A 57,226-nucleotide genomic window follows, 5' to 3' on the forward strand; every position below is an offset into this window, starting at 1 on the left:
ACTCAAGGTGCTCGCCAATCCTGACCGACTGCTGCTGATGTGCCTGTTATCGCAAGAGGAGCTGTCCGTGGGCGCGCTGGAAGAGCGGCTGGGCATCCGGCAGCCGACGCTGTCGCAACAGCTGGGCATCCTGCGCGAGAACGGCTTGGTGGTGTCACGTCGTGATGGGAAGAACATCTTTTATTCGGTCGAAAGTGGGCCGGCGCTCGCAGTCATGACTGTCCTGTACGAACAGTTCTGCGCCGACGGCAAAGGGGAAAAGACATGCTGATTGACGTCACAAACTTCACGCCCGGCCTGTCGCTGGCCGGCGGACTGATCATCGGTGCGGCGGCGGCCGTGCTGGTGCTGTTCAACGGCCGTGTCGCAGGCATCAGCGGCATCCTGGGCGGCTTATTGACCCTGCCACGCACCGACATGGTGTGGCGCGTGACTTTCCTTGTCGGTCTGATTGGTGCCCCGGTCATTGCGACTTTGCTCGGCAGGCCGCCCGTTGCAGATATCCAGGCGGGCTGGAGTGAAATCCTGGTCGCCGGCTTTCTGGTGGGCCTAGGCACGCGCTACGCCAGCGGTTGCACAAGCGGCCACGGGGTGTGCGGTATCTCGCGCGGCTCGGTTCGCTCCCTGGTTGCGACCTCGACCTTCATGGCGGCTGGCTTCCTGACCGTCTTCGTGCAACGGCATCTGATTGGAGGCTGACATGGCTGCCATTACCGCACTGCTCGCTGGCCTGCTTTTTGGCCTGGGCTTAATGATTTCCGGGATGGCCAATCCGGCCAAGGTGCAGGGCTTTCTCGACCTGGCAGGCCGGTGGGACCCTTCTCTTGCTTTTGTGATGATCGGCGCGATTGCCGTGGGTTCACTCGCGTTCTTCATTGCCAAACGCCGCAAGCGATCGTTGCTCGGATTGTCCATGCAGTTGCCAGCAAGCACGGTCGTGACATTGCGGCTGGTGTTGGGCAGCGCCTCGTTTGGTATTGGCTGGGGCCTGGCAGGCTTCTGCCCGGGCCCCGCGCTCGTGGCTCTGGGTGCGGGCTATCCGAAAGCGATTGGCTTCGTCGCCGCCATGGTGGCTGGCATGGTTGTTTTCGAGGTCTTTGAGCGCATGAAATCCAGCGCACAACACGCATAAGCAGGCTACGGGGAGTCAATGGAAAACATCGTTGTCAGCAGCGCAGCACTTGGCGCTGTGGTCGGTCTCATCCTGGCGTTGACGGGGGCAGGTGGCGCGATCCTCGCGGTTCCGCTTCTGCTGTTCGTCCTGCGTCTCAATGTTGCTGAGGCCGCGCCGGTCGCCCTGCTTGCAGTGGGTCTGTCTGCGGCCGTTGGGGCGGCCATCGGGCTGCGAGCGGGCATCGTGCGCTACCGCGCCGCTATGCTGATGGCCGTGGCCGGTACGGTATTCTCACCCGCCGGCTTGTGGCTCGCGCACCGTCTTCCGAACGGACCGCTGACACTGCTCTTTGCTGCCGTGCTGGCCTTTGTTGCGCTGCGCATGTTCAAGCAGGCTGGCGCGAGTGCTCCACACAAAGCGGAAGCCGAGCAGAACCCGCAACCGTGCCAACTGGATAACCAGACCGGCCGCTTTGTCTGGACTGCTTCCTGCACCCGCGCGCTCGCGCTTTCGGGCATTGGCGCGGGCTTCCTCTCGGGTCTGCTGGGTGTGGGTGGGGGCTTCGTCATCGTTCCCGCGCTCAAGAAAGCCACCAATGCCCCGGTGCACTCCATCGTGGCGACCTCTCTGGCAGTCATCACCTTGGTGTCCGCCTCAGGCGTCATTACAACTGCGTTGTCAGGCCGAATGAACTGGCAGATCGGCGTGCCTTTTGCCACAGGCGCCATGCTTGCCATGCTGGGTGGCCGGGTCGTGGCTAGCCAGTTGAGCGGCCACAGGCTGCAGCAGGGTTTCGCGTTCATCGCAGGTCTTATTGCCATCGGGATGGTGGCGAAGGTCGCGCTGGCAGCGTAAAGCCAAGCACACAAACGTACCCTGGAAAGGTACGCCTCATACAAAGGAGACACTCTTGAACTCAATCAAATCGCACACCCTGGTCGTAGCGCTTCTGGCGGCAATCAGCATGCCGGCGCTATCGCAACCTCAGGCCGTCCCGATGCACGTGCCGGAAGAGTCGTCGATCCCACAGGGACCCATGGGCGACGCCATCAAGCGCGGCAAGGAGCTGCTGACGGATACCCACAAACAGTTGCCCCGAAACGTGGGCAACGGCCTGAACTGCACGAGTTGCCATCTGAATGGCGGGACGACGGCCTATGCATCGCCTTGGGTCGGGCTCACCGGGGCCTTTCCGGAGTACCGGTCTCGCAGCGGCAAGATCATCTCGCTCCAGGAGCGCATCAACGATTGCTTCCAGCGCTCGATGAACGGCAAACCGCTGCCCTTCGACTCGGCAGAGATGAACGCCATCATGGCCTATATGAAGTGGCTGTCGACAGGCGTGCCTACCGGCACCAATGTGGTCGGCCGGGGTTTCGAAAAGATTGACACCTCGCTCGTTCCTAACCGCGAGCACGGCAAATCCGTCTACGAAGCGCAGTGCGCGTCCTGCCATGGCGCAGAGGGGCAGGGCACCAAGAATCCGCAAGGTGGCTACATCTTCCCGCCACTGTGGGGCAATGACTCGTTCAACGTGGGCGCGGGGATGGCCCGGCTGTACACCGCCGCTGCGTTCGTGAAGCACAACATGCCGCTTGGCCAGGGCGGCACGCTGTCAGCACAGGATGCCGTGGATGTCGCCGCGTTCTTTACCCAGCAACCTCGCCCCGACTACGCGCCACGTGTCAACGACTGGCCCAAAGGTGACAGGCCGAAGGACGCGCGCTAACGCTGGGCGGCCGGACGGCGAATCACTTGGCAAAGTGTTGCGCTACATCATGACCCCGCTTTTGACTTGCGTTAAGAATTTTTGCAAGGCGCATATGAGACGCCCAACCTCTGAACGGATTGCGCAGCACGTTCAGCCTTGGTGAAGAAGCCTGTGCAATCGTCGTTGAATGAAGGAGTCCGCCATGCAAGCAAATGTTGGAACGATCGACCGCGTTATTCGAATTGTTGTCGGGTTGGTCTTGATCGGCCTGGCCGCGACAGGGCGCATTGGCGCCTGGGGCTGGATTGGCATCGTGCCACTCCTGACAGGCATCGTGCGCATCTGCCCGGCCTACAGCATTCTGGGCGTGAAAACGTGCGCTGCGCCGAAGTCTGAAGCAAAGTAACGTCACAGCAGTTGGTCAGCTCTCCTGACCAACTGCTGTTGTCCCCACTGAGCGACTTTTCCCGAAGGGAGAGGCGTGAGCCAAGGCCTCTGGCTATCTCGCCGTCAGCGGGAGTATCGGCGTCTCAAGCCTGGCAAGGCTAGGGGTCTGACCAAGGGCTGGGCGTCACTCGGGTCGGCAGGCAAGGGCGATGGTGTTGACGTCAGCATCGCCATCAGTGATTTCAAGATCAGCAAGCCTGCGCTTTGATTGCCGTTTCATGTGAGCGCTCTGTGCCCAGGCAAGCGTGCTCAGTCTTTGGCCGCTTCCGAGTGGTGTTCCAGTTCGCGCAAATTTTCCAGTGCGGCCTGCGCCATCTTGACTCGAAAGCGCGCGTTCTGGAGCTGGGCTCGCCGTACTACGCGGTTAGCTGCCTGAGCCATATTCTGCTTTCCATGCAAGTGCATCGGCGTGATGCGGATCAACGCCCGCAGATTGGGGTTGGCTAGCATGAGTGTATCCATGCTATGGAGCATGTCGATGCGGGCAAAGCATTCGATCCCGAGAATGCCAGCATCGCCTCTGGGCGCCGCTGTGTTGGCGGATCGTTATCTCGCTCCAGGCGAGACAACATGCGAGGACGTCTTCAAACGCGTCGCGCGTGCCCTTGCTGCTGCGGAGGATCCCCAACTTCGCACGCGTGTCACTCGCTTGTTCTACTCCAACCTGCTGCAAGGTGCGATTGGCGCGGGGCGGATCATGGCGAACGCGGGAGGTGCGAAGTCAGGGACGATGGTGAATTGTTTCGTTCATCCTGTCGCGCTGAGCGGACAGCCTGTTGCAGATGCATCTGACATTGAACAGGCTTTGCAGAAGGCGCGCGTCACGCTGCAGATGGGTGGCGGGGTGGGCTACGATTTCTCGGTCATCGCCCCAGTCGATTCCGAGCAGGCAACATCAAATGGCGGCACGGAGAGCGTCAGTGCGGTCATCGATGCCTTCGATCGAACGTGTGTGGCGCTGGCACGAGGCGACACGCGAGGAGGGGCGCAGATGGCTGTGCTGCGCTGTGACCATCCCGACCTCGCAGCGTTCGTCGCCGCCAAGCGTGGACGAAAGCGCTGGTCAACGTTCAACATATCGGTGGCTGTTACCGATGCTTTCATGCAAGCCGTTGCCGATGATGGGTTGTGGCAGCTGCAACATCGCGCTGCGCCTAATGCTCGGCGGTTGGAAGAGGGCGCCCACGTGCTGCCTGACGGAAGCTGGTGCTACGCAGTCATACCCGCACGGCAACTCTGGCGCATGCTTGCGGAAGCGGCGCGCCATAGTGCAGAACCGGGCCTACTGTTCATCGACACGATTAACGCAGGCAACGACCTTGCTGGGATTGAAACCATCTCGGCGACCAACCCATGTGGTGAACAACCATTGCCTCCATGGGGCGGTTGTGTGCTTGGCCCCATCGATCTGTCAAGGTGGGTGCGATGCCCGTTTGGCGCGGGCGGGCAACCCATGTTCGACTTCATCGGATTGAGCCGGGTAGTGCGCATTCAAGTCAGAATGCTCGACAACGCGATCGATGTCACCCGCTGGCCGTTGGCTGAACATAGGCAGGAGGCCCATGCCAAGCGCAGGATCGGCGTAGGCGTGACCGGGCTTGCCGATGCGCTAACAATGATGCGTCTGCCCTACGGTGCTCCTGAGGCACGAAACATGGCATCTCAGATCGCGCGCTGCCTGCGCGACAACGCGTACGCAGCCTCTGCCGAGCTTGCGCGCGAGCGCGGGCCGTATCCGCTGTTTCAGGCCGAGCGTAGCCTGGCATCCGGGCACTTCAGCGCTTCGCTACCACGGGCTGTGCGAGAAGCCATTGCAAGGCATGGCCTGCGCAATAGCCACCTGCTGTCTCTCGCGCCCACCGGGAGTGTCAGTCTTGCGTTCGGAGACAACTGCTCCAGTGGCATCGAGCCAGCGTTCGACTGGGTGTATCAACGTCGAGTGCGCATTCAGCATGGCGCACCACTGCTGTATGGCGTAGAGAACCGCGCCTATCGGAGCTTCCGTGCGCAGTATGGACAGCGTGCCATGTTGCCTGGCTACTTCGTCACCGCGAGGCAAGTCGATGGCTTTGACCATCTGCGCATGGTGGCGACGCTGCAGCCGTTCGTTGATGCTTCGATCTCCAAGACGGTCCTTGTCCCCACTGACACATCCTGCGGCTATGTTGAGTCGCTGCTCTTTCATGCGTGGCAGCTGCGGCTCAAGGGCGTCACGATCTTCAGGCCGGATGCGGAATTGGACGATGTGCTGTCCGTGTTGCCGATCGTTGATGGTCGACCCGCATGCTTCTGCTGAGCATGCCGATTCCGGGGCAAGGGCGACCGGTCGGTGGTTGCTCGGGCGGGGGCACGCTCGAGAAGTGAGGCGGAGCGGGCCCGCGGCGACGATATTGCCTGCAAAAACAACGGGGGCTACCGGGGTTGAGTGGAAGCGCTTGCCTTGACGATGTAGGCCACGACATCATCCAGCGTCACCAGGCGTGCATAGTCGGATTCGGGAATCTCGACTTTCAGCTTGTCATGCAAGCCCAACAGGAAGTTGAGCCAATCCATTGAATCGAGGTCTACCTGTCTGCGCAAGGGCCGGTCGGCACGTAGCGTAGCGGCATCGATCTCGGGGGCGATTGCTCGCAGCGCCGAGATCACGATCGCACGGATGTCACCTTCGTTCATTGGTCCAGCGCCTCCGGGTGTTGCAGCTGTTCGCGTAGCTCTGTGAGGAAGAGGGCCCCTCGGTGGCCATCGGAGACCCGATGATCCGCCGAGAGGCTTGCAGTAACGGCTGGCATGATCTTCAGCACGCCGTTCTCAGCCCATGGTTGCTCCGCGATGCGGCCGAAGCCGACCAACGCAACCTGTGGCGGATAGATGATGCCGAACACCTGTGCAACCCCCTGATCGCCGAGATTGGTCACGGTGATGGTGGGGGAAGAAATCTCGGCACTTCTCAATGATCCGGCTCGGCAGCGCTTGACCAGATCCGTGAGTTCCTGCATCAACCGGGTGAGAGGTTTGGCATGGGCGTCCAATAACGCCGGGGCGATCAGACCACCTTGCCTCAATGAGATCGCTACACCGATGTGTGCGGCCGTCGACGCTTCAAAGTTGCCGCCGCGAAAGAATCCATTGAGCTCCGGAAATTGCTTGAGCGAAAGCGCGACGGCCTTGATGAGCGCAACTGCAGGCAACAAACGTTCAGCCAATGGACGCTTGGCATTCTCCACTGCAAGCCAATTCAGCATGGTTGCCATTGGGATCGTTTCTGCCACGTAGTAATGCGGTATCTCCTGCTTGGAGCGCGTCATGGCGCTGGCGATGGTCTTGCGGATGTCGGCTGATTTTCCGCCCGGCACTGCGGCGTTTGCCTGAGCAGCGTGCTCAATGTCGGCCAATGTGACAACCCCGCCGTGACCCGTACCGACGATGGTGCTGCTGTCGATACCGCGCTCTCGCGCCGCACGACGTGCTGCGGGCGAGATCATGTGGCGGTGCTCTGGCCGAGGCACGGAGGCCGCAGCGCGCGTGATCCCATGCAAATGCGTGACGGCCCCTGGCGCCTCCCCCGGCTCTAGGAATGTCGCCATCAGCGTTCCAACCGGAATCTTCGTGCCGGGCTCGACCAGAAGCTCCGCGACGGTGCCGTCGTGCCAACTCTCGACGTCGATCGCGGCCTTGCTGGTATCCACCACGGCGATAATCTGGCCCTTCTTGACGACGTCACCGGGCTTGACCAGCCATTCCAGCAACGTCCCTTCGTCCATGTCAGCGCCCAGGGTGGGCAGTGTGAACTCGATCATGTAGCCTCCGCACGGGTTGCTGCGCAAGGGCGTGCGTTCATGAAACCACCTGCTTGACCGCATCGACGATGCGGCTGGCCTGCGGCAGTGCGGCATCTTCCATATGCTTTGCGTAAGGAATCGGCACCTCGGCAGTGCAGACCCGGGCAACGGGAGCGTCTAGTTCATAGAACACCTGCTCGACAATGCGCGCCATGATCTCGGCGGCCAAGCCGACGCTGCGCCATCCTTCGTCAACGATCACTGCCCGGCGGCACTTTGCAACCGACGCCATGATGGCGGCATCGTCGAGCGGTCGAAGCGAGCGCAAGTCCACGACTTCGGCTGCAATTCCGTCTGCAAGGAGCATCTCTGCTGCCTGCAGTGCTTTGGGCAGCGACCCGCCGTAGGTGATGATCGATACATCCTTGCCTTCGATCCGGACGCGCGCAGAGTGGATGTCGGCGATGCCGGTGTCGGCATCGGCGGCGTCCGGCAACTCGCCCTCCATGTTGTAGAGCCCGGCATGCTCGAAGATCAAAACCGGATCGGGGTCGGCCAACGCGGGCGCGAGCATGCCGCGTGCATCTTCAATGGTGGCGGGGGCCACCACCTTGACGCCGGGAATGCCGGCGTACCAGCCCTCGAAACTGTGCGAATGCTGCGCGGCAACCTGCCGGCCGGCACCGGTTGCCATACGAATCACCAGTGGCACAGAAAACTGCCCGCCCGACATGTGCCGGTACAGGGCTGCCGTGTTCACGATCTGATCGAGTGCCAGCAGGCTGAAATTGACAGTCATCACTTCGACGATGGGACGCATGCCGCCCAACGCCGCGCCAATGCCAGCGCCGGTGAACCCCAGTTCCGAGAGTGGTGTATCGCGTATGCGCTCCGGGCCGAACTCGGCCAACAGCCCTTTTGAAACCGCATAAGACCCGCCATAGCGGCCGACATCCTCGCCCATGAGGAATACACGCGGATCGCTCAGGAGTGCTTCACGCAGGGCTTCGCGCAACGCGTCACGGTAGGTGAGGCGGCGGCTCATGGCGCGGCTCCGGCGGGCGCATAGACGTCTTTCAGCAGGTCGTCCACGGGTTCCCAGGTGCCGGCGTCTGCGAAAGCCTCTGCCTTGGCCACTTCCGCATTCACTGCAGCGTCAAGAGCGAGGAACGCCTCCTCCGTCAATTTGCCCTCGGCCTTGAGGCGTGCCGTAAACGTATGGATTGGCCCGATCGCCTTCCAGGCCTGCAACTCTGCGGCTTGCCGGTAGAGATCGGGGTCGTACATCGAATGGGCGCGAAAGCGGTAGGTCCTCAACTCCAGGAACCCCGGGCCATCGCCGCTTCTGATGCGGGCGACGGCATCCTTTGCAGCTTCATGCACGGCAACGATATCCATGCCATCGGCCGATTGCGCTGCCATGGCATAGGAGGCAGCCTTGGCGCACAGATCGGTCTGGGCTTGATGGCGCTCCAGAGCGGTGCCCATGGCATAGAGGTTGTTTTCGCAGCAGAACAGCAGTGGCAACTTCCACAGCGCAGCCAGATTCATCGATTCATGGAAAGCACCTTCCGCCACCGCACCATCGCCAAAGAAGCAGGCGGTGATGCGATTGCTGTGCTGCATCTTCTCGGCCAACGCCAGGCCTACGGCGAGCGGAAGGCCGCCGCCAACAATGGCATTACCGCCAAACAGGCGGTGGTTATGGTCGAACAGATGCATCGAACCACCACGCCCTCGTGCGCAACCCTCGCGCTTGCCATACATCTCTGCCATGAGCACGCCCATGTCCATGCCGCGCACCAGCGCATGACCATGTTCGCGATAGGTTGCGACGATGTTGTCTTCAGCCGATAGCGCATGCAAGGCGCCCACCCCTGCAGCCTCCTCGCCGATGTACAGGTGCAGGAATCCGCGGATCTTGCCCGCACCGTAAAGCTCTGCGCACTTCTCTTCAAACCGGCGAATACGCAGCATGTCACGCAGCAGTGCCTTTGCGAATGTCGCGTCGTAGGGGACGGGGCCGGTCGGCGGTTGCGGAGCGGGGTGGTCGATGCCGGTCATGTTCCGCCCTCCAGTGTCGACGTATCGCCTTCGGGCAGGCCCAACTCGCGCGCCTTGAGCAAGCGTCGCATGATCTTGCCGCTGCGCGTTCGCGGCAGCAGCTCCAGAAAGGCGATTTCCTTGGGGGCGACTGCTGCGCCCAGGCGTGTCCTGGCATGACCGAGGAGTTCCAGGCGCAGGTTGTCGCTGGGCTCGAACCCGGGGTTGAGCGAGACAAAGGCTTTCACCATTTCGCCAACCACTGAGTCTGGCTTGCCGATCACGCCTGCTTCGGCCACCGCCGGGTGTTCCATCAACGCACTCTCGACTTCGAACGGGCCGATCAGATGCCCCGCAGACTTGATGACGTCGTCGGCGCGGCCAACGAACCAGTAGTACCCGTCTGCATCGCGCCTGGCCAAGTCGCCCGTCAGGTACCACTCGCCGGAGAAGCTCTTGCGATAGCGCTCTTCGTTATTGAGGTAGCCCCGGAACATGGACGGCCACCCTTGCTTGAGCGCGAGTTCCCCTTGCTTGTCGGGCGCATTGATGACGCTCACGCTTCCATTTTCGTCGCGCTGCACGATTGCCGCTTCGACGCCTGGCAGGGGGCGCCCCATTGAACCGGGCTTGATGTCAAAGGCAGGGGTGTTGGCGATCATGATGCCGCCGGTCTCTGTCTGCCACCAGTTGTCGTGAATCGGCAAGCCCAGGACTTCTTTGCCCCACCAAACGGCTTCCGGGTTCAATGGTTCTCCCACGCTGGCGATAAAGCGAAGCCGTGGCAGCGCGTATCGCCTCGCCATCTCCGGCCCGGCTTTCATCAACATGCGGATTGCCGTTGGTGCCGTGTACCAGACGCTGACATCCTCGTCACGCAGGACGCCATACCAACGTTCGGCGTCGAATTCTTCCCGGTCGACGATGGAAGTCACCCCGTGCAGCAGCGGAGCAATGGTGCCGTATGACGTACCTGTCACCCAGCCAGGATCGGCGGTGCACCAGTAGATGTCGCTGGCGTGCAGGTCCAGCGCGTACTTGCCGGTTGCCCAATGCGTCGCGACTGCACCATGCACGTGGACTGCGCCTTTGGGAGTGCCCGTCGTGCCGCTGGTGAAGTGCAGCAGCGCCATGTCTTCCGCGGTGGTCGGCGTGAGATCGCACGCATCCGGGGCACTGCGCAGCAGCGAGACCAAGTCGAGTGTTCCTGGCTCGGACGTCTGCCCGCCGTCTTCGGCCACCAGCAGTACGTGTTTCAGGCTGGGCATACGGTCGCGCCATTTGGCGACCTTGCGCGCGTAGAGGGCATCGGTTGTGAGCAGGACCGTGCCGGCACCCAGGTTGATGCGTGTAGCGATCGGCTCCGGACCGAATGCCGAAAAAAGAGGGGAGACTACGGTGCCGTTCTTCAGCGCGCCCAGCAAACCGACATAGAGTTCCGGAATGCGTCCGGCAAGGATGAAGAGTCGCTCGCCCTTGCCGATGCCGAGCGCGCGCAGCACATTGCAAAAACGATTGGTTTGCACGCACAGCTCTGTGTAGCTGACATCACGGCAAGGCATGCCGGCCGCAAGGAAGCGGAAGGCGATCCGCTCACCTTCCTCACGGTTTGCACGCTTGTCCACCGCGTGCCATGCGATGTTGACGATCCCTGAAGGCAGGCCGGTCAACTCATGGCTGACCGCATCCCAGGAAAAGCGCCGGCACTCGGCTTCATAGTCCGCAAGGTTTGGTCTGACCCGCAAGTCGCTGGCGGTCTTGTGGATGATCTGCGATGTGTCCATTGCGCCCCCCCAGCTCAATATAGGCTTCCGGGCACACAACAGAAAGCAGGATGGGCCGGCGCATGCTTGTGCAATAGTGCGATGGAATGCACTTTGCAAACACGTTGGACTCTGCATGGGAAAGGCCGTAAGGCGCGATGTTGGCGAGCTTTGAAAAACGGGTTGGCCGCAATTGAAACAGGGGCCCACATCCCCAGATGTGCTCTCAAGAGGCAAGCCAGTGCGAACAGGTGTTCGCAGATCATCAGGCGGCCTGAACCCGGAGGCAGATACCCTCCACGCCGCATCGCGGGAAGCGCCCCGCACTCCAGATGAACCCCCAAAACCGCGCCCACGAGGCGCAGAGCCATACCGAAACGATGCGCCGTCTGGTGGCACTCGCCGCAGATCAAGGCTATCTGGTCCATTCGGATATTGCCGACGCATTGCCGACTGACACGCCATCAATCGAAGGCTTGACGGATGCGCTCGCGCAGATGGGCATCCCTGTATTTGAGGAGCCGCCGAAGGACGTTGATCCGCTTGCCAACACCCACCTCGTTCGTCCCGATCACGACGTGCTTGAGGAGGCCGGCAGGTTTCTGGAAGAGGCGATCTATCCGGGCGTATCTGCGGACCCGCTCGCTGTGTATGTCCAGCGCATGCATGCCGTCGCACTGCTGACCAAGGACGAAGAGATCGTGCTGGCCAAGGAGATCGAGGCGGGGCGTCGCGCCATCCTCCGGATATTCGCGGGTTGGCCGCATGCGCTCGAAGAATGGGTGGGCGAAGTCGATATCCAGGCCGTCGGCGGCAACGCAGCCATGCTTGAGCACATCCGTCTGGCGAAGGCGTCCATGTTGCGATCGCTGCGCCGTGCGAGCGTGAAGGGCACGGAGGCGCCCGCTTACCGGCGTGCCCGAGAGAGTGTGCTCGCTTTGCTCGAAGCCAGCGAGCGGCCTGCACGGCTTGTCGAAGACGTCATTCGGCTCATGCGGGCGCAACTGGATCGCCACACCTTCACCGGCCAACCTTTAGCTCTGCACCGCGACAGCATGGACCTCAGAAGGGAGGTGACGGAAGCGGAATCGCGCATCCGTTGTGCGACGCGCAAGATGGTCGAGGCCAACATGCGGTTGGTCCTATCCATCGCCAAGCGGCATCAGAACCGTGGGCTGGACCTTGCAGACTTGGTACAAGAGGGAACGCTTGGGCTCATGCGCGCCATCGAAAAGTTCGAATGGCAGCGGGGTTTCAAGTTCTCGACGTACGCGACGTGGTGGATTCGGCAAGCGGTCACCCGTGCGGTTGCAGATCGGGCGCGCACGATTCGACTGCCGGTGCACGTGAGCGAAAAACTCGGACGCGTGCGCCGCGCAGCGGATCGCATCCGTCAGCGCACAGGTCGCCAAGCCGTATTGGCAGATTTGGCAGACTTGGCAGGCGAAGCAGGCTTGCAGGGCGACACCCTTCCCATGCTCCTGGCTGTGCCGGGTGAACCACTCTCGCTAGACTCGCCTGTGGCCGAGGGCGACACGCAACTTGTGGAGTTGATCGAAGACCGCGCTTCGCCGGATCCGTTTGGCGTTCTGGTGGACGCGCGCATGCGCGAGTTCGTTGAGTCTCTTCTCGGCTCGATGACGCCTATCGAAGCCATGGTGCTACGCCTGCGCTTCGGTATTGGGGGTGGCGGGCAGTACAGTCACGAGGAAGTCGCCCGGCAAACGGGAATGACCACCGCACAAGTGCGGCGTGCCGAGCGACAGGCCCTTCAGGCGCTGCGAAGCTCCGCACAGACCTCGGCGGCGGCCCGGACATTTTTGGTCGCGGAAGACTGAACCAGCGTAGCCGCAGCGCTATCACGGTTGGATATCAAGCCGTGGCTTGACCGGTATCAAGCCGCACGCAGACCGCTGGCGAACAATGATTCTGTTCCTTCATTGCTGCCACGAACATGAAGCCAGTGTTGCGAGACGTGCTTCGCCGACGGTTGTTGCGGCATCGGCGACAAGCAGACCCGGCAGCCGCTAACGGCGACGGCTTTGTGTCTGCTGTCTTGGATGCTCAGACGTCGGCCACGGAGCGCGAGTCCAGCGTGCTTCCTGGACTTCACATGCCAGAGCCGGCGCAACGGCATGCCGCCACGCACGGCTTCTACCACCTCGAGCACAGCAGGATCAGCGAGTGCGCTTGTGCTGGCTTGGCTTGTTTCGCTGCTCGCGCTGATCGGCCAGACCGCTGGCAGGTCGCGGCCACCCAGACGCCTGCCCTCTACTGCCTCGGCAAATGCTATGACGCACCGAGTGATGGCGCACACGATGTCCGTCCGCACGTCGGTCAGCATGCAAGCCGTTCTGTGCTGCTGGGCAACGTGCTGCGCGGCGGCGTGCGCGATCTGATGGCCTATCGCAGCGGTGGCAGCGGTGGCGGCGGTGATGCGCTTGCCGTGGCCAGGCAGATGGCGCCGCAGGCGTTGGTCAACCTGGTGCAGGCGTCTAGATTGCGGGGGCGGGGTGGTGCCGCATTCCCCGCAGGCATCAAATGGCAAGCCGTTGCCAATGCTGAAGCCCGCATCAAGTATGTCGTGGTCAATGCTGACGAAGGGGACGCAGGAGCGTTCTCGGATCGCTTCCTGCTGGAGGACGATCCGTTTCGGCTCATTGAAGGCGCTGCAATTGCCGCGCATGCTGTCGGCGCACAGCGCGGCTACCTCTATATCCGGAAAGAGTATCCGGAAACGGCGAAAGTGGTCTCGCAGGCCTTGGAACAGGCCCGGTCGGCTGGCTGGCTTCTTCCGACATTCCAACTTGAATTGGTCGTAGGGCAGGGCGCCTACATCTGCGGAGAAGAGACATCGCTATTGAATGCGCTGGAAGGGCGCCGCCCGGAAGTCCGGCCACGGCCGCCGCAGATCAGCGCACGCGGTCTATTCGGTGCCCCCACGCTCGTGCATAACGTCGAGACCCTGTGCGCAATCCCGTGGATCGTGACCCACGGCGCCGCCGCTTATGCCGCACTTGGTTTCTCGCAGAGCCGGGGCACCAAACTGCTGTCGCTGAACTCGTTGTTTCGCAGGCCCGGGCTTTACGAAGTGGATTTCGGCATCCGTCTGGCGGATGTCGTCGATCAACTCGGTCAAGGGTTGCGCCGCGGCAGGCTGAGGGGGGTGATGGTTGGTGGGCCACTGGCCGGCATCGTGCCACCCGCGCTGCTCGACACACGGCTTGGCTACGAGGAAATGCAGGCCATCGATTGCGCTGTCGGGCATGGCGGCATGATTGCGTTTTCGGACGACACCTCCATTGCAAGCATCGTCGTGCAGGTCTTGCGCTTTGGTAGTCGGGAGTCATGCGGGAAATGCACACCCTGTCATCTGGGCACGCCCATTCTGGCAGCCATGGCGCAGGCAGCGGCAAACGGCATGCCGATCGACGGCAACCGCTTCCGACGCCTGATCGAGGCGTTGGCGGAAACGAGCCTCTGCGGGCACGGACGGGGATTGGCTGAGTTTGTCCAGTCCGTGCGGCGTCACTATCCGTCGGAGTTCCAATCATGGTTCGATTGACCATCGACGGTGTGGCGTGTGAGGCGGCCGAGGGCGCATTACTGATTGATGCCCTGTCGGCGGCCGGCAAGACGGTTCCACACCTGTGCCACGACGACCGGCTGATACCTTCCGGCGCATGCCGTCTCTGCATCGTGCATGTGAAGGGGCAGCCCCACCCCGTTGCAAGCTGCTCCAGCGAAGTTGCCGAAGGCATGGTCGTACAGACGCGCAGCGTTGCGCTCGACGCTCTGTGCCGTACAAACCTGGAGCTGATCGCTGCGCGCTACCCGAGAACCGCCTATGCGGCAGATCCGCGTCACCCGTTTCACCGCTTGCTGGCCAAATATGATGTACCGCCGGGCGGCAAGTTTGAGGATGGGCTGTTCCGGGACGACAGCCACCCTTACCTCGGGGTCGGCATGGATCGCTGCGTCTATTGCGAACGCTGCGTCCGCATTTGCGAGGAGGTGCAAGGCCAGTTCATCTGGGAGATGGCTGGGCGCGACGATACAACACGCGTTGCGATCAGCAAGGGGCCAACGCTGCTCAGCGCAGGCTGTGTGAGTTGCGGTGCATGTGTCGACACTTGCCCAAGCGGTGCCCTGTTTGATAAGCGAATCGTCTCCAAACCGACAGCCTGGACAAGAACGACCTGTGCGTATTGCGGGGTCGGCTGCCAAATGGATGTGGGCACCGCCAACGGCCGTGTGGTCGCCGTGCGCCCCGCGGATCGGCCAGTGAATCGTGGCCACCTGTGTGTGAAGGGGCGCTACGCGTTCGAGCACAACCACGCCCCGGACCGCGCCACTCAGCCCATGCTTCGCCGTGATGGACGGTGGCAGGCGGTGGGCTGGGGCGAGGCGCTCGATTTCACGGCCACACAACTGCAGGCCGTCATTGCGCGGTACGGGAGCGATGCGGTTGGTGTGCTGGCGTCTTCGCGCGCGACCAACGAGGAGAACTATCTGGCGCAGAAGTTTGCCCGCGTGGTGCTGGGGACACACAACGTTGACTGCTGCGCACGTGTTTGCCACACACCCAGCGCCAAGGCCCTCAAATCAATGCTTGGCGTTGGCGCGGCCACCAACAGCTTCGACGACATCGAGCAGGCGCGCGCTTTCCTGATCTGCGGCGCCAATCCGACCGAGAACCATCCGGTCGTCGGGGCGCGCATCAAGCAGGCGGTGCTCAAAGGGGCGCGGCTTGTTGTCATCGACCCACGCCGTACCGAGCTGGCGGCGTTGGCCGATGTCCATCTGCCCGTGCGCATGGGCTGCAACGTACCGCTATTGAATGCGCTGGCGGCCGCGATGATCGAAGAGGGACGTATTGATCGGGCATTTCTGACCGAGCGGGTCAGCGGCTTCGATACTTTCGCCGCGCATGTTGCAGCCTTCGCACCCGAGCGCATGGCCGAGGTGTGCGGCGTGCCCGCTGATGCAATCCGTGCTGCAGCAAGAATCTATGCCGACAACCCGCCCGCCATGTGTTTCCATGGACTTGGCGTAACCGAACACCTGCAGGGCAGTGAAGGCGTGATGGCACTCATTAACCTGGCCCTGCTCACAGGGAACCTTGGCAAGCCCGGCAGCGGCATCAACCCCTTACGTGGTCAGAACAACGTGCAAGGTGCAGCGCAGATGGGGTGTGACCCGGCCACACTCACCGGCTCGCAGTCGATCAGCCAGGCCGGCTCCCGCTTCGAGCAAATCTGGGGGCACCAGTTGCCAACCGGCCGCGGCCTGGACGTCCTGGAAATGATGGATGCCGCCAGGGCGGGCCACCTCAAGGCGCTGTGGGTAATGGGCTATGACATTTATCTTTCATTGGCCAACGCAACGGCAACCGCGGCTGCACTGGCTGCGCTTGATCTGGTGATCGTGCAGGATCTGTTCGTGAATCAAACCGCTGAAGCGTTCGGTACGGTTTTCCTGCCGGCGGCATCGGCCTTCGAAAAGGAGGGCACCTTCATGAACTCGGACCGGCGGGTGCAGCGTGTCCACGCTGTCACCACGCCCCCCGGACAAGCTCGTCCAGACTGGTGGATCATCCAGGCGCTCGCTGCGCGGATGGGCAAGCCGAAGGGTTTCGAGTTCGAGACTCCACAGCAGATCTGGGATGAAGTGCGGTCGCTCTGGCCGGATGGCGCTGGATTGGCGTATGCGCGCCTGGAGCGCGAAGATCTTCACTGGCCATGCCCGGACGAAACGCATCCAGGCACAGCCGTGCTGCATCGGGAACGCTTCTTCGGCAGCAAGACTGCCGCGTTGGTTCCGGTTGCATACGTGCCCACATCTGAGCAGACCAGCGACGCTTATCCCTTCCTGCTGACCACCGGTCGGGTGCTGCACCACTTCAACGCCGGCACGATGAGCTACCGCACCCCCAATGCAGTGCTGAAGCCATCGGACACGCTGGACATGGCGCCTGCAGATGCGGCATGCCATGGTCTGGTGGAAGGCGACATGGTCGAAGTGTCAAGCCGGTACGGTGCCGCGATCCTGCCGTTGCGCATCAGCGATGCCATGCAAAGAGGACAGTTGTTCTGCAGCTTCCATCGCCCGGATCTATTGATCAACCGATTGACGTCTCCGGTGCGCGACCGGCTGGTGCATGCGCCGGAATACAAGGTGACTGCGGTACGGGTGACAAAGCGCAACGCCTGAACATCGCGGATGTCAGCGTGTGGTCTGGGAGGGGAGGCCGCCCGAATGGCGGCGGTATCACGGGGTGTTTGGTGCAGCGCTCTCGGCCGCGGCCACAGTGCGTTTGACCGCAATGAAGCTGTCCGGACTCACCGATATGGAATCAATGCCGCACTCGACAAGGAAGGCGGCAAACTCGGGGTGGTCACTGGGTGCCTGGCCACACAGACCGACGTGGGCGCCAGCCTCATGGGCCTTGGTGATGACGCTTTGAATCATCCACTTGACCGCATCGTCCTGTTCATCGAAAAGCTCCGCGAGATCTGCCGAGTCGCGGTCAACGCCCAGCGTCAGTTGCGTCAGATCGTTGCTGCCAATTGAGAAACCGTCGAAGCGTTGCGCGAAGGCCTTCGCCAGAATCACGTTGGATGGAATCTCGCACATCACGTAGATCTTGAGGCCGGCTTCGCCGCGCCGGATACCGTTTTGCGCCATGACTTCCAGCACGCGGTCCGCCTCCTTTGTCGACCGGCAGAAGGGAATCATGACAACCACATTCTTGAAGCCCATCTCATTGCGAAGGCGGAAAATGGCGCGGCATTCGAGCGCGAAGCCCTCCCGGTAGCGGGGCGAGTAGTACCGTGACGCTCCGCGGAATCCGAGCATGGGGTTTTCTTCCTTCGGCTCGAATTCCGCCCCTCCGATCAGATGCGCATATTCGTTGGTCTTGAAGTCGCTCATGCGCACGACCACGGGGTGCGGATACTGGGCCGCGGCGATCCGCCCCAATCCACGCGCAAGGCGGTCGACAAAGTATTCGGTGCGATCTTCATAACCTGCAGTCATCGCTGCGATGGTCTGCTTGGCGTCTTCGTCTTTGAGCGTGTCGAAGCGGGCAAGGGCCATCGGGTGGATCTTGATATGGTTGCTCACCACGAACTCCATGCGTGCCAGCCCAACGCCGTCCGCCGGGATTCGCCACCACCGAAATGCAGCCGCCGGATTGGCGAGGTTCAGCATGACCTGGGTGCGCGTTGCAGGGATACTGCCGAAATCGATCTCTTCGACCGCAAAGTCGGCAATGCCTTCGTAGACAAACCCTTCCCGACCTTCCGCGCAGGACACCGTGACTTCCTGCTCGTCATGCAGCAGATGCGTCGCGTTGCCAGCGCCGACGATGGCCGGAAGCCCCAGTTCGCGGCTGACGATGGCCGCGTGCGATGTGCGGCCGCCCTGGTCGGTGATGATGGCGGCGGCGCGGCGCATCACGGGTACCCAATCTGGGTCTGTCGTCTGGGTGACGAGAATGGCGCCATCGACAAAGCGCTCCATGTCGCGCGGGCTTTCGATGATGCAGACTTTGCCCGCCGCGACGGCTTCGCCAATGCTGACGCCGGACAGGATCTTGCGACCGGTCTTCTTGATACGCCACGTCTTTACCGCACTGGCTTCGCGACGCGACTCGACCGTCTCTGGCCTGGCCTGCACGACGAACACCTCACTGGTGACACCATCTTTTGCCCATTCAATGTCCATCGGCTGGCCATAGTGCTGCTCGATCACACTCGCCCATCGCGACAAGGTGAGGATCTCCTGGTCGCTCAGGACGAAACTCGCACGCTCGGCCTTTGATGTCGGGACGTTCTTGGTCGGGTGGTCGCCGTCGTTCGTGTAGATCATCTTGAGACCTTTGCCGCCCAGCTTCTTCCCAACGATCGGCGACAACGATGGCTCAGACAGCAGCGGCTTGTAGACCTCGTATTCGTCGGGCTCCACTTTGCCCTGGACCACGTTTTCGCCAAGCCCCCAGGCCGCATTGATCAGGACAGACTTGTCAAATCCCGTCTCGGTATCGATGGTGAACATGACACCGGCGCCCCCCAGGTCGGATCTGACCATGCGCTGCACGCCCACCGACAATGCGACCTTGGAATGGTCGATGCCCTTTGCCTGGCGGTAGCTGATTGCGCGGTCGGTAAACAGCGACGCATAGCAGCGCCGGCAAGCGTCGAGCAGGGCACGTTCCCCCCGGATGTTGAGATAGGTTTCCTGCTGCCCGGCAAAGCTCGCTTCCGGAAGATCCTCGGCCGTCGCGCTCGATCGCACTGCAACGTCTATGTCGGTCTGCCCCACTCGGCGGTTCAGTTCATCGTAGGCAAGGCGGGTCGCCTCAACCGTCTCTGCTGGCCATTCACCGCGCAACATGGCGCGTCGGATGGTGAGCCCGGCCTCTGCCAGGGAAAGCTTGCCGCCATCAAGGTCAGCAAGCGCTGAAGCAATCACCGGCTGCAAGCTATTTGCATCGACGAAGCGCCAGAAGGCCTCGGCTGTGAGTGCGAAGCCCGGTGGGACATTGACGCCCTGGCAGGCAAGCGTGGCCACCATCTCGCCGAGCGACGCATTCTTGCCGCCGACTTGTGGAACGTCGGTCCGTCGCAATGCCTCGAACCAGACAACGTGCGCAGTGTTGTTGACCATGCGTTGCTCCATCGTGGCGGTTGACCAAGGTCGGCACGGGTGCCGAGGCGCATTGCAAAGCGAACCTAGAAACCGTGTCCGGATGCATCGAAATCCGGAAATTCGGCGTCAAGCAGCTCGTAGATCAACTTGGCCTTGCCGGAGAGTTCGATGTCCATGCCGCGGATGAGGTGCTCGTCAGAGCGCAGCCACTTATAGGCAAGCTGTACGTCCTCGATACTGGGTTCGATGTCGAGGATCCGGGTTAGCACTTCCGTCTCGAATGGACCGATGATTTCGCGGATCTCACGCGCAGTCGGGCGACCCTGAAGGCTGTGGCTTTGGGATGCGGCGTTCATGGCGGTTGTGTCTCCAAGGGTGTCAAGCCGATGCATCTGCATCGCATCGAACATGGCTGTGCAAGCACCGACCTGGCATGACATGCGAAGCGGGTTTCTCGGCGGATCAGATAAATACTGGCATGACGAACAGCGTCGGCTTTGTGCCGTATCAAACGTCGATCAATTGCTGCGTATCAGCACGACTGGACGCTTGCATTTCTAGCGCGCGCGGATGTCATTGCGCTTGCAAATACTCCTGCGCAAACGGCGGTACCAAACCATTCAGGCAGAAATGCGATGACGCTTTTTTTTGCAGAGGAACCTCTGTCGCCGTTGTGTCGGCGTGGCTATGCAGAAGTCAATCCGTGCGGAAGCGCACTGCGCACCTGGGTCGGTCGAAAGGATCACCACACAACCAAGCAGCGGAGCGGAGCTACCGGCGTGGGTGCGTCGGCAAGGCGTTGCAATCCCGGCAGTCTTGATCCAGCGAACCCCGGACGTGCCCCCAAGCCACACTGGCGCCGTCGCGCCAAGCAGCCCAAGGCCAACTGGAGGATGCCGGGCGGCGCATGGCACCTGGGGGTCACGTGCGAGGTATCGACCTTGCACTGTTCTCACAGGTCACTGTGAGTAGGAAATGCGTCGTGTGTTTTTTCCGACGCAAAGTCGTTTCAACTCAGCGCAATCCACTCCTGCGTGGTTGCACGAGTCGCTCGTGCATCCGACAGCGAGTTTCGCTCGTATCTGGGTTGCTTCCAATTTGCGAAGCGCCACGATTGAGGTCAACAATGAAAAAGTATCAACTGGCTGGGTTGTCTGGTGTTTTGCTTTCCCTCGCAATCATCTCTGGCGGTTATGCCTCCGTAGCGACCGCAGCCATGAGCGGCAGCGAAGCAACCGTCATGGTGGGCGGCGCTCCGATGTATCCGTCCAAGAACATCATTCAGAACGCCGTCAATTCGAAGGACCACACCACGCTCGTCGCCGCTGTGAAGGCGGGCGGCCTGGTCGACACGCTGTCCGGACCCGGCCCGTTCACCGTGTTCGCACCGACCAACGAAGCCTTCGCTGGGCTTCCGGCCGGTACGGTTGATGGCCTGTTGAAGCCGGAGAGCAAGCCGACGCTGGTCAAGGTGTTGACCTACCACGTGGTGCCCGGCCGGCTCACCGCACAGGACCTCATGAAGGCCGTGTCGGACGGCGGCGGCAAAGCCACCCTCAAGACCGTCGAGGGTGACGCGCTGACCGTCATGCAGAAGGGCGATCACCTGACTGTTACGGACGACAAAGGCGGCGTCGCCACCGTGACGATCGGCAACGTGTATCAGTCCAACGGCGTGATCCACGTCGTGGACAAGGTGCTGATGCCGTAATCAGTCGGGTTCAGCGCGAGGGCGGGCGCTCTCGCGCGTGCTCAAACGGTGATCAGAGGACCGGCATGCCATCCAGACTTCGCCACACCCCGGACGTTCGTTGCGCGAACGATGCCGTTGGTATACCTTTGCCGCATCCCGTTGCGGGCAACCGAGGCACGCGAAATCATATGCACGTTGTCGGAGCATCTTTGCTCGAGTCTGAGGACTCACTATCAGCGCGGCAGGAGGAGGGGCGGGAACGGCTGCTTGAACTGCTCAAGCAGACTGCGCAAGGCAGTCGCAGCGCCTTCGCCGATCTTTACGCCCTCACGTCGCCCAAACTCTATTCGCTCGCGTACGGCATTCTTCGCAGCTCAGGTGAAGCGGAAGACGTGCTCCAGGAAATCTATGTCGCCATTTGGCAACGCGCCGATCAATTCGATCCTGCGCGGGGAACGGCCATGACATGGCTGATTTCACTCGCGCGGAACAAGTCGATCGATCGCCTGCGGCAGTCGCGCGAGACAACGGGGGATGAAACCGACTGGACGCACATCGTCGACGAGCAAGCAACGCCACACGAGGCGGCGGACATGAGTCAGGAGCGTCGGCGTCTCAATGGCTGCATTCAAAAGCTTGAAGCGCGGCAGCGGGGTGTCATCGTGGAAGCGTTTTACACAGGCGCGAGCTACGCAGAACTCGCAACGCGCCTGAGTGTGCCGATCGGGACGATGAAGAGCTGGGTGCGGCGCAGCCTGCTGCAGCTCAAGGCGTGCATGGAGCTGCAGCCATGACGCACGATCGCGATTTGGAATGCGCTGAATATGTCCTCGGGCTCCTTGACAGTGACGAACGGCGGGCGCTTGAGCGCGCGTTGGACGAAGACGTCGCCCTGAGGCACTCCGTCAGCGCCTGGGAGGCGCGCCTCTCTCCGTTGGGCGAGGCCGTGACCGGCATGCAGCCTCCCGCGCGGGTATGGAAGCGGATTCAGGCCGACCTTGGCCACGTTGAGCGCACAGAGGCCGCAGCGCCTGCGGGTGAGTCGCAGGTGCGTCGGATCTGGAACAGCATTCGGCTGTGGCGCGCCGTGGCGCTCGCAACTTCCTTTGCGACGATCGCGGTTGTTGCGGTGAACCTGTCCGTGTTGTCACCTGTCGGAACGCCGACTGGCGCCAAGCCCGCCTATATTGCCGCGGCCATCACCGGCGACAATGGCTTGCCGCGTTGGACGATGACGATCGACACGGCAAGACGTGAAATCGTCGTGGTGCCGGCTGTTGCGTTGCAGGTCTCCGACAGCGCCTCGACCGAACTTTGGTTGATTCCCGAGAACAGCAAGCCGATCTCGTTGGGTGTGTTCTCGTCGGATCGGTCCACGTCGATTGCGCTGTCGAAGGAAAATGCAGCCAAGCTTAACGTTCGCGCTGTGCTTGCCGTTTCGGTTGAGCCGAAGGGCGGTTCTCCAACGGGTCAGCCGACGGGTCCGGTCGTCGGCAAGGGCGCGATGCAAGAGACGTGATATCGATTGCCCCACCCAGCGCAAGGGGACGACGGTAGAAAGTCGGGATGATGCGGGCGGAGAGTGTTCCACCGGCATCATCCAGATAAGTGTTTCAGTGAACGCCGGCGATTTCGCCGGCTTTTGCTTATTCAGCGGGCAAAGAAAAATACCTTCGACCCAGAGGCCGAAGGTATGACGCAAAGACCGTTCGCTTCCAACTGCAATCAAATGCGCGACGACATGTACTGCTCTCGCACTGCCAGTCCGGCGTAAGGCAGGTTGCTCGCGGTGACGATCGCCAGGTAGTCCGAGAATCGATACTGCAAACGTGCCGTCTGCAATGGCGATTGGCTCAGTACCTGCGGCGATGCATCGCCCATTGTCGCAGTCGGTGTACCGAGCGCGTCGCGCAATGCATGCGTCGCTCCGTTCCAGGCGGTGGTTGTGTCACTCGCGTTCATGCCCCGACGGTAGATGTCGACGCCGACGAGACGGCCGCTCGGACCGAAGCTGAGCCACAACTCGCTGACGGGCGGGCCGGCAAGCCCGAGCTTGCGGGCGTCAACGCCGCGGCAGCGGAGATAGTTGTAGCCGTGCGTGACAGCGTCACAGGCCACGCCGTTTTCATATGCCCAGCGAACAGCCTCGGTGGTGGTCGTGCCGTCCAGCACGAACCCGCCCGGGAGCGGACGGGCCGGTGCCGGCTGGCTGGCGCGCAGCTGCGCCAGTCCGCTCGCACGCAGCGCGCTGACTTGCGCTGCCGTGGTGCTGTCGACAGGGCAGGGCACGCCCAGCATGGCAAGCACCGGGCGGGCTGCCTTCAAGTGCATTACCCCGACAAGGCCGATCGCGACCGTGAGCGCTGCCACGCTGGGCAATGCGTAGCGTTTCAGCGCGCGGGCCGGTTTCATTGGCAGTTCTGGGCCGTGTTGGGGCCCAGGTACTGAGGCATCGACGACACGATGGTGGACTTCAGGCCGGTAAGGACAGGCGCCACACGCGAGATGTAGGTATCGGGAACGCCATCGGTCTTCATGACGGCGGCGGCATCGGTGATGAACTGGTCGAACACGCAGCCCGGGATGCCAACATCCGAATGCGCGGCGGCCATGTCGTCACACATGACGGTGGTGCCGTCCGCCGCGACTTGCCCTGGATAGCTGAACGGGCCGCCGAACAGCGCCTTGAACTGGAGGTTCAGGCAAGCCTTGAGACGCCCGACCGTATCGTGTCCGGGCTGACCGATGTTGGCAAAGTACGGTGCTTCTTTGGGGTCCGCCAGCAGACCGGACACCGCGTCGTCGACCACCTTCGAAATGGCGGCCGGCGCACTGGCATCTCCGCCAAGTCCGGCCCACATGTCGGCGTTTTGTGGAAATTGGGCTGTCGACGCCGTCGACGCCATCGACATGGGCGCATCGTCGCCGCCTCCGCATGCGCTCAGCGTCGCGGTGGTCAACGTCAAAACCAGTAGCAGGGCTCGCTTCATGGGTCAGTCTCCTTTGGCAGGGGTATGGATCGGGCGCGCGCGACTTGGCTCAAGCCCGGCGCAGCGCTGATGTCATATACGTCTGCCATGCGAGATCGGATGCAGGGTGGATCGATTCCACGCGGACGAAAATTGGCAAAGGGGGCGAGGTGAGGGGCGTTCCCCCTCCGACGCCCTTCAGTTCAACCCAGCTGGGTTGGATATCCGCAGCCTCCACCCACCATCGCGGCCCTTTTCCATCACTTGCGTAGCGGTGCCGCGCTCTTCGTGATCGCGACCGTCCGGTAGCGTCACGTTCAGGGTCCAGTCGAGCAGGACGAGGGCGATGTCGCCGCTCGTGAGTATCCGGCGCACTTCGTTACGGATACGCGGGCGCAATGCCAGCAACTGAGCCAAGCCGGTGCGCAACCCGGCGGGGCTCTCCTGCACCACCTCGCCATTCGTCATCCGCATCGTGGCCTGGTTGCTGAACAAGCCGAGCACCGCATCGAGATCGCCGGCGTTCAACGCGGCATCGAAAGCGACCGGGACCTGGTCGGGCGCACGGCATACGACTGACTTGCTTTCGATCGCAGCGACGAATCGCGCAATGAGCCGCGCCACTTCCGCCGGGGCTTCCAGGGGCGATAAGTGTCCCGTTCCGGGCAGAACGTGCATCGCCGCATGCGGGATGCGCGGCAACAGTTCTGCCTGGAGTGTTGCGATGCGATCCACCTGGTCGAGCTCGCCGGAGATGACGATTGTCGGTGCTTCGATCAACGTTGTTGCCGCAGTAATGTCTTCGCGCATGGCCAGCTCGGGCCAGGCCGACTTGGCTTGCGGCGCGCCCCTCAGACTGTCCTCGATGACTTGCTCGCGGTAAGCGGCGTTGAGCGGTTTCGCGGTCAACACGTGATCGATGACGAATTCCACGGACTCGCGCGTTTGATAGGCGCCGGCCAATGTCGCCCGCTGGGCGTCGGAAAGGAGCATCGGCGACGGCGGCGACGGCGCGACCAGCACAAGACCTTCCAGGCCGTTCGGCCGGCGCGATGCGATCAGTTGCGCGACCTTCCCGCCCATCGAATGACCGATCAGAACGTAGCGGCGTAGTCCTAGTGCTTCGATAACGCCTTCGGCGTCGGCGGCGAGATCAGCGATGCCGTAGTGGTCGGCGGGCGCCTCGGAGTCGCCCCAGCCGCGGTGATCGGTCGCAATGATCCTGTACCTGTCAGCCAGTTCGTTTGCGACCGCGTCCCATGTTCGCGCCGAGCCACCGTAGTAGTGCAGGAACACGAGCGCCAGCTCGCCGTTGCCTCGCTGTTTGACGTGAATTTGCGTGCCGTTCGACGCGATTACCATGTTTGTGCTCCTGTCCGTTAGCTGATCGGCGCATCGTAAATTCGATTCTCCAGTTTGATAATTTTCGGATTCGACTATTCAGCCGATAATGCCGTTATCGAATTGGAGGGCAACATGGACCGGCTTACAAGCCTCGGCGTATTCGTCGCCGCCGTGGAGGAGGGCAGCCTGGCTGCGGCAGCTCGCCGCTTTGGGCTGTCGGCAGCGATGGCTGGCAAGCACGTGAGTGCCATCGAGGCCGAACTGAATGCACGGCTACTCCACCGCACCACCCGGCGCTTGAGTCTCACCGATACCGGCCAGACTTACTACGAACGCAGCAAGCGGATTCTCGAAGCCTTCGATGAAGCAAGGCGGGAAGCGAGCGATTCTCAAGGCACGGCCCGCGGTGTGTTGCGCATCGCGGCGCCTGTCACATTCGGCGCGATGCACTTGGGCGAGGTCGTGGCGCGCTACATGGAGGATCACCCGAACGTCACTGTGGAAGTGCAGCTTGGAGACCGCTATGTCGATCTCATCGATGCGGGCGTTGACGTTGCAATCCGGATCGGACGGCTGGAGGCCCCGGGACTTGTGACACGCAGACTTGCGCCGTGCCGAATGGTCGTGTGTGCTTCTCCTGCCTACCTCGAGCGCCACGGAACGCCGCACAGGCCGGAAGATTTGCTCAGCGCGCAACGACTGGCCTTCAGCGAGGCCGTGTCGGCCGGCGATTGGACATTGCGCGACCACGAGAACCGCGTGCACGTCATCGACGGACCTTGCCGGATGACGGCCAACAACACACAGATGCTGCTCGCTGCCGCTGTTGCGGGAGCGGGTATTGTGTACGGCCCGACCTTCGTGTTCGGCGCGCACATCCGGCGCGGAGAACTCGTGGAGCTACTGCCGGCCTATCGCCCCGCTGAGCTAACGATTCAGGCAGTCTACCCAAGCACGCGGCGCATACCGGTCAAAGTGCGTCGGTTTGTCGATTACCTCGCCGAGACGTTCGGCGATGAACCGCCTTGGGATCGCAAGGGGCTGTCTTAGAGGGCGGCTGTTCGGGCTTCGAAAACGGCCGTTGCGGAGGGGCAAGTGAGCGCCGCTGCCAAGGGTCGACAGCAGCCCGTAGTCTGCGGGCTTAGTCACCAACCACATCGGCAATAGCAGGCTCGTTCTAACCGGCTTTTTAACGTCGCTCACTGATGAGGATGGCATTCGATTCAGTCATTTACCTCAAACGTTTGCTGCAGACAGAAAAAAAGCGCCCCTGCACACGAATCGGGCGCTGACGTCTTCTCCCTCGGAAGAGCGTCGGAAAGCGCAGAACACGCAACGGTACGGCCTTTTAAGTATTCTGCGTGCCTTCATTATCATTGGATTGAAAAGAAACTTAACCACCCACTAGAGGGGAGGAGTGCGCTCTCCGTTGGGAACTACCTAGCTGAACTGGACTTGAATCGGGAAATTTGGCGATTGTTCTTCGTTAAACCGCGTTCCGCAGTCATTGATTCATCAATTGCCATTTAAGCGGCCGCGGTTGAGTGCGCTTCGACTTTGCGTCTGTCGCCTTCTGGCGCCATCAAGACTCGGTTGCGCCCTGCGGCCTTGGCGCCATACAGCGTCGCGTCCGCCCGCGCCAAGGCAATTGCCAGCGTATCTCCGGGCAAGACACATTCCACCCCCGCGCTGAATGTGCAATGCACACCCTCTCTTGGCGACCGTTCGACGGCAAGTCGAAGCGCATCCGTCACGGCCGCTGCGTCAGCCTTTCTGGTATCCACGAAAATGATTGCAAACTCCTCGCCGCCAAGACGCCCGAAGAGGTCTGTCGATCGCAGGCGCGCGGATACGATCGACGCAACGTGCGTGAGGATTCGATCGCCGACCGCATGGCCGAAAGCGTCGTTTACCGCTTTAAACTCGTCGATGTCCAGAATTGCGATCGACACCGGCTTGCCCATTTCGACCGCGTCGGAAAGCAAAGCGGTCGCCTTCGCCATGAATGCGCGTCGCATCAGTGCACCAGTCAGCTCGTCAATACTGGCGAGGTGTTCCATCTTTCGTGCGAGTTGATCATGCGCGAGCATCACCATCCCGGTTGACAGGCACGGCAATGTGACAATCGCAAGCCCGAGAAACAGAACGTTCCAGGGCGAAGGATCGAGGATAGCCACCTCGGGCATACCGAACGCTCCGCCGACGGCGCGCACGATATGGAACAAAGCGCCCAGATAAGCTGCCGCCGCAACGAATCGATAGGGGTAGCGCGCGCCGCCACGCGGCGCGTGACGCAGAGCCAGCGTACCGGCAGCGATCCGTGCGTAGGCAAGCAAAGCGGATACGAGCGCGATCTTTGCACCGACGTTCGGCGTCCCGCAAGTAAAGTAGACCACCGCAGCGAAGGCGATGACGAATGCCGCCGTTTCGCTGCGCCGCGCGGCACCCTTGCCGAAGAACTGGCGCATACCCTGCACGAGCAACAGCACTGCTGTCAGGGCAAAGAACGCCGCTCCGGTGGTCGTGAACTTTCCTGGCTGAGCACCTGCGGCCAACATCCACGCCAAGGCAATGGCCAGCAGTGCATGAGCCACGCACCAGCGAGCGATGCCGGGCACCCCTGTCTGAAGCAGCGAACCCAGAATGGCGACGCTCATCAGGCAAGACATGATCACAATACCTACCAGAACGAGAGAGCTGAGCATGAGATCTGGGTGAGGCAAGAACACCGAGGCGGTATTCGACAAGACATTTGTCTGGATATCCTCTTATCGGCCAGTTTGCTCGCCACTTAATACTGTTTTCAGCAACGCGCTATGAAAAAGTGCGTCAGTCTATTGCCGGGTCGTTTAAAGAGCCGATGCTGCTTCATGTGGAGGGGCGTCCTGCTTCCGGTTAGCAGACAGTTCGCTGCTGCCGTGGTCGGGAAGCGGTGGATATCAATTACACCGCGGGTGAGGGGCAAGGGGGCGCAGCGGGGTGTGGTGATTTACAGCTGGGAGCGGGCGGTGGAGCCTGCCGGGCTGTTCAAGCGGGCCAGCTTTTTGCCGTCCCTCATTGATTTAACATAACACAAATTACGCGATTAAAAGACCGTCGGCGATAGTGCAGAACAGCGCCCATTGGCCGTCGGTAAGCTCGTGCGAGCCATAGCCGCACGATCGCTCCTAAGTTTTATCGTCGCGCTCTTGCCTGTTGAGTGACAGCTCTTGCGCCGCCTGCTGCAGCAACACGCGAGCTTCATCCAGCGATGGCCCTGCATGCTTGTCGATGCGACGAATGTACGGTGACGTCAATACCGCCAAGGCATTCCCGTCCGGCCCCAGGATTGGGAACGAAATATCGACCACGCCGAAGGATTGGCGGCTCTCGCATTGCTTATAGCCCACGGCACGAATGCCCTGCAGTGTTTCATCCAACTCGCCAGCAGGAATAGGCTCTTCGCCCTCCACGGCAATGTGCTCACCGAGCATCTGCGCACGGCGTTCGTCGCTCTGGCAGGCCAGCAGCACATGGCCGGACGCGGTGTCGAGCAGGCTCACGCGCGCACCCAGGCGGATCGATAAGCCCCAGGTGCCCGGACCGGGCACCTGCGCGATCACCAACACATTGCCGCGGTCAACCATGCCCAAGTGGCAGGACTGTTCCGCCTGCCGGGCATAGGCGTCCATCACGGGAAGCGCTTGCGTGACCATTCGATTGACGGGCGGATGTCGATGCGCCAGCGCGAACATCTTCAAACTTAACGCGTGGCGGTCCCCACCGGCGGACCGCGTCACGTACTGCCGGGCGACGAGCCGCTCGAGCATGCGATAGATCTCGTTGGCACTGCGGCCGAGCGCCTTGACGATTTCGGCACGCGTGAGGCCATCGGGATACTCGGACAGCAACTCGAGGATATCGAGACCTTTGTCGAGCGCCGGCGCGCGATAGCGATCGGCGCCCGCCTCAACGGGAGAGATGGTGGTTTTGTCCATAGGGGAGCAAATCTTAAGGTGACGCTGGCCCGAGCACAAATAGCCAAGGACTGCACGCGGCTTCAGTAGGGCAAATCCCTAGGGCGCATTTCTTGACGCTCACTGATTCAAATATAAATACTATATTCACTGATGAGCATCGAGAGAGGCGAGGCGCGCATCGGACATCGATGCAATTCGCAAACTTGCACGCCGGAGACAATCCCATGGCAACTCCACGCAGTTCGACCGCTATCGGCGGCCATAGCCAAGTCATTGAGCTACCCCCGTCGGTTCCCCTGTTCCTTCAACGTCGCTTCGCCCACCGCACGACCGTGGCTGCCGCAGCATTGGTTGGCTCCCGCATCGGCCCCTACCTGATGCACGAAGCCAAGATGGGCGCCACATCCCCCTGCTGACCCCACCGTACAGCCTGCCGTAAGGCCATATGCGGTCGATGGCGAAGACGCCTACCGAGGTTGGCGACAGTCCCCTGCAAAAAGCTTGCAATGTCCACGGGGCCGTATCCGGCACCTCATGGCCCATTGCGTGCCCAAAAAAAGCCGCACACACAGCGGTTCGATGACCGACCGCTCGTGGCTGCGCGACGTGAAGGAGACATCTGAATGACGATCAAATACGACCCGCACCGCCGTGCGATTCTGAAGTTGGGCGGCGCCATTGCGGCGACTCCCCTGCTCCATGCCTGCGGCGGGGACGGCGAAGCCGAATCAGCAAGTCCAGAGAGCGCAGCATTGCGCCCGGCCGCCCTATCACAGGCCCTTACGCAAGGCGCCACGGCCGCACAACCGCTGGGCCGGAGTCTCTGGTATGGCAGTGCGGCAACGGGCTGGCAGTCCGAAGCCTTGCCCATTGGAAATGCACGTTTGGGCGCCATGCTGTTCGGAGGACCGTTGTCCGAGCGCATTCAATTCAATGAGCAAAGCCTATGGGGAGGGATCAACAACTACGACAATGCCACCGCTGGCCAGAACGACGAGGCCTTCGACACGAGCGTGACCGGCTTCGGAAGTTATCGTTCGTTCGGAAACGTTGTGCTCGACTTCGTCCCCCGCGCTGCGGTGATTGGCTGGTCCGCGCAGGGCAGTAGTAGCGCTGCTGAAGGCGTAGCACAAAGCGTCGACGGAAACACCGGCACTAAATGGTGCATCGATAGCCCTGGCAATCTGGTGACTTGGCAGGCCGAGTTGTCGACACCGGCCGCGGTTGCGACTTATTCGCTGACCAGCGCCAACGACGTCCCCGAGCGCGACCCCCAGCAATGGACCTTGAGCGGATCCAATGACGGTAACAGTTGGGTGACGTTGGACTCGCGCACGCTCGATGCGCCGTTCGCGAGCCGATTTCTCACCAGGTCATTCAACTTCACCAATAACACGGCCTACCGGTTCTATCGCTTTAGCTTTGTACCGAAGGCCGGCGTCAGCCACTTCCAGGTGGCGGAAATCGGGCTGGCCGGCGTGAGCCTGGGTGAGCCGCGTCCGCTGTATCTGTCGTCGCCGACCGGACAAGCTGCGGGCAGCAGCACGGGTGGTGAGGATTTGCTCAAGACGTCGGACCAATCGCCCGATACCAAGTGGTGCATCGAGCAGCCGGGTTCTTCGGTCATGTGGCAGGCGCGTTTGCCGCGCCCGGCTGCGATCAACGCCTACACGTTGACCAGCGCCAACGATGTACCGGAGCGCGATCCGCAGCAATGGACACTGTCGGGCTCGAACGACGGCATCAGCTGGACCACGCTGGACTCCCGCGCGCCGAATGCGCCTTTTCCGAGCCGAAAGCTTGCGCAAACGTTCAGCTTTCAAAACACCACCGCTTACAGCTTGTACCGGTTCACCTTTACGCCCAGGGCTGGTGTCAGCCACTTCCAGGTGGCGGAGATCGCGCTGACGGGTGACGGTTTTACGACGGCGTCGTGTGTCGCAGTCTCGGAATATCGCCGCGCCCTCGACTTAGGGAGTGCGATTCATGCCACCACCTTCGGCATCGGCAATCTTCAGATCACGCGTGAAGCCTTCGCCAGCAAGGTCGATGACGTGATGGTGTTCCGCTACGTCGCCAGCGGCACGCAGGGTCTCTCTGGACGGATCAATCTGACATCTGATCAAGGCGCCAGCACGCGCGTGGATCCGAACACCGGGCGGTTGACGTTTTCCGGGACGATGGCCAACGCACTCAAGTACGCCTGCGGAATTCAGGTCATCGCGACGGGGGGACAACTCTCTGCGGTGGGTAGCGCGCTGGCGTTCAGTGGTTGCACGAGCCTTCTGCTCATTCTCGATGCACGCACCAACTACAAAATGGATTACGCGTCGGGGTGGCGCGGCGGCGATCCTCAGCCGGCTGTTTCGGCTGCTCTGGCCGCAGCCGCTGCGAAGAGCTACGGCACACTGCGCGACTCGCACGTCACCGATTTCAGCGCGATGGTCTCCACAGCCTCGGTCAACTGGGGGAACACCGATTCTGCAACGGCGGCTCTGCCTACCGACCAGCGAAGGGCCGCCTATGCCGCCGGGGCTGCAGACCCATCGCTGGAGCAGACCATGTTCGATTACAGCCGCTACCTGCTCGTCAGCTCGTCGAGACCGAATGGACTGCCGGCGAACCTTCAGGGACTCTGGAATCAGGACAACCAACCTGCATGGGCGAGCGACTACCACACCAACATCAACATACAGATGAACTACTGGGGGACCGAAAGCACGAATCTGCCCTCCTGTCATCTGCCTCTTGTCAACTTCATCGCCCAGGTTGCCGGGCCCAGCCGAGCTGCCTCAAAGGCGGCATTGGGCGCGAACCGGGGTTGGACAGCTAGAACCAGTCAAAGCATCTTCGGCGGGAACGGTTGGGAGTGGAACACGGTCGCCAGCGCCTGGTATGCTCAACATTTGTACGAGCACTTCGCATTCACGCAGGACATCGACTATCTGCGGAACATCGCCTATCCGCTTATCAAGGAGATTTGCCAGTTTTGGGAAGACCGCTTGAAGAGGCTGCCCAATGGGACGCTGGTCTCGCCAAACGGATGGTCGCCCGAGCACGGACCGCGCGAAGACGGGGTGATGTACGACCAGCAGATCATTTGGGACCTGTTCCAGAACTATCAGGATGCCGCTGCCAAACTGAACGTCGATTCGGCCTACCGAGCGACCGTCGCTCAAATGCAGGCGGATCTGGCGCCAAACAAGATCGGCAGTTGGGGGCAACTACAAGAGTGGCAAACCGACCGCGACGATCCGACGGACATTCACCGTCATACATCCCACCTCTTCGCGGTATATCCGGGACGCCAAATCAGCCCGTCCAAAACACCAGCCTTCGCTGCAGCCGCGCTCGTCTCGCTGAAGGCCCGTTGCGGTGAGCCACCCGGAAGCAACATTACGTTCACCGCGGGAACGGTCTCCGGCGATAGCCGGCGTTCGTGGACGTGGCCGTGGCGTTGCGCTCTTTTTGCGCGACTCGGAGACGCCGAGCGTGCCCAGATCATGCTCAGAGGCCTCTTGACTTACAACACGCTATCGAACTTGTTCTGCAATCATCCGCCCTTCCAGATCGATGGCAACCTAGGCATCAGCGGTGCGGTGACCGAAATGCTGCTGCAAAGCCACGAGGGGAAGATCGTGCTGCTGCCAGCGTGCCCTGCCGCATGGAAATCCGCTGGGCGATTCAAGGGCCTGCGGGCGCGTGGTGGATATCGGGTGGACTGCGAATGGAGCAACGGGCAAGTCGTCTCGTACACCATCGTTGCCGACAAGGCACCCAACAAGCAACCGGTAATCGTCCGCGTCAACGGTCAGGACACATCCGTCACGCCCAGTTGAGTGATGCCCCTGAGGAACGGCGTCGACTTGCGCGTGAGCGACCCGGTTCTCAGGGGTGGCCCACGCCGCCACGAATGTATGAAACCGATGGCCGGCTCAATCGAAGCCGGATCCAAGGGCCACCGGCGCGATCGCTGACCCGTTCTTCACCCGGCCGCATGATGACCCTCTCCACAGATGATGTCCGCGCCTTGTTGCACGTTGCTACAGAACTGCAACAGGCGTCTTCACATAGTTTTGTACATCGCCCGGATCTCGTCGGAGCGCTCGGCTCGCTTCTCCATGTTGACGTTGTCGGGCACCTGGTTTGGCGTGAAGGAGGACGCGTACTGGAGGAGCCAGGCGGCTGGGGTCGCGACGACAGCATGCATGCGGAATACCGACGCCACTTCCAGACCGTAGACCCAATTTCGCCACTGCTACGGGGCTGCCCAGGGCCATTAATCGTCGAAAGCCTGATGGACTACCGTGCGCTCAAGCGCACAGAGTACTTCGCTGATTTTCTGACGCGCCACCGGACTTATCCTGGCATTAGCCTGTCTGTGGAGGACGGCGCGGGCATGCTGCTCGACTACAGGTTCGGTACCAGCGATGCAAAAAAACGCTTTGGCGTGCGCGAGCAGACGCTGCTTCAATTGCTCCAGCCCTATCTGCTGAACGCGCATCGACTGCGTCAAGCGAGCCGCCCGCAAAGCAATGCAGTCTCAGCGGGCAACCTGCGTTTTGTGCTGAAGCCTGGACAGCCCCCACAGCCCAATCGCCGGGCACGCACGCTACTGGCAAGTCTTGGAAGAGAAAGACGAGATGCTCTGTGCGGCTTGCTATGCCGCATCGGTGAAGGGCTCCCGGCTGATATGACGTGGAGCGGCTTCGTGCTCTGTGTCGAACGTTGGAAGGATGGCGCTGGCCCGATCCACGGCTGTACCACCGTACATCTCTTGGCGGACACTGTCGGGTCAGCTGCTTGGTTTGTCCAGTACTTCGACATGACCTGGCGAGAAGCTGAAGTCAGCCATCTGATCTTGCAGGGCATGTCCGACAAGCAGATCGCCATGACGCTGAAGATCAGCTATTGGACAGTCAGAATTTACGTGGCGAGGATCTTCGATAAGCTTGGGATCGAATCCCGATCGGCCATCGGACAATTGGTGGTTCGGATTCAGTCAACTGATCCTGAACCTGAGCGCGGTGATGCTTCGGATTGCCGATTGGGCGGCGCCGACGTGTAGTGGAAGCCCTGCAAATGGTCTTATCACCACCTGCAGGACTGTGCTGACGTCGGCCCCACGGAGCTGCACTCAGCTCACGTCTTCAGGGGCCTCAGTGGCAGCCCATGCAGGCAGCTGAGCCCGCGATGTCGCTATCCGAAGACGATTGCATATCGGAGACGCCGCTACCTTGCTGACTGCTGCTCATATCGGCGGCCTGAGCGTACGACGATTGCGCAAAGATGGTGCTGGTCAAAGCGAGGAGAAAGCAGCAGATCACGTTCTTCATGATTTTTTCCTGTTTAAGGCGTTGAACAAAATAAGATAACCTCTTCCGGACCCGATGAAACCGCCATGCGGGAACAACCCTTAGGCACAATCGGTCTGGCTCAAATAGGTTAAGTCGGCGAAAATGGATTAATAACGACAACGGCGAAAAGATGCAGCCGCACCCGAAAAATATGGCCCACACCACAATCAGGCCGTCGACCTATCCGTTTTCACGCACAAAACAAGCGGCATTTCAGCGCTACGAGCCGGAATTTCGCGCCTGTCTTGATATATTCGGAAATCTTGCCTGCGCCTTCGGAAACCTGGATTAAATTCTTACCTGACCAGCCAATTATTCGGTCACTTGATTTATTTAACCAGGAGTTAACATGAGCATTTTCAGCAAGATTTCGAACGCACTCACCGGTCACCACGTTTCCCACCCGCCGAAGATTGCGGGCGGCCCCGACAAGCTTCCGAATCAAAACCTCGAGAATGCAACGCACAAGATGGATGCATTCTTCTCAAACCTCGCCCATAAGATCAAGTCGACGGCTGACGATATTGCTGGCAGCGCAAAAGTACAGAAGCACTAAGATCTTCTCTGTACTTTCTTAATGGCCGAGGGGCGCCCGAAAGCTTGAAAAGCGACCGTGCGTCGCCTCGCCATCTTTATTCTGAGAAAGACAAAGGACGATTGAAGCTCGGTAGCAGCTTTGAGCAATGTCGACTGCCCACTCGTCCGCCGCATAGGATCGCCATATCGGCACGGCGTGCTCTGCCGCCGTGCACGTATTGCATGGTGCGCCAGGAGATAGGCCCTTTTGGGATTGGCGCACTGCACGCTCCCCAGCGCCATCAAACGTCGGCACTCGTCGTTCAGTAGTTGTAGAGCATGCCTCGGCCCGACATGAACAGGCGACCGTAGACGCCGGTGTCCGCGACAATCCGCGAGACGCCTCCGTAGCGATGGTTGTCATCGTCGATACGGACCCACGTTGCGCCCTTGTCGTCCGAGCGATACACAGCGTCCTTGCCGTTGACCGTACCCACCAGATAGACGGCTGCCGTGTAAGCGGCGCCAGTTGCCGGCACACCCAGGGCGACCTTGATGGCGCCGTGTACGTTGGTGGGTTCCGCGCCCACCGTTGCCATACCGGTCAGCTTCGTCCATGTGGCGCCGGAATCGACGGAATGCCAGAGATTGTTGGCGTCGGCCAGCCAGAGGTCGCCTTCGGCAAAGGGGTTGACCGCCAAGTCCGTCACATTGAAGCCATTGGGCGCCCAGGTTTGTGAACTGGCACTAAAGGTGTGCCCACCGTCGGTTGAGTAGTAGAACTTGCCGGAATTGGACGGGTACCACCAGTTGCCGCCGTGCTCGTAGGCGTAGACCTTGCGCGGGTTCTTGCGGTCAGCCGCCATGTGATACGCGACCGCAGGAGCTGGCAGGTTGGTCGCGGTCCATGTGGCGCCGCTGTCGGTGGTGTAGTACGGCACCGCACCGGCAATTGCCCAGATCACGCTGGCGCCATCCGCCGTAACCACCACGCTGGATTGATCGCCCGAGTGCGTCGCTGCCACCGGAGGCACGCTGGCAAAGCTCGTCCAGCTGGCGCCGGCGTCGGTCGAATAGGCCCCCTTGGAGGTACCGAACGTGCCGACTGCGGCGATGTAGGCCGGATTGTTCCAAGCCATGTCGATGCCCGTTCCGTTACCGCCCTTCCCAAGGGGTGGCGATGCACCGAGGTTCGGGGATCGCGTCGCGGCCGCGGTCAACGACGTGTGGACATAGAGGCCAGTATCCCCTTGCCCGCTGGCGAGTACATAGGATGCGCCAGGCGGCGGCGCCACCATCGCGAGGTTGATCATCTCCTCGATCCCGTTGACGTCGAAACTCCAGTGCGGTGTTGACGAGGAGAACGCATCGCGCGTCGACCACACACCGCCGCCAGTCACATAAGACACATGATCGGGATTGAAGGGATCGATCTGGAGGTCGTCTGTCCAGCCCCAATACTCGGGCGACGAAGCGCCTGTCGTGCCAGATGCGTCATGGAAATTGTGGGTTCCGTTCACATCGCCTGACCTGCCGAACTCCGACCAAGTCTGGCCACCATCGGCCGAGCGCATGGCAACCTGCACCCATGCCGAGTCGCCCCATGTGCCCGACACGCCAAATGCAATTTCCGTCATCGCACCGCTGCCTTGCACCGAAATGCCACCGATACCGCCGTAGTACTGGCCCTCGCCAGAGGCGATCAGCTTTGTCCACGTCGCGCCGCCGTCAAACTTGTAAAGGAGCGACGGCCCACCGCTACCCGGGCCCGGTCCGGTCGTGAATGGGACGTACAGCATGCCGTCAGCTGCACGGGCCAGATGCGGAATATGTATCTGGTTGCTCGCAATGGCGCTGGTGACCGCAGTGGGAAGCGCAACGCCCGACCACGTTGAACCGCCATCGATCGACTTGTAGAGGTAGGCGCCGAGCCCCGCCAGGCTCTTGTAGTCGGGTGCCACACCCACGTAAATCGTTGGCGTCGCGTTGCCGGTCGGCGTAAAGCCTATGGTTGGAACGGTGGCGTCCAGCACAACAAACTCGACGCCGATAGGGCTCCCCTGGCTGGCGCTGGAGATATCGGTCGAGGTCATGACGTAGGACGACAGCGAGCTGACCTGGCTCCAATGCATGCCGGAGTCCGTGCTTTTCCAGAGCCCGGCAGTGCGAGACGCATAGAACATGGTCGAAGGCCGATTCGGGTCAACTACCAGTCGCTCGCCGACCGCCCTGCCCTGGTTGTTCGATCCCACCGGAAAGGGCAGCGTCACGTAGTTCCACGTGTTGCCCTGATTGGACGAGTAGTAGAAACGCCCGTTTCCGGATGACGCGTACATGCCCGTTGTCATGTAGACCGCATTGGCATTCGACGGATTCACAGCCAGGCTTTCGACACCCACGTATCCGCCATCAAGGCGACTGAAGCCGTCGGTCATTGCGGTCCAGTTGCCGGCAGTGTTGTCCCAGCGGTAGGCACCGGCGACGTCTGTTCTCGCATAGCGCAAGTTGGCCACGGTCGGGTGGTAGACCACCCCCGGCACGTACCCGCCGCCGCCCATCTTGACGTTGGCCCAACCGGCGGACGGTGCCACGGACGCCGTCGAGCCAGACGTGCCGCCGGAACCATCCGTTGGGCTTGGCGTGGCACCCGCGCCGGGGGAGGTCGAACTCGTGCCGGTTGAGAGCGCGCTTGTTGTGGCATCACTCCCGCCGCCACCGCACGCACCCAGCAGCAAGGCGGCGGAAATGGTTGCGAAGAATTGTTTGCTTGTCAGCAACATGGTGGTTTTCACGATCAAGAGAGACAAAGGCAGCCCGCGAGTGCGTGCCGTGATTTGCGAGTACGCGCAAGGCGACGGAGCGTTCCGCCGCCAGGGACCCACCACTGCTATCTGTGCAGTGCTCAGCGCGCCGCAGGCGATCCGCAGAGCCTGGACGAGCCGTTAAAGGTCGAAGCGTCGTTCATGCGGCTCGCCCTGAAGACCCTCGCCCGATCGTGAAGTGGCCGCGCCAATGGTTTGCTCTGGAGCCCGCCAGCGGGTCTCGTGATACCTGTTTGTTGCTCATACACCCTCCCGACTTCTTGTTGTCGTCAAATCTGCGGCACTGACACAGGGGCCAGTCATCCCCCCACGGAAGTGGGGTGCCTCGTTTGCACGTGTCGTATCCCACGCCCCCTTCATGCGTGTCAAGAATCGGACGGGCGTGCTGAGATTATTTGAGGGTCTTGGCGCGTACGCCCGGACACTGTGAGCGGGAAAAGAGCACTAACAACCCGTTGCCAACGCCGCTGGCAGCCCCTCAATCGCTCACTCCAAATGCCTCCGTACGCGCTCGGCGGGAGTTTCGTACTGGCAGATCCCGCCAGCTGCCGGGCAACACCACCTCCGGCCCGACGGTGCCAGCACGCCTGCGTTTCGCCCGGTCACGGGTGCGGGTTCTGATGCGGACGACGGTCTATCGAAACGAACGTAACAAAGCCGCAACGCACCATTTCCGATCTGGAAAGCGCACGGTCTTGACCCCATCAAATCATATTTATACTATACCGTTCAGTTTAGTTTTATCTCGCGGTGCCCCGAATACTTAGGAAGCTGTCATGTACTCGACTCCATCTGCTATCCCCTCATTGCTGGCCGCGCTTGCGGCAGCGTCTTTACTTGCTGCCTGCGGCAAGCCGCCCGGTGGCGCGCCCCCGGCGGAGGGCACGCCAACCATGGGTGTGGTGACCGTACAGTCGCAGCGCGTGGCACTCAGTACAGAGCTGCCCGGCCGCACCGTTCCATTCCAGATTGCCGATGTGCGGCCGCAGGTCAACGGCATCATCAAGGCACGCAAGTTCCGCGAAGGCAGCGACGTCAAGGCGGGTGAGCCGCTCTACCAGATCGACCCCGCCACTTACCAAGCCACCTACGACAGCAATGTGGCCGCGCTGGCCAAGGCGCAAGCCAACCTCAAGAGCACGCGCCTGAAAGCCGAGCGCTACAAGGAGCTCGTGGCCATCCAGGCCGTCAGCCAGCAGGACTACGACGACGCGGCGGCCGCCCTGGCTCAGGGCGAAGCCGATGTGGCAGCCGCCCGAGCCAACATAGAGACAAGCCGCATCAACCTGGCTTATGCCCGCGTGGACGCGCCTATCTCGGGGCGCATCGGCAAATCAAGCGTGACACCCGGCGCCCTGGTTACCGCCAACCAGACCACCGCGATGGCAACGATTCAGCAGCTCGATCCGATCTACGTTGATGTGACGCAGCCCAGCGCCGCGCTGCTGCGCCTGAAACAAGCGATGGCGCGAGGCGACCTCCAAAAGGCCGGGGCCAATGCGGCCACTGTGCGGTTGCAGCTGGAAGACGGCAGCACGTATCCGTTGGAAGGCAGGCTGGAGTTTTCCGATGTCACGGTCGACCAGAACACCGGCTCGGTGACGCTGCGCGCAGTGTTTCCCAACCCGAATGCAGTGCTGCTCCCTGGCATGTATGTGCGTGCGGTGCTAGCCGAAGGCGTGAAGGATGAGGCTGTGCTCATACCACAGCAGGCCGTGGCACGCGACAGCACCGGCAAGCCCTTCGCCTATGTGGTGGGAGCCGACCACAAGCTGCAGCGGCGTGCACTGGAAACCGACCGCACCGTCGGCGACCAATGGCTCGTACGCTCGGGCCTGCGCGTGGGCGATCAACTCGTGGTGGACGGTTTGCCGCGTGCATTGCCCGGCGCAGAGGTCAAGACAACCCCGTGGACAACGAAGGCACCCGCACCATCCACTTCCAAGCCGGCGACCGTGGCCGCTAACTGATCCGGGACACCACCATGGCACGCTTCTTTATCGACCGCCCCATTTTTGCGTGGGTGTTGGCCATCATCGTGATGCTGGCGGGTGCGTTGGCCATCGCGACATTGCCCATCGCGCAGTATCCGAGCATCGCACCACCGGCCGTGTCGATCACGGCCACGTATCCGGGGGCATCGGCCAAAACGCTGGAAGACACCGTCACCCAGATCATCGAACAAAAGATGAAGGGGTTGGACCGCCTGAGCTACATGGCGTCCACCAGCGAGTCTTCTGGCACCGCCACCATTACGCTGACGTTCGAAAACGGCACGGACCCGGATACCGCGCAGGTGCAGGTGCAGAACAAACTCGCGCTGGCCACACCGCTGCTGCCACAGGAGGTGCAACAGCAAGGCGTGCAGGTGGCCAAATCCGCCACGAACTTCCTGAACGTGCTGGCCTTCACTTCAGAAGACGGCAGCATGAATGGCTCCGACCTGTCCGACTATGTGGCCGCCAACGTGCAGGACGCGATCAGCCGGGTGGAAGGAGTGGGTGACACGACGCTGTTCGGCTCGCAGTACGCCATGCGCATCTGGCTGGATCCGAACAAGCTCTCCAACTTCAGTTTGACGCCGCTGGACGTCAAGAACGCCATCCAAGCGCAAAACGCGCAGATCTCCGCAGGCCAACTGGGTGCCATGCCGGCATTGGCGGGACAGCAGATCAATGCGACCATCACCTCGCAAACGCGCCTCAAGACTGTCGAAGAATTCGGCAACATCCTGCTACGCACGCAAACCGATGGCTCGCAGGTGCGCCTGCGCGACGTCGCCCGCATCGAGCTGGGGAGCGAGAACTACAACACGGTCGGGCGCTACAACGGCAAGCCGGCCGCCGGCCTGGCGATCAAGCTGGCGACAGGCGCCAACGCACTCGATACCGTCAAGGCGATCGACGCCCGCGTGACCGAACTTGAGCGCTTCTTCCCGCCAGGCATGAAGGTGCAGAAGCCATACGACACCACGCCATTCGTCCGCATCTCGATTGAAGAGGTAGTGCGCACGCTGGTTGAGGCCATCGTGCTGGTGTTCCTGGTGATGTATCTGTTCTTGCAGAATTTTCGCGCCACGCTGATCCCGACCATCGCGGTGCCGGTAGTGTTGCTGGGCACGTTTGGCGTGCTGGCTACGTGCGGTTTCACCATTAACACACTGACTATGTCTGCCATGGTGCTGGCCATCGGCTTGCTGGTCGACGATGCCATCGTGGTGGTGGAGAACGTCGAGCGCGTGATGAGTGAGGAAGGCCTCTCACCCAAGGAGGCAACGCGCAAGTCGATGGGGCAGATCACGGGCGCGCTGGTCGGCGTTGCCCTCGTGCTGGCTGCTGTGTTCGTGCCGATGGCGTTCTTCAAGGGCTCGACGGGTGTGATCTACCGGCAGTTCTCGATCACGATTGTGTCGGCGATGACGCTGTCGGTGCTGGTGGCGCTGGTGCTCACCCCTGCCCTCTGTGCCACCCTGCTCAAGCCCGTTGAGAAAGGCCACGTGCAGGCCACCACCGGCTTCTTCGGCTGGTTCAACCGGACCTTCGACCGCGGCAATCAGCGGTATCAGGGCATCGTGCGCCACATGCTGGGCAAGGGCTGGCGCTACATGGTGGTCTACGGCGTGTTGTTCGCGCTGGTGGTGGTGGGTTTCATGAAGCTGCCGGTCGGCTTCCTGCCGGATGAAGACCAGGGCTCGCTGTTCGTCCTGGCGCAGCTGCCGCCGGGCGCCACCAATGCGCGCACCGAAGACGTGCTGCGCCAAGTGGAACACCACTTCCTGGTCGACCAGAAGGACGCAGTTTCAGGCGTGTTCTCCGTGGCGGGTTTCAGCTTTGCAGGCAGCGGCCAGAACATGGGCTTTGCCTTCGTCAAGCTGCGCCCGTGGAACGAGCGCAAGGGCGAGGCGCTCAGCGTCAACGGTGTCGTGGATAAGGCGTTCGGCTTCTTTGCCACTCTGCGCGATGCCCGGGTGTTCGCGTTTGCGCCGCCCGCCGTGGCAGAACTGGGCAACGCCACCGGCTTTGACCTGATGCTGCAAGACCGTGCCAACCTCGGCCACGACGCTCTGAGGCAGGCCCGTAACCAGCTGCTCGGTACGCTATCCAAAGACCAGCGCCTGGTGGCCGTACGCCCCAACGGGCAAGAAGACACGCCCGAGTTTCAACTCAAGATCGATGCGCACAAAGCCGAAACGCTCGGTGTCTCCATCTCCGATATCAACACCACCCTTGCCACCGCTTGGGGCAGTAGCTACGTGAACGACTTCATCGACCGGGGCCGCGTCAAGAAAGTCATGCTGCAGGCCGATGCGCCCTACCGCATGAACCCGGGCGACATCGACAAGTGGTACGTGCGCAATAGCGCCGGAACCATGGTCCCCTTCACGGCGTTCGCCAAGGTCGACTGGATGTCGGGTTCCCCCCGCCTGGAGCGCTACAACGGCGTGCCATCAATGGAAATCCTGGGTATGGGCATGCCGGGCAAAGCCTCCAGTGGCGAAGCGCTGGCCATCGTCGAAGATGCCGTCGCCAAGCTGCCCGCGGGCATCGGCTACGCGTGGACCGGCCTCTCGATGCAGGAGAAGGCCTCCACTGGGCAAACCACCCTGCTCTACACGCTGTCGATCCTGATCGTGTTCCTGTGTCTGGCCGCGCTGTACGAAAGCTGGGCGATCCCCTTCTCGGTGATCATGGTGGTGCCGCTGGGCGTGTTCGGTGCGCTGCTGGGTGCCGTGCTCACCTGGAAGATGAACGACGTGTATTTCCAGGTGGGCCTGCTGACCACCATCGGACTGGCGTGCAAGAACGCGATCCTCATCGTTGAATTCGCCAAGGAGCTCAACGAGCACGGCAAGAGCCTGGTCGATGCCGCCATGGCGGCCGTGCGCATGCGCCTGAGGCCGATTCTGATGACGTCCCTGGCGTTCATCCTCGGTGTGGTGCCAATGGTGATGGGCACAGGTGCCGGCGCCGGTGCACAGCACGCGCTCGGTGTCGCTGTCATCGGTGGCATGTTGTCCGGCACAGTGCTCGCCATCTTTTTCGTGCCGCTGTTCTTTGTGCTTGTGCGGGGGCTATTCAAGCGCGGGCCGGCTGCGGCGCCCGTTCATGCCCAACCGACCGACGCCGCTGCCTCGTAAGGACGTTCGAGATGAACCGTTTTCCGTTTTCCTCCACACTGCTCCCGTTGGCCGCCATGCTGACGGGCTGCAGCCTCATGCCGGCCTACCAACAGCCGGCCTCCCCTGTGCCCACGGCCTTTGCCGATGTCGCTACTGCAGCGCCTTCCGCAGACAGCCCCGCTGGCGAGACTGCCTCGCCGGTAGCCCAGATTGGCTGGCGCGAAGTCTTTACCGATCCACATTTGCAACGGGTCATTGAGCTGGCATTGGCGAATAACCGGGATCTTCGCGTCGCCGTGCTCAACATCGAGAAAGCCCGAGCCCAGTATCGCGTGCAGGACGCTGCGCTGTTCCCCTCCGTCAAGGCCAGTGGCAATGAGAACGCCAGTCGCACGCCGGCCGGTCTCTCTGGCATCGGACAACCGCTGGTCGCACATAGCTACAGCGCCACGCTAGGTTTCAGCGCCTATGAACTGGATTTCTTCGGGCGCGTGCGCAGTCTCAGCGCGCAGGCGCTGGAGCAGTACCTTTCCACCGCGGAGGCGCGCCGCAGCAGCCAAATCAGTCTGATTGCGGAGGTCGCCACTGCGTACCTGACGCTTGCCGCAGACCAGGACCAACTCAAGCTGGCGCAGGACACCCTCGTCAGCCAAAGCAACACTTACCGGCTCAACCAGCGCAGTTACGAACTGGGCACCGTGTCCAAGCTGACGCTGCGCCAGTCGCAGACAAGCGTGGACAGCGCCCGCGTAGACGTCCAGCGCTACACGGCGCAGGTCGCGCAGGACCGCAACGCGCTGGTGCTGCTCGTCGGTACCGATGTGCCCGCCGAGCTACTGCCCCAATCGCTGCCCGATACATCGGCGGCTGCCGGCAGCGTACTCGCCAGCATTCCGCCCGGCTTGTCGTCCGACCTGCTGCAGCGACGGCCCGACATCCTGCAGGCCGAGCATGATTTGAAGGCGGCCAATGCCAACATCGGTGCGGCACGGGCGGCGTTTTTCCCCAGCATCAGTCTCACGGGTTCGGCGGGCACTTCCAGCGCAAGCCTGGGGAGCCTGTTCAAGGCGGGCTCGGGAGCGTGGAGCTTCGGCCCGCAGATCTCGTTGCCCATCTTTGACGGCGGGGCCAACCGGGCCAATCTGGACATCGCAAAGACGAACCGCGACATTGCCGTGGCGCAGTACGAGAAGGCCATCCAGACCGCATTCCGCGAAGTGTCCGATGCGCTGGCGCAGCGCAGCACGCTGGGCCAGCAGCTCGAAGCGCAGCAATCGCTGGTGGATGCCACTGCCGAGAGCTACGTCCTTGCCACCGCTCGCTTCAAGCGCGGCGTCGACAGTTACCTCAACGTGCTGGATGCGCAGCGCTCGCTCTATACGGCGCAGCAAAACCTGATCAGCACGCGCCTGTCCCGCTTTACCAACCTTGCAACGTTCTACAAGACGCTGGGCGGCGGTTGGGTAGAGAACACCGGTACGCCCGCAGCGGCCGCAACCACGACGCCACGGGCCTCCGGCGTCTGAGGCATCGCATCGATGGCGAAACGAACCGCCGCCGGCGCAGCGCAGACCCGCCAGCGCGTCATCGATGCAGCCATTGCGCTGTTCTCGCAGCACGGTGTCCATGCCGCCACCCTGGAGGATGTGGCTCTTCAGGCGGGCGTCACCCGTGGGGCGGTTTACGGGCATTTCGGTGGTAAGCCTGCACTTTTGGCAGCCGTTCTTGCCGGCCTGCGCTGGCCATTGGACATCGGCGATGATCTGTGGGGCTACGCCATGCATCCGCGGCCCTTGCAACACCTCCATGCGCACCTGCATGCCAAGTGGATGCAATGCGTGCAAGACGACCCGCAGTGGCCAGTGTTGCGCCTTGTTCTACGGCAAGCCGATTGCGCCCAGTGGCCTCAGCCCGCGATCGACCAGATCGATCGCCTCAAGGCGCGCGCCATCGCAAACCTAGGCTACGTGATGCGCGCCGCATGCAAGCGCAATCAACTCCGTGCCGACATGACACCGGAGGCTGCCGCCCGCTATGTGCATGCCGTTGGCATCGGACTATTGCGGGAGCACACCGGCGCGTTGGCCGACGGTGTGCACATCGATATCCAGCCGTGTCTGCGTGCGTGCGTTGACGGTATAGAGAACATCCATCAGACCGCGACCACCGAAGCCATCTGACGTTGGCCTCTGCGCCATTGCAGGGCGGTCGATGGCATACACTCTCGCTTTCGCTGCGGTGATGCGGCACAGGATCAGGAAAACATGCATGCGCAAAAAGACAGAAGAGAAACGGCAAGCCATTGTTGACGCCGCTTTTCGCGTGTTCATGGAGGTCGGTTTCGATCAGGCCTCGATGTCAGATATCGCGGCCCGCTCAGGCGCATCCAAGGCGACGCTCTACAACTATTTCAGCTCAAAGGAAGAGATGTTCGCGGAGATCATGAGCGGCACCGCCGCCGACGAGATCCGCGATGCCTTTGCGCAGTTGAAATCGACTGGCCCGATCGCCGACACGCTTATCGTGTTTGGCGAGCACTACCTGAATGCCATCTTGCAACCGTCGATTCTTGCGATCCGCCGCCTGGCCATCGGCGAAGGCAATCGGTCCGACCTCGGGTGCGCCTTTTATGAGCGCGGCCCCAAGATCGGCTGGGGGATGTTGACCGAGTTTATCGCCGAGGCCATGAAAGCAGGCAAGCTAAAGCGCGCCAACCCGGACGTCGCCGCAGCGCATCTACATGCGCTGTATGAGGCCGAATGCGTGGAACTGTGCCTCTTCGGTGTGCCTGTCGACATCAGCCGCGCCCGCATATCTGAGATCATCGCCCGCGCAGTCGCGGTGTTCATGGCGGCATATGGAACCCCCAAATCCGGAACCAAGGCCAAATGATGGGGGATCGGCACTGACCGAGGAAAGACGAACTCTGACCGATTGAGTCGTCCTGCCCATCACGATTCGTCCGCTGCCTGTTCCCGTGCCGATCATGGAGCAGACCGTCCAATGGCACCAGCATCGCACATCCGACCCGGGACTGCGTTGGCTGCGCGGGCTTCTTAACGAAGCTGTCACGGTGATGGATGCATCGCAGGCCTCTCCAGGGACCGCTTAGATCTGGCTGAAACTTGCGACCGCTTCAACCATCGCGATGAGGACGTGAAACCGTTGCTGCGTGGGCTTCTGCAGGTAACTCCTACCCTCGACATTCAACCCATTCTGGTCCGGTTTGGGTAGGAATTACCCAAAAAAAAGCTCGCTATGCAAGCGAGCAAAACGTCCGCAGAGGAGGGGTCGTCCGGACGTAGGGAACAGTTGAGCAAGCGCGCGTGGTCAGGCGCGTACATCCAGCGCAACGCCGAGCGTTGCCTGGCAGTGCAACGCCATCTTCGTGCTGTCCGATATGTTCAGAGAACCCATAGCGGAAGAGCCGCGACTTCCGAAATCGAATCCTTCCGCAGTACAGAGGATTTGCCCGAGAACCCCCTCGTAATGCTCAATGGCTTGCCGTTGCACGAGAGGAATCGAGAAATCTTTGAGCAACTCGTTTTGAGTTTGCCCTGTGACTGCATGCAAAAGGGAGTACACCCCTGTTTGATATGCCGCATCAGAGAGCGCGTAGTTGCCCGGCGCGACAGTTTTTGCCATGAGTTCCATGAACCTCGATCGCACGGCGACCAGGCGAAAGAGCGGATCGCTGGCCAAGTCCGCGTCTGTATCGCTCGCAAACAAAAGAAGTTCGGCCCAGCGGCCCAGGGTTTTCGTCCCGACGCGCATGATGGCTTCGCGCACCGTGACGGCAACGGGCTCATTTGCACCATAGGCTGCCGATTGGGCAAGCTTCATCAGTCGCGTAAGCAGTAGTGGGCTCTTCTTTACAAGGCTCTCCAGTTGCGTGATAGACGGATCGTCTGCCAACGCTTTTAGTAGCGCAAATAGCGTGCTCGCGCATTGAGGTAATCGACGCTGAGACAGTAGTTCCGGCAACGCAAAGAAATATCCCTGAAAAAGATCAAAGCCTTGCGCATGCAGCGATACGTGCTGTGCATGCGTTTCGATCTTCTCCGCCAACGCGGTGCACTGGTAGCGCCTGGATGCAGCAAGGATTCGCTCGATATCAGCCGGCTTTGTTGCGCTTACGTCCACTTTGATGACGTCGGCCAACTCGAGCATGCTGGGTGGGATCGCGTCAATATCGATCACGTCGTCCAGAGCAAGTTTGAAACCGAAGTCGTGCAGGGCCTTGCATTGATCGATTGTCGGGTCATCGAACTCGATTGTCTCAAGCAGCTCCAGCGCAAAACGGTGGGGGGGCAATATTGTCAGCACATCCAGGTCGAGACCCTGCATGCCAACATTGACATAGCCGACCACATCGCCCAGCACACGATCAACGCCGAATTCGCTGATTGTGTTGAGAATCACATTGGACGTCGCAGCCGCCCCATCTGCAAAGTTCGCACTGAGGCACGCGTCGCTTCCGCGAAAAAGCAGCTCGTATGCAACCAAGCGCCCTTCGCGGTCAACTATTGGCTGCCTGCCTACAAGAACCTGACTCTCACACCGTTCCATTGGTGGCAGCATCTGCACCCCCTACCGGCGGGTGCGTAACGCCTTCATGCTCGTCTTTGGCGCGGTCCACCATGATGATGTGGGCGCAGAACTCACCCAGATCATGGAGTGTGGCGAAGTCTTCCGTGCTCAGTTCGCGTGGAACAACATCAAGCACACACAAGGTGCCAAGCGCGAGTCCAGAACGATCGAGCAGAGGCATACCTGCGTAGAAGCGAATGTGTGGTGGCCCTGTCACCAACGGATTGGATGAAAAGGCCGGGTCAGCGGTGGCATCTTTCACCACGAAGGGCGCTGTGCCACAGACCGCATGCGCGCAGAATGCCCATTCGCGAGGAGTCTCCCGCACATCGAGGCCATGGCGCGATTTGAACCACTGGCGTCGCTCGTCCACGATCGAGATCAGTGCCATAGGCACGCGTAACGCGTGGCAGACGATTCGTGTGATTCGATCAAATTTCGGGTCATCTGCGGTATCCAGAATTCCGCAGTTCAACACCGCCGCCAAGCGCTCGGCTTCGCGTTCGCCCACTGGATAAGATGTCATCAAGGTCTCCGTGAACGCCACTGGCTTATGCAATCTGGAAGCGCTGGACTTGGTGAGCGAGCGCCTTTCCTTGCTCTTCCAGTGCTTGCGAGGCCGCGGCCGATTCCTCGACGAGCGCGGCGTTGCGCTGCGTCATTTCATCCATCTCCGACACAGCGATATGGATCTGGGCGATACCCTGACTTTGCTCCGTGCAGGCAACTGCGATCTGCTCAATGAGGTTCGTCACGCCCAGTACCGAGGTGGTAACGGACTGCATTGTCTTCCCGGCCCTACCTGCCACGAGCGCGCCCTCTTCAATCTGGGCCAGAGAAGTCTCAATGAGCTCTTTGATTTCCTTCGCAGCCTTTGATGATCGCTGCGCCAATCCACGCACCTCGCTCGCCACGACGGCAAAGCCTCGGCCTTGTTCGCCCGCGCGTGCCGCTTCCACCGCCGCGTTCAATGCCAAGATGTTCGTCTGAAAGGCAATCCCTTCGATCAAGCCAGTAATCTCACCAATGCGCGCCGAGCCAGCGCTGATCTTGGTAATCACACTGACCACGTCATCAACTTCGGCATTTCCTTGGCGGGCAACTCCCGAAGCGTCAGTCGCAAGCGCCGCAGCCTGCTGCGCGTTGGAAGCATTCTGTTGGACCGTTGTGGTGAGCTCTTCGACACTGGAGGCGACCTGCTCAAGCGCCGATGCCTGCTCCTCGGTCCGGCTGGAAAGATCAACGTTTCCACTGGCGATTTGTGTCGAGCCGGCCGAAACAGAGTGAGCAACCTCTCCTACCTCGCCTACCAGCATGCCCAACCCTTCGCTGATCGTCTTCATGGAAGAAAGCACGCTGCCGGGGTGCGCCGTTTCAAAGCCCGCCTGTGGCCTGAAATCGCCGCTGGCAATCCGCGTGGCAGATTGGGCCAAAACGGCAGGTTCAGCACCGAGTGAACGGAGCAGGTTGCGTCCAATGGCATAGCCCAAAACGATTGCGAGCGCGCAGCCAAAAAGCCCTGCAAAAATAGCCACCCACAGCCCTCTGTCAGCACGCATCTGGGCATCCGCCACCGCAGCATTTGAGCGGCTAAGCGCGTAGTCTTTGTACGCGCGCACAGCACTATCAAGCGCCTCCAGGAGTGGGATGCATTCGCGGTTGATCATGTCGGTGGCGGCACCGCGTTGTCCCACTTGTGCGAGCCTGACAATCTCCAGCGCGACCGGGCCGTACTTGTTCTCGACCGTACGAATCGCCGCAATCAGGCGGCGGGCTTCGTCAGTCGATCCAGGCCCGGTTTTCGCCTCGGATTCCAACCGCGAAAGCGTCTCTCCCACCGTTGCATGCGCCTCTGCAACGTCCCTCAACTCTCGTGCGCGACTCTGCTCCGTATCAGCTAGCACGATGTTTCGAGCAGCAATTGCACGGCGGTCTACCGCTGCCCGCACGGCATCAGCGAGCTTTGTTCTCAGGTACAAGCCCCGATCAAAATTGCTGAACTGCGCGCCCAGGGCGTTCAGTTCGTAACAGCCGATTGCGGCCACAACCACGACCAATAACGCCAGCGCCGCGAAAGCTGCGCCAAGTCTTGCCTTTACAGTCATAGAGCTCCCCGCTCAAAAGTGCCTCTTTACGAGACTTTGTTTTGCGAGAGCGTAGAGGTTCGAGCTGCTGCAGGGTTGGGCCAACCTGACTAGACCTTAATAGTTAGTCTTTGCGGTAATTAGCGTGGATGCATGCAGAGGAGCGCGGTTTGTTACTGTCAATAACAAACATGCAGGGAGACTGCTTGCCCCTTCCGCTTTGAAACGGCAATCCCTCCCGTAGAGGTATTTTGAAAAATAAGCCGCCTCAAGTCTCACTCATGATGTGGTATATCAGCCGCAAAGAACTAGTCCTATTGGATGATTTCGGCTTTATGAATTTTTCAGGTTTGCGCAAACGCAAACGGTTGCGCAACCAAAATATGCTTTATAAAGCTCTTATAGCGCTGAACTTGCATGGTGGAACACAGGTTTGGTTACAGTGCCCTTTCATCCTTCTGATGTTTGTCTTTTTTTGGATACAAGACCCGGATGCAACTTGGGGAGTTGCCACCAGTTCACCCGGCCAAGCTCCGCCGGGGCAACTGGAAGAAGTTGGCACACCACCTCGCTGATTGCCTGCATTTCGAGCAAAAAAATGCGCCCTGTACAAGGGCGCTGACGCTTTTGCCTTTGAAACGGACGTCGGAAGACGCAGGCGCAGAGAGGCGGGATTACGGGGGAGTGGACAGCCTGCGTACTTTCATCTTCGGCGACCCACAAAGGAACGCAACGAAAATACGCGCCCGCATCGATTGCCTCTTAGCGCTGAATCGGAACTGAGTGCGATCTTGGTTCTCATAGCTGTCAGTGAAGTTGCCCCGTGGAGCCCCCCCCGCCAATCCCCGGACACAGTCCCCCACTTAAACGACGGGTAGAGTTCGAATAACGCCATTCCCAACGGCTCGGGGGTGTCTAGGAAAACCGGGGCGATTCCCCCCATTTTGCGGCCCATTGGTTCAGCGGGCTGAGAGCCTCTAGAAGCCCTAATCCCTGTTCCGTCAGGAAATACCCATCGCCCTCATGCGCCACCAGGTCGACGGCCCTGAGTTCCTTGAGTCGGGTATTCAGTTGAGCGGGGTTGGTCGCTGCGGCTTCCTGAAGCGCTCTGAAGGTCATAGGCGTCCCCTCTCGCAGCTCCCATAGGATTCGTAGGGTGCTCCGCCTGCCTAGTAGATCGAGGACCACCATGATTGGCCGTCCGGTGCTCGAACCACGGGCCTTCTTGCCGACCATCAACGTTGCTGCTTTACTTTTCATAGCACCCTGCCTAGCATGCTATGAATTCTATAGCAAAGGGGCACCGATGGTTGCCAGAGTTGCACCAGCAGTCGCACCGTATTCGCCTTCGGTGCAAGAGGAGCTAAACAAGCTCATGGGGCCCGGCCGCGACCCGCTGGTCCTGTTCACCACGCTTGCGAGGGACGAAAGGTTATTCAAGAAGTTTTTCGCCAGTGGGCTCCTCGAACGAGGAAATCTGACCCTAAGGGAGAGGGAGATTGTCATCGACCGTACTACTGCCCTATGCCATTCCGAGTATGAGTGGGGTGTCCATGTATCGATCTTTGGACAAAAGGCTGACCTCACCGAGGATCAGATCCGGTCGCTTGCTTTCGGCGAGGCGGACGACGTTTGCTGGGGCTGGAAAGAATCTCTGCTAATTCGATTTTGCGACGAGTTGCATGAAACCTCGACCATATCCGAGGGGCTCTGGGTGTCTCTGCGCAGGGAGTTCTCAGAGGAGGCGATCATCGAGCTCTTGATGGTCGCGGGCTTTTATCACACCGTCAGCTATCTTACGAACTCGCTCCGCTTGCCGCTGGAAGCGTTTGCCAGACGCTTTACCGACGTCAAGTCATCGAGTCAAACAACATGATCAAAGTCACCGTGATGTACCCGTATACCGAAGGCGCGCGCTTCGACCACGCCTACTACCGCGATCGCCACATGCCGATGATGAAGGCTAGGCTGGGCAGTGCCTGCGCCTACTACACCGTCGAGAAAGGCTTGACCGGCCGAGCCCCCGGCTCACCGCCCGCCTTCGTGGCAATGTGCGCGTTCTACTGTGACTCGGCCGAAGGCTACCTGGCCGCCAGCCAGCAGCACAGCGCCGAGATCCGGGGTGACATCGCCAACTACACCGACATCGTGCCGGTAGTCCAGTTGAGCGAGGTCGTTGTCGAGCGGTCGGATCTCTTCACTTAAATTCCTTGGGCTGCCTCCCACGATGATCGAGCGGTTCCGGGGCGCCTTACGGGTATGGGTTATGACGATCGACTCGTGACTGAGTGTTATCGCGCGAGCAGAATTGAATCGCCCGGATCTCAGTAGACACACGCCGGCCTCGCCAGCCTGCTCTTACGACATTGAAGCGACCGCGCGTGGCATCTGCCCCGGGACACAGTGGGTGTTCAGATAGCCTATTTCAGGGCGCGCACGCTCATGCCGTCGCTGAGCGTGGTTGGTGGATACATGACCACAGTGTCGTGGTCTTGAAGCCCGTCGAGTATCTGGGCTTCTTCCGCGTTGCGCTGTCCGATCTGAATGGTTCGCTGGACAGCCTTTCCATTGTTGACGATGAACGTGCACCAGTGGTCGGCACAGCGGAATAACGCGCCGATCGGTAGCTTGAGTACATCAGGCTGGTCCGAGATGACAATGCGGCCTTGCACGCGGTACCCATCGTTCAATCTTCCTGGTGGGTCCACAAGGTCCGCGACAATATGGACGCGCTGCTCTTCGACCCCCAGCGCCGACACCTTGGTAAACGCCCCCGGACCGACTGTCCTGACTACCGCGTTGACCGCCAGCGGACCGCCCCACTCCACTACCGATACACGCATGCCTGGACTGATCTTGACAGCATCGGACGACAGCACGTCGACGACCAGTTCATAGCGCGAAGGGTCAGCTAAGACCATGAGGGCCGTACCTGCAAGCACGACGCGTTCGCTTTGCTGTTCGATTCGTAGCAGCACCGAGTTGGCCGGTGCACGCACCTCGACAGGTTGCCCTGCTTCCAACGCCTTCAGATTCGCCATCGCGACGCGCACATCGGCCGCGGCCGACGTCTCCCTTGCGCGTGCGGCCGACAGATCGCTGGCGCTCGAGGCGGACATGGTCCGCATCTGCTCCACTTCCTGCCTCGACATGGCGCCGCTGCTCAGAAGCGTTTCGCCCCGGGCCAGGTCCCGGCGGGCTTGTTCGTAGTCCGCCCTGGCATGAGCGGCGCGCGCCTGCGCCTCTCGGAAAATTGCCTCTGCCGCATCAACCCGTGCGCGTTGCGAAGCCCGCTCCCCGGGCGTCATCGGCACCGGTACCAGGGCGGCGATCACCTGCCCATCTTTGATCTGATCGCCCTCATGCAGCTCAACCCGAAGCAGCCGGCCTGTGATCGGCGCCGTGATGACGTAACGATCATGCGCGCGGATCTCCCCGTCTTCGTCAATGGTGACTTGCAGCGGACCACGAGTGACGCGCCCCGTGTCCACTGCCGCAGGCGCCGGCCAGAGCGCGTACGTGAGCGTCATTGCCAGCGCAAGCGCGGCACCCGCAAGAGCCAGGGACTTTCGCACAGCGCCGCGCTTCATGATTCTCTTGCCTTGAGGACGGCGACGATATCCAGCCGTCTGATCTTGGCCGCCACCAACAGGCCTGAACACACCACCGCCCCACCGGCTACAAGGAATGCGTAAGCGAAGGTCGCCGCATGAACCACAAGCGGAAGCCGGTACAAGTCAGTTGCCAGCCGAGTCGAGAGCAGCCCGCATATGCCGTAGCCAAGAAGGAGCCCGGCTGGCAGCGCTATGGCGGTGAGCACAAACTGCTCGCCAAGGAGAATCCAAGCGACTTCGGTCTGCGTGAACCCGAGCACGCGAAGGGAGGCCAACTGCTGAACACGTTCCGAGTAAGCGATGCGCATGCCATTGAACGCGACACCAAACGCAATCACACAGGCAAAGGCGAAGTTGATGGACGTGGATAGACGAACGCTTTCGTCCATGATCTTACGAAAGCTGGCGATGACGGCCTGGCGAACCGCCACTGCATTGACCGACGGCAGCCGCTTGAGCGTCGCATACAGATGTGCAGACGCGTGCTGATCGACAGACAGCCTCGCCCCTGACCAGTTTCCGCTCTCCCCCAGGAGTTTCGCCAGTGCCGTCTGGTCCATGTAGGCCGCGACGCCCACCAGATCGCCCGACAGCTGCATCAACGTGACTTGTCTGGTTTGGCGCTCGCCTTCAAGCACTTCAACGGTGACCGGATCACCGGGTTTTATGCCGAGGACGGCGGCAAGTCTGGCCGAAACCACCAAGCCATCCGGGGGCATGTGCAGCGGTCTGCCCCCTTCATCAACCAGCCTGTGCAGAGCTGCCTTCGGAGCGATCCCGCTCAGCGAGACCCGCCGAGACCGATACCCAGCGGATAGCCTGACCGGCACATCGCGAAACCCCTCGACCTTCAGCACACCAGGCAGACGTTCGATCGCGTAGACGGCGCGGTGAGATAACGGCTGAGAAAAGGCCACCGTCACATCCTGTCGCTCGATTTGCTGAAACTGAGTATCGAAAAGGAAATCGATGGAGTCGAAGAAAAACCCGCCAACGACGAGAATCGCACTCGCGCATGCAATGGCCAAGGAACCCAGGAGCGACTTGACGGGCTGGCGCGCGATATTGCGCGCAATCATTCGCCACACCACGCTCAGTTGCCGATAGATGCCCGCCCGCTCCACCCAGCCCACTGAAAACGCGGGCGGAACGACTGCGCGAAGGGCCTCGACAGGCATCAACCTCATGGCCTTCGCAGTGCTCGCGATGGCACCTCCGATTGCCGTTCCGAAGCTGATGAAGAACGCCCAGGTTATCGTCGAAAGATCGGCGCGAAATTCGAGGTGGGCAAGCCTGTAGTACCTGGCGTAGAGGTCTGTCAGATACGTCCCCAATGCCAACCCACCTCCAATACCGACAAGGGTCCCTGCGGCAGCAACGACGCACCCGAGTTGCAGGTAATGCAAACCGACTGAAAGGTCACTGTATCCAAACGCCTTCATCAAGCCAATCTGTGAGCGTTGTGTATCGATCAGCCGGGTCAGGACGTTCTGCAAAAGAAACATTGCGACGAGAAAAAAGATGGCCGGCACATAGGTGGCAGTTACGCGGTTCTGCGCGATCTCGTCAGTAATGAACCGATTCGATATCTGGTTTTCCCGGCTGATGGTTCCAAGTCCGCCATACGGCAGCAACGTTCTGTCGATCTGCGCGATGACGTGCGGCGCCGGCACGCTGCCATCGAGAGACAACACAAGATCATTGAAGGCGCCATCCATACGGAACGCTGCCGAAACCGCATTCGTTCCCATCCACACCACGCCGTAGTGACGGTTGTCCGGGAAGATGGAGCCCGCGCCGGCCTCGTAGACATACTCCGGTGAGATTGCAAGACCAACAATGTGCAGTCGCTTCCAGCGGCCATTCAGTATGGCGCTGAAGTATTGGCCTGCCCTCAGGCTGTTGGCATCTGCGAAAGCCGCGCTGACCAGCACTTCGTCCTCTCGGCCGGGCGAAATGTATCGGCCGCTTTGAAGATGCAGCAGGTTCAGCGCGGGCCACCCGAGTTCCGGGATCGAAACAAGGCGCGCTGTGGCCGGCTCGGAAAGGCCGGGAATATCGACCGTGACATCTGACACCACCCGCGCGTCCACATGTGCCACGCCGGGCAATGCAGCAATGCGCGAAGCCGTCTCAAGTGGTGCGCGCTTCAGGTGCACGAAGAGATCGGCAAAGCGATATGACGCGTAGTAGTCCTGCTGGGCGTTCAACAAAGCCAGATAGGTGCTGCGCATCGCAACAAACGTGGCAACTCCACATCCGACAACGAGGACTGCCGCCAAGACCTGCGCCCGCATCTGCCAGAGGTCTCGCCAGAGTAACCGGACGAGCATGGTCACCATGACAGATCTCCCACTCGGGCACGCTGGGCGTTGCGGCGTTGCTCGACAATGGTTCCGCTGCTCATCCGGACAACACGATCCGCCATGTCGGCGATGACGGCGTTGTGCGTGACGATGACGATGAGGGTGCCGAACTCGCGGTTCACCTGCTCGAGCACCTCTAGCACCAACTGACCCGTCCGAAAATCCAATGCGCCTGTCGGCTCATCGCACAGGAGGACATCTGGCCGCTTCGCGACCGCGCGGGCGATGGCAACGCGTTGCTGCTCTCCCCCCGACATCTGCGAGGGAAAGTTGTCCGCCAACGCACCGATCCCCACCCGGTTCAGGGCCTCGGTAGGGTCTAGCGGATGCTCCGCGATGTCCGTCACCAGGGCGACGTTCTCGCGAGCGGTGAGACTTGGAATCAGGTTGTAGAACTGAAAAACGAATCCGACATGCTCCCGTCGGAATCGCGTCAGGCCTCTGTCTCCGGCGTGGGAAAGATCGTGGTCTCGATACACGATGGAACCGGTCGTTGGCGTATCCAGCCCGCCCATCAGGTTGAGTAGCGTGGATTTGCCGCTGCCCGAGGCTCCGAGCAGCACAACGATCTCACCCGCCCCGAGTTGCAGGTCGACGTGTTCCAGGGCGCGCACGCTCACGCTTCCCATGGGATAGACCTTGCTGACGGCCTGAATGTTGAACACCGTTTCCACAACACACCGGTCGGCTAGGGAGGCGGGCGAGTGCGCCGCTCAGATGTTCGGCGCTGCCCTGACGGCGACGTCCAGCGTTCTGCAATTGCTCGTCCCACCTGCATGCCGGCTTCAATCGCGCCATCCACAGAATCGAAGTCTGCACAGACGTGGTGGAAGCGCTCGAGTTTTGGATACTCCAGCGCGGCGGATTTGGGTGAGCAGACAAAGCCGGTGTAGGCGTACTTGAATCCATCGCACCGTCCAACGACCGCCAAGATGTGAATAGAGCAGCCCCGGTACTGTTCAATTGCCCAGGCCGACATATCGATCTCCTGCAGAGCAGATGGAGCTGTCCTACATGCCAGCCCTATTAAGGCGCTGCCCCTCATATCTGGACGAGCTGTGCCGGGCGAAGAAGAGAGGACCAGCGCACTGATTCCTTCAGGCTACTTGCATTTGCCCGCGACGCGTTGACCTACCTCAATCAGTGCAGAAGCCAGCGCCGCTGGGGCACTCAAAGCAGTTTGACCTGCTCATCGCCCTACCCTTGTCCGTGTGTCTTTGGCCGACGATGCGATCGGTTCCGGTCGCCGCCAGCGCAGACGCTTCGTTTGCAGAAGGTACTGCC

General features: G+C 61.2%; 50 protein-coding genes (2 of these 50 cut by a window edge). 26 read left to right on the plus strand and 24 right to left on the minus strand.

Features of this window, described 5'->3' with window-relative positions:
• From ACTJK4_RS10525 to ACTJK4_RS10550, 6 genes are all read left to right on the plus strand, one after another.
• Nucleotides 1–271, plus strand: partial view of an ArsR/SmtB family transcription factor gene (locus ACTJK4_RS10525; RefSeq protein WP_414562132.1) — the 3' portion only. Its footprint begins 68 nt before the window's first position; only the last 271 of its 339 coding nucleotides appear in the window; the start codon falls outside the window, past its left edge; the stop codon is at nt 269–271.
• On the plus strand, nt 265–699 hold the full coding sequence (locus tag ACTJK4_RS10530) for a YeeE/YedE family protein (protein WP_414562134.1): 435 nt from the start codon (nt 265–267) through the stop codon (nt 697–699). Before ACTJK4_RS10525 ends, ACTJK4_RS10530 begins: the two co-directional genes overlap by 7 nt.
• A 1-nt stretch (nt 700) precedes the next feature.
• On the plus strand, nt 701–1,132 hold the full coding sequence (locus tag ACTJK4_RS10535) for a YeeE/YedE family protein (protein ID WP_232039623.1): 432 nt from the start codon (nt 701–703) through the stop codon (nt 1,130–1,132).
• A gap of 18 nt (nt 1,133–1,150) precedes the next feature.
• Nucleotides 1,151–1,969: a sulfite exporter TauE/SafE family protein gene (locus ACTJK4_RS10540; protein ID WP_440077259.1), complete on the plus strand. Its 819-nt coding sequence runs from the start codon at nt 1,151–1,153 to the stop codon at nt 1,967–1,969.
• Between the two features lie 55 nt (nt 1,970–2,024).
• Entirely contained in the window at nt 2,025–2,843 is an 819-nt protein-coding gene (locus tag ACTJK4_RS10545; protein ID WP_316870920.1) for a c-type cytochrome, read from the plus strand.
• Between the two features lie 184 nt (nt 2,844–3,027).
• On the plus strand, nt 3,028–3,231 hold the full coding sequence (locus ACTJK4_RS10550; RefSeq protein WP_232040264.1) for a YgaP family membrane protein: 204 nt from the start codon (nt 3,028–3,030) through the stop codon (nt 3,229–3,231).
• Between the two features lie 290 nt (nt 3,232–3,521).
• Here ACTJK4_RS10550 and ACTJK4_RS10555 read toward each other — a convergent pair whose 3' ends face one another.
• Entirely contained in the window at nt 3,522–3,722 is a 201-nt protein-coding gene (locus ACTJK4_RS10555; RefSeq protein ID WP_440077258.1) for a hypothetical protein, read from the minus strand.
• Nucleotides 3,723–3,732: 10 nt separating this feature from the next.
• On the opposite strand from ACTJK4_RS10555, the gene ACTJK4_RS10560 reads away from it, so the two are divergent.
• Entirely contained in the window at nt 3,733–5,568 is a 1,836-nt protein-coding gene (locus ACTJK4_RS10560) for an adenosylcobalamin-dependent ribonucleoside-diphosphate reductase (RefSeq protein ID WP_440817885.1), read from the plus strand.
• Between the two features lie 116 nt (nt 5,569–5,684).
• Here ACTJK4_RS10560 and ACTJK4_RS10565 read toward each other — a convergent pair whose 3' ends face one another.
• From ACTJK4_RS10565 to acsA, 5 genes are read right to left on the minus strand one after another with little or no spacing between them, the layout of a single operon-like run.
• A complete protein-coding gene (locus ACTJK4_RS10565; RefSeq protein ID WP_440817886.1) occupies nt 5,685–5,945 on the minus strand; it encodes an acyl carrier protein in 261 nt (86 codons plus the stop codon).
• Nucleotides 5,942–7,069 (minus strand): dihydrolipoamide acetyltransferase family protein, encoded by a 1,128-nt coding sequence (locus ACTJK4_RS10570; RefSeq protein ID WP_440817887.1) that lies wholly within the window; start codon nt 7,067–7,069, stop codon nt 5,942–5,944. Before ACTJK4_RS10570 ends, ACTJK4_RS10565 begins: the two co-directional genes overlap by 4 nt.
• Nucleotides 7,070–7,106: 37 nt before the next feature.
• Entirely contained in the window at nt 7,107–8,096 is a 990-nt protein-coding gene (locus ACTJK4_RS10575; RefSeq protein ID WP_440817888.1) for an alpha-ketoacid dehydrogenase subunit beta, read from the minus strand.
• Nucleotides 8,093–9,115, minus strand: coding sequence for a pyruvate dehydrogenase (acetyl-transferring) E1 component subunit alpha (pdhA, locus tag ACTJK4_RS10580; protein ID WP_260801654.1), 1,023 nt, complete (start codon nt 9,113–9,115; stop codon nt 8,093–8,095). Before pdhA ends, ACTJK4_RS10575 begins: the two co-directional genes overlap by 4 nt.
• Nucleotides 9,112–10,878, minus strand: a complete 1,767-nt coding sequence (acsA, locus tag ACTJK4_RS10585) for an acetate--CoA ligase (protein ID WP_440817889.1) — start codon at nt 10,876–10,878, stop codon at nt 9,112–9,114. The genes pdhA and acsA overlap by 4 nt, the downstream gene beginning before the upstream one ends.
• A 311-nt stretch (nt 10,879–11,189) precedes the next feature.
• Here acsA and ACTJK4_RS10590 point away from each other — a divergent pair, with 311 nt between their 5' ends.
• From ACTJK4_RS10590 to fdhF, 3 genes are all read left to right on the plus strand, one after another.
• A complete protein-coding gene (locus tag ACTJK4_RS10590) occupies nt 11,190–12,695 on the plus strand; it encodes a sigma-70 family RNA polymerase sigma factor (protein ID WP_440817890.1) in 1,506 nt (501 codons plus the stop codon).
• 275 nt (nt 12,696–12,970) lie between these two features.
• Nucleotides 12,971–14,422, plus strand: a complete 1,452-nt coding sequence (locus tag ACTJK4_RS10595; protein WP_440817891.1) for an NADH-ubiquinone oxidoreductase-F iron-sulfur binding region domain-containing protein — start codon at nt 12,971–12,973, stop codon at nt 14,420–14,422.
• A complete protein-coding gene (gene fdhF, locus ACTJK4_RS10600; protein WP_440817892.1) occupies nt 14,410–17,070 on the plus strand; it encodes a formate dehydrogenase subunit alpha in 2,661 nt (886 codons plus the stop codon). The genes ACTJK4_RS10595 and fdhF overlap by 13 nt, the downstream gene beginning before the upstream one ends.
• A 57-nt stretch (nt 17,071–17,127) precedes the next feature.
• On the opposite strand, the gene ppsA is transcribed toward fdhF, so the two are convergent.
• On the minus strand, nt 17,128–19,527 hold the full coding sequence (ppsA, locus tag ACTJK4_RS10605) for a phosphoenolpyruvate synthase (protein WP_440817893.1): 2,400 nt from the start codon (nt 19,525–19,527) through the stop codon (nt 17,128–17,130).
• A 65-nt stretch (nt 19,528–19,592) separates the two neighbouring features.
• The gene (locus ACTJK4_RS10610; RefSeq protein WP_316870928.1) at nt 19,593–19,865 is read right to left on the minus strand and encodes a hypothetical protein; all 273 of its coding nucleotides are present in this window, start codon (nt 19,863–19,865) and stop codon (nt 19,593–19,595) included.
• A 770-nt stretch (nt 19,866–20,635) separates the two neighbouring features.
• Here ACTJK4_RS10610 and ACTJK4_RS10615 point away from each other — a divergent pair.
• The 3 genes from ACTJK4_RS10615 (at nt 20,636) to ACTJK4_RS10625 (ending at nt 22,721) form a co-directional block, all read left to right on the plus strand.
• A complete protein-coding gene (locus ACTJK4_RS10615) occupies nt 20,636–21,220 on the plus strand; it encodes a fasciclin domain-containing protein (protein WP_260801660.1) in 585 nt (194 codons plus the stop codon).
• A 65-nt stretch (nt 21,221–21,285) separates the two neighbouring features.
• The gene (locus ACTJK4_RS10620; protein ID WP_313903666.1) at nt 21,286–21,996 is read left to right on the plus strand and encodes a sigma-70 family RNA polymerase sigma factor; all 711 of its coding nucleotides are present in this window, start codon (nt 21,286–21,288) and stop codon (nt 21,994–21,996) included.
• Nucleotides 21,993–22,721, plus strand: coding sequence for an anti-sigma factor (locus ACTJK4_RS10625; protein WP_260801661.1), 729 nt, complete (start codon nt 21,993–21,995; stop codon nt 22,719–22,721). Before ACTJK4_RS10620 ends, ACTJK4_RS10625 begins: the two co-directional genes overlap by 4 nt.
• A gap of 206 nt (nt 22,722–22,927) precedes the next feature.
• Here ACTJK4_RS10625 and ACTJK4_RS10630 read toward each other — a convergent pair whose 3' ends face one another.
• The 3 genes from ACTJK4_RS10630 to ACTJK4_RS10640 all read right to left on the minus strand — a co-directional run bounded on the left by ACTJK4_RS10630 (nt 22,928) and on the right by ACTJK4_RS10640 (nt 25,533).
• Nucleotides 22,928–23,614, minus strand: a complete 687-nt coding sequence (locus ACTJK4_RS10630) for a hypothetical protein (RefSeq protein ID WP_440817894.1) — start codon at nt 23,612–23,614, stop codon at nt 22,928–22,930.
• The gene (locus tag ACTJK4_RS10635; RefSeq protein WP_322018883.1) at nt 23,611–24,192 is read right to left on the minus strand and encodes a hypothetical protein; all 582 of its coding nucleotides are present in this window, start codon (nt 24,190–24,192) and stop codon (nt 23,611–23,613) included. Before ACTJK4_RS10635 ends, ACTJK4_RS10630 begins: the two co-directional genes overlap by 4 nt.
• Nucleotides 24,193–24,369: 177 nt before the next feature.
• Complete coding sequence (locus ACTJK4_RS10640; RefSeq protein ID WP_440476361.1) at nt 24,370–25,533, minus strand: alpha/beta fold hydrolase; 1,164 nt, start codon at nt 25,531–25,533, stop codon at nt 24,370–24,372.
• A gap of 114 nt (nt 25,534–25,647) precedes the next feature.
• Between ACTJK4_RS10640 and ACTJK4_RS10645 the strand changes: the two genes are divergently transcribed.
• A complete protein-coding gene (locus tag ACTJK4_RS10645; protein WP_322018884.1) occupies nt 25,648–26,565 on the plus strand; it encodes a LysR family transcriptional regulator in 918 nt (305 codons plus the stop codon).
• A gap of 476 nt (nt 26,566–27,041) precedes the next feature.
• Here ACTJK4_RS10645 and ACTJK4_RS10650 read toward each other — a convergent pair whose 3' ends face one another.
• Nucleotides 27,042–28,220 (minus strand): GGDEF domain-containing protein, encoded by a 1,179-nt coding sequence (locus tag ACTJK4_RS10650; RefSeq protein WP_440817895.1) that lies wholly within the window; start codon nt 28,218–28,220, stop codon nt 27,042–27,044.
• A 462-nt stretch (nt 28,221–28,682) separates the two neighbouring features.
• Nucleotides 28,683–29,492, minus strand: a complete 810-nt coding sequence (locus tag ACTJK4_RS10655) for an IclR family transcriptional regulator (protein WP_440817896.1) — start codon at nt 29,490–29,492, stop codon at nt 28,683–28,685.
• A gap of 206 nt (nt 29,493–29,698) precedes the next feature.
• Between ACTJK4_RS10655 and ACTJK4_RS10660 the strand changes: the two genes are divergently transcribed.
• The 3 genes from ACTJK4_RS10660 (at nt 29,699) to ACTJK4_RS10670 (ending at nt 34,542) form a co-directional block, all read left to right on the plus strand.
• Nucleotides 29,699–29,890: a hypothetical protein gene (locus ACTJK4_RS10660; RefSeq protein WP_440817897.1), complete on the plus strand. Its 192-nt coding sequence runs from the start codon at nt 29,699–29,701 to the stop codon at nt 29,888–29,890.
• Nucleotides 29,891–30,097: 207 nt separating this feature from the next.
• Entirely contained in the window at nt 30,098–33,313 is a 3,216-nt protein-coding gene (locus ACTJK4_RS10665) for a glycosyl hydrolase family 95 catalytic domain-containing protein (protein WP_440817898.1), read from the plus strand.
• Nucleotides 33,314–33,471: 158 nt separating this feature from the next.
• Entirely contained in the window at nt 33,472–34,542 is a 1,071-nt protein-coding gene (locus ACTJK4_RS10670) for a helix-turn-helix transcriptional regulator (protein WP_440817899.1), read from the plus strand.
• Nucleotides 34,543–34,633: 91 nt separating this feature from the next.
• Here ACTJK4_RS10670 and ACTJK4_RS10675 read toward each other — a convergent pair whose 3' ends face one another.
• Nucleotides 34,634–34,810 carry a hypothetical protein gene (locus tag ACTJK4_RS10675; RefSeq protein WP_414562199.1) on the minus strand — a complete coding sequence of 59 codons (177 nt, stop codon included), beginning with the start codon at nt 34,808–34,810 and terminating at the stop codon, nt 34,634–34,636.
• Between the two features lie 370 nt (nt 34,811–35,180).
• Between ACTJK4_RS10675 and ACTJK4_RS10680 the strand changes: the two genes are divergently transcribed.
• Nucleotides 35,181–35,387, plus strand: a complete 207-nt coding sequence (locus ACTJK4_RS10680) for a hypothetical protein (RefSeq protein WP_232039501.1) — start codon at nt 35,181–35,183, stop codon at nt 35,385–35,387.
• A 283-nt stretch (nt 35,388–35,670) separates the two neighbouring features.
• Here ACTJK4_RS10680 and ACTJK4_RS10685 read toward each other — a convergent pair whose 3' ends face one another.
• Entirely contained in the window at nt 35,671–38,127 is a 2,457-nt protein-coding gene (locus ACTJK4_RS10685; protein ID WP_440817900.1) for a VPS10 domain-containing protein, read from the minus strand.
• Between the two features lie 818 nt (nt 38,128–38,945).
• Here ACTJK4_RS10685 and ACTJK4_RS10690 point away from each other — a divergent pair.
• The 5 genes from ACTJK4_RS10690 to ACTJK4_RS10710 all read left to right on the plus strand — a co-directional run bounded on the left by ACTJK4_RS10690 (nt 38,946) and on the right by ACTJK4_RS10710 (nt 46,180).
• Nucleotides 38,946–40,139, plus strand: coding sequence for an efflux RND transporter periplasmic adaptor subunit (locus tag ACTJK4_RS10690; RefSeq protein WP_440817901.1), 1,194 nt, complete (start codon nt 38,946–38,948; stop codon nt 40,137–40,139).
• A gap of 14 nt (nt 40,140–40,153) precedes the next feature.
• Nucleotides 40,154–43,306, plus strand: coding sequence for an efflux RND transporter permease subunit (locus ACTJK4_RS10695; protein ID WP_440817902.1), 3,153 nt, complete (start codon nt 40,154–40,156; stop codon nt 43,304–43,306).
• A gap of 11 nt (nt 43,307–43,317) precedes the next feature.
• Nucleotides 43,318–44,814: an AdeC/AdeK/OprM family multidrug efflux complex outer membrane factor gene (adeC, locus tag ACTJK4_RS10700; RefSeq protein WP_440817903.1), complete on the plus strand. Its 1,497-nt coding sequence runs from the start codon at nt 43,318–43,320 to the stop codon at nt 44,812–44,814.
• A gap of 12 nt (nt 44,815–44,826) precedes the next feature.
• Nucleotides 44,827–45,468, plus strand: coding sequence for a TetR family transcriptional regulator (locus ACTJK4_RS10705; protein ID WP_440817904.1), 642 nt, complete (start codon nt 44,827–44,829; stop codon nt 45,466–45,468).
• A gap of 88 nt (nt 45,469–45,556) precedes the next feature.
• Nucleotides 45,557–46,180: a TetR/AcrR family transcriptional regulator gene (locus ACTJK4_RS10710; RefSeq protein ID WP_232039494.1), complete on the plus strand. Its 624-nt coding sequence runs from the start codon at nt 45,557–45,559 to the stop codon at nt 46,178–46,180.
• A gap of 438 nt (nt 46,181–46,618) precedes the next feature.
• Here the strand turns inward: ACTJK4_RS10710 and ACTJK4_RS10715 are convergent, their stop codons facing one another.
• Genes ACTJK4_RS10715 through ACTJK4_RS10725 form a run of 3 tightly spaced genes read right to left on the minus strand, consistent with a single transcriptional unit; the run spans nt 46,619 to nt 49,983 of the window.
• Nucleotides 46,619–47,794 (minus strand): EAL and HDOD domain-containing protein, encoded by a 1,176-nt coding sequence (locus ACTJK4_RS10715; protein ID WP_440817905.1) that lies wholly within the window; start codon nt 47,792–47,794, stop codon nt 46,619–46,621.
• Nucleotides 47,795–47,843: 49 nt separating this feature from the next.
• Nucleotides 47,844–48,404, minus strand: a complete 561-nt coding sequence (locus tag ACTJK4_RS10720) for a GAF domain-containing protein (RefSeq protein ID WP_316870992.1) — start codon at nt 48,402–48,404, stop codon at nt 47,844–47,846.
• A gap of 25 nt (nt 48,405–48,429) precedes the next feature.
• A complete protein-coding gene (locus tag ACTJK4_RS10725) occupies nt 48,430–49,983 on the minus strand; it encodes a methyl-accepting chemotaxis protein (RefSeq protein WP_232039491.1) in 1,554 nt (517 codons plus the stop codon).
• A 260-nt stretch (nt 49,984–50,243) separates the two neighbouring features.
• Here ACTJK4_RS10725 and ACTJK4_RS10730 point away from each other — a divergent pair, with 260 nt between their 5' ends.
• Nucleotides 50,244–50,537, plus strand: a complete 294-nt coding sequence (locus ACTJK4_RS10730; RefSeq protein WP_440817906.1) for a hypothetical protein — start codon at nt 50,244–50,246, stop codon at nt 50,535–50,537.
• Nucleotides 50,538–50,877: 340 nt separating this feature from the next.
• Here ACTJK4_RS10730 and ACTJK4_RS10735 read toward each other — a convergent pair whose 3' ends face one another.
• A complete protein-coding gene (locus ACTJK4_RS10735; protein ID WP_440817907.1) occupies nt 50,878–51,222 on the minus strand; it encodes a winged helix-turn-helix transcriptional regulator in 345 nt (114 codons plus the stop codon).
• Here ACTJK4_RS10735 and ACTJK4_RS10740 point away from each other — a divergent pair.
• Together ACTJK4_RS10740 and ACTJK4_RS10745 are read left to right on the plus strand one after the other, a co-directional pair.
• The gene (locus tag ACTJK4_RS10740; RefSeq protein ID WP_440817908.1) at nt 51,152–51,838 is read left to right on the plus strand and encodes a carboxymuconolactone decarboxylase family protein; all 687 of its coding nucleotides are present in this window, start codon (nt 51,152–51,154) and stop codon (nt 51,836–51,838) included. The two genes, ACTJK4_RS10735 and ACTJK4_RS10740, sit on opposite strands and share 71 nt — an antisense overlap.
• On the plus strand, nt 51,835–52,167 hold the full coding sequence (locus ACTJK4_RS10745) for an EthD family reductase (protein ID WP_440817909.1): 333 nt from the start codon (nt 51,835–51,837) through the stop codon (nt 52,165–52,167). Before ACTJK4_RS10740 ends, ACTJK4_RS10745 begins: the two co-directional genes overlap by 4 nt.
• A gap of 215 nt (nt 52,168–52,382) precedes the next feature.
• Here the strand turns inward: ACTJK4_RS10745 and ACTJK4_RS10750 are convergent, their stop codons facing one another.
• The 5 genes from ACTJK4_RS10750 to ACTJK4_RS10770 form a co-directional block, all read right to left on the minus strand.
• Complete coding sequence (locus tag ACTJK4_RS10750; RefSeq protein ID WP_440817910.1) at nt 52,383–53,552, minus strand: efflux RND transporter periplasmic adaptor subunit; 1,170 nt, start codon at nt 53,550–53,552, stop codon at nt 52,383–52,385.
• Entirely contained in the window at nt 53,549–55,918 is a 2,370-nt protein-coding gene (locus tag ACTJK4_RS10755; protein ID WP_414562207.1) for an ABC transporter permease, read from the minus strand. The genes ACTJK4_RS10750 and ACTJK4_RS10755 overlap by 4 nt, the downstream gene beginning before the upstream one ends.
• A complete protein-coding gene (locus ACTJK4_RS10760) occupies nt 55,912–56,616 on the minus strand; it encodes an ABC transporter ATP-binding protein (protein WP_232039484.1) in 705 nt (234 codons plus the stop codon). The genes ACTJK4_RS10755 and ACTJK4_RS10760 overlap by 7 nt, the downstream gene beginning before the upstream one ends.
• A gap of 14 nt (nt 56,617–56,630) precedes the next feature.
• Nucleotides 56,631–56,921, minus strand: coding sequence for a hypothetical protein (locus ACTJK4_RS10765; protein WP_232039483.1), 291 nt, complete (start codon nt 56,919–56,921; stop codon nt 56,631–56,633).
• Between the two features lie 210 nt (nt 56,922–57,131).
• Nucleotides 57,132–57,226 carry the end of a hypothetical protein gene (locus ACTJK4_RS10770; RefSeq protein WP_232039482.1) on the minus strand. The gene runs 550 nt beyond the window's last position, so the window shows 95 of its 645 coding nt (coding positions 551–645); its start codon lies beyond the right edge, outside the window; the stop codon is at nt 57,132–57,134.

Origin of the sequence: Ralstonia sp. 22111 (assembly GCF_052045895.1) — a bacterium.
In the GTDB taxonomy this organism is placed as follows: Bacteria; Pseudomonadota; Gammaproteobacteria; order Burkholderiales; family Burkholderiaceae; genus Ralstonia; species Ralstonia wenshanensis.

Coding starts and splice junctions, on each gene's coding strand:
- ACTJK4_RS10610 (WP_316870928.1), bottom strand. CDS start 19,865: ATGAACGCCGCATCCCAAAGCCACAGCCTTCAGGGTCGCCCGACTGCG.
- acsA (WP_440817889.1), bottom strand. CDS start 10,878: ATGGACACATCGCAGATCATCCACAAGACCGCCAGCGACTTGCGGGTC.
- ACTJK4_RS10640 (WP_440476361.1), bottom strand. CDS start 25,533: ATGGTAATCGCGTCGAACGGCACGCAAATTCACGTCAAACAGCGAGGC.
- ACTJK4_RS10535 (WP_232039623.1), top strand. CDS start 701: ATGGCTGCCATTACCGCACTGCTCGCTGGCCTGCTTTTTGGCCTGGGC.
- ACTJK4_RS10575 (WP_440817888.1), bottom strand. CDS start 8,096: ATGAGCCGCCGCCTCACCTACCGTGACGCGTTGCGCGAAGCCCTGCGT.
- ACTJK4_RS10540 (WP_440077259.1), top strand. CDS start 1,151: ATGGAAAACATCGTTGTCAGCAGCGCAGCACTTGGCGCTGTGGTCGGT.
- ACTJK4_RS10670 (WP_440817899.1), top strand. CDS start 33,472: ATGATGACCCTCTCCACAGATGATGTCCGCGCCTTGTTGCACGTTGCT.
- ACTJK4_RS10590 (WP_440817890.1), top strand. CDS start 11,190: ATGAACCCCCAAAACCGCGCCCACGAGGCGCAGAGCCATACCGAAACG.
- ACTJK4_RS10550 (WP_232040264.1), top strand. CDS start 3,028: ATGCAAGCAAATGTTGGAACGATCGACCGCGTTATTCGAATTGTTGTC.
- ACTJK4_RS10675 (WP_414562199.1), bottom strand. CDS start 34,810: ATGAAGAACGTGATCTGCTGCTTTCTCCTCGCTTTGACCAGCACCATC.
- ACTJK4_RS10620 (WP_313903666.1), top strand. CDS start 21,286: ATGCCATCCAGACTTCGCCACACCCCGGACGTTCGTTGCGCGAACGAT.
- ACTJK4_RS10625 (WP_260801661.1), top strand. CDS start 21,993: ATGACGCACGATCGCGATTTGGAATGCGCTGAATATGTCCTCGGGCTC.
- ACTJK4_RS10710 (WP_232039494.1), top strand. CDS start 45,557: ATGCGCAAAAAGACAGAAGAGAAACGGCAAGCCATTGTTGACGCCGCT.
- ACTJK4_RS10665 (WP_440817898.1), top strand. CDS start 30,098: ATGACGATCAAATACGACCCGCACCGCCGTGCGATTCTGAAGTTGGGC.
- ppsA (WP_440817893.1), bottom strand. CDS start 19,527: ATGGTCAACAACACTGCGCACGTTGTCTGGTTCGAGGCATTGCGACGG.
- ACTJK4_RS10690 (WP_440817901.1), top strand. CDS start 38,946: ATGTACTCGACTCCATCTGCTATCCCCTCATTGCTGGCCGCGCTTGCG.
- pdhA (WP_260801654.1), bottom strand. CDS start 9,115: ATGACCGGCATCGACCACCCCGCTCCGCAACCGCCGACCGGCCCCGTC.
- ACTJK4_RS10595 (WP_440817891.1), top strand. CDS start 12,971: ATGCCAGAGCCGGCGCAACGGCATGCCGCCACGCACGGCTTCTACCAC.
- ACTJK4_RS10650 (WP_440817895.1), bottom strand. CDS start 28,220: ATGCTCAGCTCTCTCGTTCTGGTAGGTATTGTGATCATGTCTTGCCTG.
- ACTJK4_RS10705 (WP_440817904.1), top strand. CDS start 44,827: ATGGCGAAACGAACCGCCGCCGGCGCAGCGCAGACCCGCCAGCGCGTC.
- ACTJK4_RS10755 (WP_414562207.1), bottom strand. CDS start 55,918: ATGGTGACCATGCTCGTCCGGTTACTCTGGCGAGACCTCTGGCAGATG.
- adeC (WP_440817903.1), top strand. CDS start 43,318: ATGAACCGTTTTCCGTTTTCCTCCACACTGCTCCCGTTGGCCGCCATG.
- ACTJK4_RS10570 (WP_440817887.1), bottom strand. CDS start 7,069: ATGATCGAGTTCACACTGCCCACCCTGGGCGCTGACATGGACGAAGGG.
- ACTJK4_RS10660 (WP_440817897.1), top strand. CDS start 29,699: ATGGCAACTCCACGCAGTTCGACCGCTATCGGCGGCCATAGCCAAGTC.
- ACTJK4_RS10695 (WP_440817902.1), top strand. CDS start 40,154: ATGGCACGCTTCTTTATCGACCGCCCCATTTTTGCGTGGGTGTTGGCC.
- ACTJK4_RS10725 (WP_232039491.1), bottom strand. CDS start 49,983: ATGACTGTAAAGGCAAGACTTGGCGCAGCTTTCGCGGCGCTGGCGTTA.
- ACTJK4_RS10750 (WP_440817910.1), bottom strand. CDS start 53,552: ATGAAGCGCGGCGCTGTGCGAAAGTCCCTGGCTCTTGCGGGTGCCGCG.
- ACTJK4_RS10555 (WP_440077258.1), bottom strand. CDS start 3,722: ATGCTAGCCAACCCCAATCTGCGGGCGTTGATCCGCATCACGCCGATG.
- ACTJK4_RS10630 (WP_440817894.1), bottom strand. CDS start 23,614: ATGAAACCGGCCCGCGCGCTGAAACGCTACGCATTGCCCAGCGTGGCA.
- ACTJK4_RS10645 (WP_322018884.1), top strand. CDS start 25,648: ATGGACCGGCTTACAAGCCTCGGCGTATTCGTCGCCGCCGTGGAGGAG.
- fdhF (WP_440817892.1), top strand. CDS start 14,410: ATGGTTCGATTGACCATCGACGGTGTGGCGTGTGAGGCGGCCGAGGGC.
- ACTJK4_RS10680 (WP_232039501.1), top strand. CDS start 35,181: ATGAGCATTTTCAGCAAGATTTCGAACGCACTCACCGGTCACCACGTT.
- ACTJK4_RS10735 (WP_440817907.1), bottom strand. CDS start 51,222: ATGAAAAGTAAAGCAGCAACGTTGATGGTCGGCAAGAAGGCCCGTGGT.
- ACTJK4_RS10615 (WP_260801660.1), top strand. CDS start 20,636: ATGAAAAAGTATCAACTGGCTGGGTTGTCTGGTGTTTTGCTTTCCCTC.
- ACTJK4_RS10635 (WP_322018883.1), bottom strand. CDS start 24,192: ATGAAGCGAGCCCTGCTACTGGTTTTGACGTTGACCACCGCGACGCTG.
- ACTJK4_RS10655 (WP_440817896.1), bottom strand. CDS start 29,492: ATGGACAAAACCACCATCTCTCCCGTTGAGGCGGGCGCCGATCGCTAT.
- ACTJK4_RS10565 (WP_440817886.1), bottom strand. CDS start 5,945: ATGAACGAAGGTGACATCCGTGCGATCGTGATCTCGGCGCTGCGAGCA.
- ACTJK4_RS10745 (WP_440817909.1), top strand. CDS start 51,835: ATGATCAAAGTCACCGTGATGTACCCGTATACCGAAGGCGCGCGCTTC.
- ACTJK4_RS10765 (WP_232039483.1), bottom strand. CDS start 56,921: ATGTCGGCCTGGGCAATTGAACAGTACCGGGGCTGCTCTATTCACATC.
- ACTJK4_RS10740 (WP_440817908.1), top strand. CDS start 51,152: ATGATTGGCCGTCCGGTGCTCGAACCACGGGCCTTCTTGCCGACCATC.
- ACTJK4_RS10530 (WP_414562134.1), top strand. CDS start 265: ATGCTGATTGACGTCACAAACTTCACGCCCGGCCTGTCGCTGGCCGGC.
- ACTJK4_RS10685 (WP_440817900.1), bottom strand. CDS start 38,127: ATGTTGCTGACAAGCAAACAATTCTTCGCAACCATTTCCGCCGCCTTG.
- ACTJK4_RS10730 (WP_440817906.1), top strand. CDS start 50,244: ATGATGTGGTATATCAGCCGCAAAGAACTAGTCCTATTGGATGATTTC.
- ACTJK4_RS10560 (WP_440817885.1), top strand. CDS start 3,733: ATGCTATGGAGCATGTCGATGCGGGCAAAGCATTCGATCCCGAGAATG.
- ACTJK4_RS10720 (WP_316870992.1), bottom strand. CDS start 48,404: ATGACATCTTATCCAGTGGGCGAACGCGAAGCCGAGCGCTTGGCGGCG.